Genomic DNA, 57,671 nt, shown 5'->3' with positions numbered 1-57,671 from the left:
CCCCATTTTAATTTGATGATTGCAGAACGTCCTCCAATTGGATTAGCAGAACCATGTAAAATTTGAATGGAAGTAACACCACCAGCTAAATTTCTATAGATATTAATATCATCAGGATCAACAACATCTTCAATGGTAACTTCTGCAGTAGAGTTATGTCCAGCTTCATTTACTGCAGATGTAGCAATATGCGAGTGCTCATCAATAATTCCAGCAGTTACAAACTTTCCAGTTCCATCGATAGTTTTTGCACCACGTGCAGATAAATTTTTACCAATTTGAGAAATTTTTCCTCCTTTAATTAATATATCAGTCTTATTTAAAACCTGATCGTTTTCACTAGTCCAAACTGTAGCATTTTTAATTAAAATAGTTTGTTGACTAGGTTTTACTGAGTTTCCTAAACCAACATTAGGATAACTAACCGCAACAACTTCTGGAGTTTTTTTATCAGATTTTTTTCCTTTTTTCTTTTTTTCTGATTTAGTCTCCTTCTTTGTAGCTATCCATGTTACAGCATTACCAGAGTTATCTTCTCCTGTTCCATTAAAAGAATCTTTATTAGGATCTATTTTACCTACTAAACGTAAAAATTTATTTTCGTCATTAATAGATAATTGAATCCAATTGTCTTTAAAAACAAAGTTTGATTTTAATTTCTTATTTCCTTTTTTAACTTCTTCTTTTTGCTTTTTTCCTTTTCCAGAAATCAATAACTCATAATTCTTTCCATTAGAAGTTAAAGAATAGTTTCCGGTAACATCTGTAATTCCCATATCGTTAATTACATTTTTATGACCTAAAGTCCAGTTTTCATAAACTGTTGTTTTTACATCAAAAATATCGCCTGAAGTGATTAAAAAATTAGCAAAACTACCAGTATTTAAGTTTCCTACTTTGGTTTCTTGTAAAATTTGAGCAGGAATTGTTGTTAAAGCTTCTAAAGCTTTAGTTTTATCAAAACCGTACTTTATGGCTTTCATTAAATTCGCTCTAAAGGCTTTAGGAGATTTTAATTTATGTGTTGTAAGTGCGAATGGAACTCCATTTTTGGCTAAAACAGCTAAATTGCTTGGTTCTTGATTCCATTTACGCATATCACGTAAAGAAATGACATCTGCTAAAAAGGTATTACTTACATCATAAGCTTTCCTGAAGTTAATAGGAATAATAAGTGTTGCATTGGTTTTTTTAATATCATTAATTCTTTCAAATTCATCACCACCACCTAAAATAGTATATTGAATTCCGAATTCATCACCAATTTTATCTGCTCGTAAAACATCTAAATAACTCCCTGCATTAAAAATTTGGGGTAAGTTTTTTTTCTGATTTAAAGCTTCTAATGATAAATCTTTATTTTTTGCATTTCCTTTAGCGTACCAATCTGCATCTAAATACGTTTGACGTAATAATGCCATAGCGCCCATCTTAGAAGTAGGATAGCTTTGAGCTGATTTTTTACTTTTTGAAAAAGATAAATGATGTGTTGTATTAGGATTTAAAACTCTATATGCTTCAGATGAGTTAGGGCTTAAAGAAACTAAAAGTCCATTTCCTTGCATAATTCCATCTTCAGAATGCGTATTTACAACACCAAAGCCTGCATTTATTAGAGCTTTAGCTTTTCCTAGATCAAATTTAAATTCTGAATGAGGGTTTGTTTCAGGACGAATATGATCGTTCCAGTAATATCCTTTTCTAGAAGCATCGTATTGTGGTGATCTACCAAAATTTCTATTTCTTTTTGGCTCAGCTATACCAAAACTAGAATAGATATCGATAAAAGAAGGATAAATAAATTTACCTTTCAAATCCACGATAGTTGCATCATTTGGTATATTTACTCGTTTTCCAACATTAACGACTTTTCCGTCTTTTACTACTAAAGTTCCTTTTTTAATAGTATTTATGGGTGTGACATAAATTGTAGCATTTGTAAATGCTGTTGTTGTGTTTTTGGAAGTTTTTACCCCTGTATTTATGGGGAAGTATTCTTGTGAATATCCGAAAATGACCCACAAGAATAGGAGTAGTGGTAATTTTTTCATTATGAATTGATTGATTTTTACGTTAAAAGTATTTAATTAATATTAAATCAAATTTTCCTTTAACATAAAATTAAGATTTAGTGAATCTTAAGCAAACCAATTTTTTTGTTTCCAGTTAACCAAGCAGTATCAGAATTTACAAATTGAATAGCGTAAAAATCTTTAGTAGGATTATGAACCCAACTTTTACCTCCATCTGAACTGTATGAAATTCCAGTTTTTCCAACAGCAAATATTTCTTTGGTTTTTCCATTTGGAACATATTGAATGCAACTTTTGTAGTTTGGATTAATATTATCGGCAATGATTTCCCAAGTTTTACCACCATCTTTTGTTATGGCTTTATTGTTACAGTTGTTGTTCGGTTTCGCGTAATTTCCACCAATAATAAAACCATTGTTTTTATCGTAAAAATCAACAGAATAAATTCCTTGAGGACCATCACCTTGTACGATTGGTGTATCGTAAGTTTTCCAAGTTTTACCTCTGTCTTCTGATTTTAAAACTCTAGCTTTTTTTCCACCGGATACGATCCAAACTGTATCATCAATAATTTTAATATTTGTATTGCTTGCAGCAAAAAAAGCTTCTTCCGATTCAAATTTTGGTAAATTTTCACATGATATTTTTTTCCAAGAATTACCACCATCTTTTGTTATAATTACTGACGGACATGTTTCTGTAGGATCACCAACTGCTATTCCATCTTTTCCATTCCCGAAGAATTTCATGCTATCGTAAAACACTTTTTCATGTGCTTCTTTATATACAATTTGATACTTATCATCCACAATTTTATATAACAATGCAGGATTTCCAATACTTAAAGCGAAATAAGCTTTTCCATTAGTAGCTAAACTTCTAAAATTAGGAATAATTGAATCGTTATATTTAATTTTTAGCTTAGATAAGCCACTTTTTAAGTTGTAATTTCCAATAATTCCATTCGAACCAGCAAAAATTAAATTTTGTTCATCTACAGCGATCAAAGATCGAATACTTGTACTATCTACAGTAAACTCTTGTATTTCAATACGACTTATTTTTCGAGAGGTGTTTTTTTCTTTACAACTAGTGAATAATACAGATATGAAAATTATAATAAGTTTACCTTTCATTTTTTTGATATTTTTATAAAATTAAAAATAGGTAAAATAGTTCATCTAATATGAATGAAGATCAACATAACAAAAAAGCTTTAGTAATTTCTGGAGGAGGAAGCAAAGGCGCCTTTGCTGGTGGAGTAGTTGAGTTTTTAATGAAAGAAAAACAAAAAGATTACGATTTATTCCTAGGAACATCTACTGGAAGTTTGATGGTTTCTCATTTGGCAGTTGGAATGATTGATGAACTTAAAATGTTGTATACTAATGTTAGTCAAAGAACTATTTTTAGTAACAATCCATTTAAGATTAAAAATGTACACGGTGTTAAAGTTATTTCTATTCGACACAGTAATACTTTTTGGAATTTATTAAACGGACGTAAAACTTTTGGTGAAAGTAAGAATCTAAGAAAATTGATTAGAGCTAATATTACTCCAAAAATGTATCAAATAATACGAGAACAAAGTAAAGAAGTTGTGGTTACTGTATCTAACTTAACAGCAAATGAAATAGAGTATAAGTCTATTTCAGATTGTACTTATGATGATTTTTGTGATTGGATTTGGGGTTCTTGTAATTATGTTCCTTTTATGAGTTTATTAGAAAAAAACTCATGTCAGTACGCAGATGGTGGATTTGGTTGTTTAGTTCCAATTAGAGAAGCTATATTAAGAGGAGCTAAAGAAGTCGATGCTATTATATTAGAGACCGAAGTAAATCAAATTAACAGAATGCCTTCTAAAAATCCTTTTTCACTTATGTTAGATGTTTTTGGTTTTATGTTAGAACATGTAGAAAAGCACAATGTAACCATAGGAAAACTATCTGCTAAGTATAAAGATGTAAAGTTGAATTTGTATTATACACCAACAGTTTTAACAACAAATTCTTTAATTTTTGATAAAAAACAAATGACTGGTTGGTGGAAACAAGGGTTTGAACATGCTAAAATGAAAGATTTAGCACTTATGAATGATTTTAGACCGGATTTAATTGATAAAAAAAATAATTCATGAAGTTTGGAAAGGTAGAACAGCCAGAACTTGTAGATTTTTCTTTTCCTGATACACATCAAGACACTATTCGGTTATTGTCTGGATTCGATAAAGAAAAAGATTTATCTGTGTATGTTGGATGTGCAAAATGGAATAGGGCAGACTTAAAAGGCTTTTATCCGAGAGGAACAAAAGATGAGTTGATATATTATTCTAGTCAGTTTAATTCTATAGAGTTAAATGCTACATTTTATAGACAATTTCCTCCAGAGCAATTTGAGAAATGGAAAAATAAAACTCCTAATAATTTTAAGTTTTTTCCAAAATTAACTAAAGATATCAGTCACTGGAAACGATTAGATGGAGTTACTGATTTGGTTAATTATTATTTAGATGCCGCAACTAAGTTGGAAGAAAAGTTAGGAACCATTTTTCTACAGTTACATAGTAATTTTGCACCTAAAGATTTTGTTAGAGTTGAAAACTTTGTGAAAAGTTGGCCTAAAGAAATACCATTAACTGTAGAGTGTAGGCATACCGATTGGTTCACTAATCCTGAAATTTCAAAAGAGTTCTATCATTTATTAGAAGAAAATGGTGTTTCAAATACTATTGTTGATACAGCTGGAAGAAGAGATATGATGCATATGCGATTGACCAATAATGAAGCTTTTATACGTTATGTTGGGGCTAATCATCCTTCAGATTACAAACGTTTAGATGATTGGGTAAATAGGTTAGAAGAATGGGTCAATTTAGGTTTGCGTAATATTCATTTTTTTGTGCATCAAAATTTAGAAGTTGAATCCCCTTTATTAGCAGCATATTTCATTAGAAATCTAAATAATAGGTTAGGAGTGAATTTAAAAATACCCAATCAAAAAGAAGAACAACAATCTTTATTCTAAATAAAAAAAATCCAGCCATTTGGCTGGATTTTTCTATGAATATTAATTTTATTTTAGTTCGATATACATATTGTTATAATCTAAATTTTTCATTTCAGAATTCCATATAGACTTTTGCAACATTGTGTTTCTTGAAAGAGTAGTACTTCCTCTAGATCCAGTTGTAATGTATTGAATAGTTCTAGCTAATAAAGGTTCTGTAGGATCTCCTAAGACACCTAAATTCGATAAGTCTTCTTCTATAATTACTTCAGGAACATATCCGTTTGGTTCGTTTTCACCTCTACTATTTTGAATTTCTAGTACAATCGGTTGCATTGCCCAAGTGTGATTGTTATTGAAATTAGGACCAGTTCTGGTATAGTCATCAGAATCATATAACGTAATTGATCCTACTTGTTTTCCTACAGTTTGAGTTCCTACAAGATTTACATCCATGTAAGGTAATAAACCATTAATAACTAATTCTGAAGCTGAAGCTGTTCTATCTGAAACAATGAAGTAAACAGAAGATAAATTAACCGTATTAATAGCTTCGTCTAAAATAACTTGTCCGTTACTATTGGTGTTTTCGATTCGATTAGTAAAGTTGTTAATGAATAAATTTGCATCTATTGAGTTCATTACTTTATCATTCCAGATTTGTTGAGAAAACACATTGGTAGTTGGTTGTCCACTAATCATACTAGCTAAATATGTTGCAGATCTAACAGACCCACCACCATTATATCTTAAATCTATGATTAAATCAGTAATTGCTTCATTTCTGAATGTTGCAAAAGCATTATTCAAATCGCCATCATGAGGTGTAGAAAATTGATTGTACATTAAATACCCAATTTTGTTAGAACCTTGTGTTATTACTTTAGCTATTTTAACAGCGTTTTCTTGTATTTGTCCTTTTACAATATCAACTGTAGTTCCATTTGCAACAGGATTTCCTCCATTAAAATCAGCTAAAGAAACTGTATAAGAATCTGGAGCTAATAAATCATTTATATTAGATGAAGTTAATTGAGTTCCATTTACTTCATTGATAATCATACCTCTTGTTATTCCTTTTGTATCAGCATCTGAACCAATAACTACATCTCTTACAACAACATAAACATCTCCAGATCCGTTACTATATTGAACACCAACTAATTTCATACCACTAGTAAGTCGTATACCTTGAAAAGAATTTTCTAAAGCTACATAGTCATCAACTATCCAAGAAAAACGATCAACATCACCAGGTCTGTATAATAAACTATTAAAAAGCTGATCTGGAGAACTAAATCCAGCTAAAAAACTATTTAATTGTTCACGAGTAGAAAACTTATTATCAGCTAAATCTGGAACCTCACCTTGCCACTTGTAAAACGCATTCATACCACCCCAAACAAAATCATTAATTTCTACATCTTGAGGGATATCTTCAGATTTACTACAACCAGTTAATGATGTAATTATCAGCAAGAATAAAATTTTTAGTTTAAAATATTTCTTCATTATAATGAGTTTAATCCTTAGTATTAACGCAAGTTAAATAAAACTTAGTATTAATTTTAACTTTTTCTGTAACAAAAAAAATACTGTGTCGTCGTAAAGGTGTAAAGTTGATAAATTTGTCGTATAAATTAGCAATGATTTACAACTTTAATAAAAATTTAAGTAACCAAACATGAACCAATCAGACTTTTTAAAAGTTGTATTACCATTTAAAGATAAAGTTTTTCGTTTAGCCAAACGTTTGCTTGTATCTACAGAAGAAGCTGAAGATGCTACACAAGAACTTTACTTTAAATTATGGAGAAATAAAGAAAAATTAGCTGATTACAGAAATGTTGAAGCTTTTGCTATGACTATGACAAAGAACTATTGTTTTGATCGATTAAAATCGAAACAAGCAAGTAATTTAACATTGGTTCATAGTAATTACAAAGAAAAAGATACAACGCTAGATAAGAAAATAGAATATAAAGACAGTGTAAACCAAGTACACAAGCTCATTGAAAATCTACCAGAACAACAAAAAATTATTATTCAATTAAGAGACATTGAACAATATGATTTTGACGAAATTTGCGAAATGGTAAATATGAAACCAACCGCAGTTAGGGTAGCATTATCAAGAGCTCGTAAAACCATAAGAGAAGCATTAATTAAAAAACATAACTATGGAGTTAGCTAACATAGAAAAGTTATTAGAAAAATACTTAAATGCAGAAACAACACTTCAAGAAGAAACTGCTTTAAGAGATTATTTTACTTCAACAGAAGTAATACCAGTACATCTTGAAGAGTATGCAATGTTGTTTGGGTATTTTAAACAAAGCCAGAACGAGACATTTACCAAGACCATTAAGTTAAAGCCTGAGAAACAGAAACGTAAGAACTTTAAATGGTTATCAGTAGCAGCATCATTCGCTTTGTTGATAAGTGTTTATATGGGGTATGATATTATTGAAAAACGTAAAACCGAAATGCAGATAGCCGAAGTAAAAAAGGCGTTAAAAATGGTTTCATACAACTTAAATAAAGGTAACGATGCGTTGTATTCTGTATCTAGTAATTATAAAAAAGGAACAGAAGCTATCGCAAAGTTAGACACTTATGATAAAGCTGTAAAGACAGCTATAAAAAAGTTAAATAATTAAAATTCGAAAGTAAACAAAGTAAAACCAAGTCAAAAAAGTAAATATCATGAAAAAATTAATCATATTATTAGCATTAGCTTTTGTATCTAACATAGGATTTAGCCAATCATCTATATTTGATAAGTTAGAAGATTTAGAAGATGTATCTGTAGTTGTTGTAACTAAAGATTTATTTGATCTTATTCGTAAATTTCCAGATGCTCAATCTGAAGAAATGGAATTTTTTAACACTGCAAAAGGACTTCAAGAGTTGAAAGTGTTTTCAACTGAGAATGCTTCAATCGCGGCTGATATGGAAAAAATGGTGAATAAAGCGATTAAGAATTCTAGCTTAACCCAATTAATGAGAGTCAAAGATAAAGGGTCTAGAGTAAAGATCTATATTAAGTCTACCAAAAACAAAGACATAGTTAGTGAAGTACTAATGTTTGTAAAAGATTTAAATAAAAACGAAAGAATCAAAGGTGATAAGATTAATTTACCGTCATCTACAATTATTTCTTTAACAGGGGAAATTAATATGAATGAGTTATCTAAGATTGCTAATGATTATCAAAAAAGATCTGAATAATTTTCTAGATTTTTTTAAAAAACAAAGCATAGCCTTTAATTAGGCTATGTTTTTTATCAATTTAAATGTAAAATAAAGTATACTATGAAAAAAATATTAACATTCACAATTTTATGTATTACAGTTATGCTTTCTTCCTGTAAACATGAAGAAAGTTTACAAACGTATCTAATAAAGTCAGAAGACAATGCGAACTACACACGATTAGATTTTTCTACAAGTATGCTTGGTTCTTTTTTTGAAACTACTTCAGAAGAAGATCAGAAAACTTTTGAAAGTATAAAAAAGCTAAATCTAGCTTTTTTACCTGTGAAAAAAGCTACAGAAGAAGAATTTAGCTCGGAAAGAAAAAGATTAAAAGAAATCATGAAAAATACTGATTATAAATCTTTATTTCGAGTAAATGACAAAAGAGGAAAAGCTACAGTTTATTATTCTGGAAATACAGATGCAATCGATGAAATTGTAGCAGTTGTTTATGCGAAGGAATTAGGTTTTGGAGTAGCTAGAATTATTGGAGATGAAATGAATCCTGCAAAAATTATGAATATGCTCAAAAACATGAAAAAGAATGGAGATGGAAATGAATTAGAAATGATAAAAGATATGTTTGGAGGAGAATTTCAAACCAAAAAACTTCAGGTAGATCCGATTGAATAAATTTACTTTATGTATTGATATATCATTTAAAAATCACAACTTTTTTAGAAAGCTTGTGATTTTTCTTTTTAACTACCCCTTAACAGCCATACAATATTTAATTATTACTTTTGATTAAATACATAAATGTAATGAGGAATATTTTTTGGGTTTTAGTAGTATTTAGTTCTTTTATTTTTCAAGGATTTTCACAAACTCTATCAGAATATAGAGGAGAAAGAGATAAAGTTTTCAATTTAGAACATACAAAATTAAAGGTAGATTTTAATTTTGAAAAACAAACAATGAATGGGGAAGCTTGGATAACTGCAACACCTCATTTTTATAGTTCTAATGAGCTAGAGTTAGATGCTAAAGCTATGTTGATTCATAAAATCACATTAAATAACGCCGATTTGAAGTATAAATACGATGGGTTTAAACTTAAAATTAGTTTGCCTAAATCATATGTTAGAGATGAAAAGTTAACTGTTTATATTAAATACACGGCACAACCTGAAAGAGTTAAGCAAAAGGGAAGTAAAGCAATAACATCAGCAAAAGGTTTATATTTTATAAATCCTAAAGGCGAAGATGAAGATAAACCAACTCAAATTTGGACTCAAGGTGAAACTGAAGCAAGTAGTTGTTGGTTTCCAACAATAGATACTCCAAATCAAAAAACATCACAAGAGATTTACATAACTGTTCCAAAAAAATATAAAACACTTTCTAATGGAAAATTAGAAAATCAGACAGAGAATTCTAATGGAACAAGAACAGATTATTGGAATTTTACTCAAAAGCATGCACCTTATTTATTTTTTATGGGAGTAGGAGAGTATGAAGTAATTGAAGACTCATATAAAAATATTCCTGTAAATTATTATGTAGAAAAAGAATATGCTCCTTATGCTGAAAAGATTTTTGGACATACTCCAGAGATGTTAGCTTTTTTCTCTAAGATTACAGGTATAGAGTATCCTTGGGATAAATATTCACAAATTGTAGGTAGAGATTATGTGAGTGGCGCAATGGAAAATACTACAGCAGTAATTCATGGTGAACAAGCATACCAAACACCAGGACAATTAATTGATCAAAATGTACAAGAAATTACTATTGCACATGAAGCTTTTCATCATTGGTTTGGTGATTTAGTAACTACAGAAAGTTGGAGTAACTTAACAGTGAATGAAAGTTTTGCGAATTACAGTGAGTACTTGTGGTTAGAGTATAAATATGGTAAAGATGAAGCAGAAGCTCATTTATTTGAAGATATTCAGGGATATAAGTCTGGAGATAATTTTGACAAGCATTTAGTTCGTTTTTATTATGAGGATAAGGAAGACATGTTTGATGCTGTGAGTTACAATAAAGGCGGAGCAATTTTACACATGCTAAGGAATTATGTTGGAGATAAAGCTTTTTTCGAAAGTTTAAATAAATACTTGGTAGACAATAAGTATGGAACTGGAGAAGCACATCAATTACGATTAGCTTTTGAAACAGTAACAGGTAAGGATTTAAACTGGTTTTTTAATCAATGGTATTTTGGAGAAGGTCATCCTAAACTAGATATTTCTTATGATTACAACGATTTAAGGAAAACAGTCACAGTTAACATATACCAAACACAGGATAAAGAATTTCAATTTCCATTAGCTATTGACATTTTTGAAAAAAATAAAGTAAAACGTCATACAGTTTTTGTTAAAGGTAAAGAGACTTCTTTCACTTTTCCCTACGCAAGTCAACCTAAATTAATTCAAATTAATGCAGATGGAGTTTTATTATGTGATGTAAATGAAAATAAAATATTAAGTGATTTCATCTATCAATTAAAGAATGTTAAAAATTACAGACACAAGAGAGAAGCATTATTAGAAGTAGCTAAATCTCAGCATGTAGATAACAAAGCTTTTAATGCTATGGCAGATGTTTTAAATGATCCTTTTTATAAATTGAGAATATTAGCACTTCAAAATATTAATTTAATAAACAAGTATAGTAAGCGTAAGGTTATTGAAAAGATAAAGCAAATAGCAGCAAATGATCCAAAAACGTTAGTACAAGCAACAGCAATAGAAACTTTAGGGAAATTAACAGAACCTGAATTAAAACCAATATTTGAAAAAGCTTTAAAAAGTCCTTCCTATTCAGTGGTGGGTAATGCCTTAGTTTCTTTATATTATATTGATAAAAAATTAGCCTACACGAAATCAAAAGAACTTTCAGAAGGAGTAAGAAAAGTAATTGCAACTCCACTTACACGTATTTATTTAGAAGAAAATGATGAAAGTGAATTAACTTTTATTGCAGGAAATGTAATCACAGGAATGTTCCTAAGTCAAGATAAATCTACAAAAAAGCTATATACTAAAGCTTACGAGAAAATTACAAAAAGTAACAATTCAAAAGCAATTCAGAATTTAGTTAATGATATAGTAGTGAAAGGTAAAAAGTTTGAACAATATGGGTTTAATAATGTTGGAATAGAATTAATGCGTAATATGGTTCAAACACAAAAGAGTGCTAATAAACCAAATGAGCAAAAAAATATAGCCATTATTAAAGAAGCATTAACTAGATTATTAAAATAAATTAGATTATAATTTAAGATGGATCTTTTTTCTCAGTCAGATACTAATGAGTTATTGAATTTACTTCCAGAAGATGGTACTGTTCATTATTACGGGCACGCATTCACTAAGCAAGAAGCAGATGCTCATTATGAATATTTGTTAAATGAAATTCCATGGAAGCAAGATCAAGCAATTATTTTTGGAAAGTTAATTACAACAAAAAGAAAAGTGGCTTGGTTTGGAGAAGAAGAATTTGAATATTCTTATTCAAAAATTACTAAAGTAGCATTACCATTTACTAATGAATTGCTTGAAATTAAAAAGATAATTGAATCTATTACAAAAGAAACGTATAACTCGTGTTTATTGAATTTATATCATGATGGTTCAGAAGGTATGGCATGGCATAGTGACGGAGAGAAAGATTTGAAAAAGAATGGAGCTATAGCTTCAGTAACATTTGGGGCAGAAAGAAAATTTGCATTTAAACATAAACGAACCAAGGAAGTAGTTTCTAAAGTACTTCAACATGGTTCGTTATTGGTAATGAAAGATGAAACACAAACACATTGGTTGCATCGTCTTCCACCAACCAAAAAAGTCCACCGTCCGAGAATTAACTTAACGTTTAGAACAATAATAACGTAGTTATCCTCTTTTTATAATATCTCCTGATCCCACAGAATTTGTATCAATATATTTTGGATTTCCTTTATAGTATACGCTTCCAGATCCTACAACAGATCCTTTAATTTTATCTTTAACTGTAGCTTCAATATCTCCTGAACCTGCAACACTAACTTTTAAAGTTTTAGTCGTTACATCGTAAGCTTTAATGTTACCAGACCCTGCTATAGAACATTTCATATGATCAGAAGAACCAGCTACCCTAATATTACCAGAACCACCAATTGATGTAGATAAAGTACTTGCTTTTACTTTAGTTTTTATATTACCCGAACCACCAATAGATAAACTTACATTTTCTCCACGAACAACTTTTTCTGAACGTACATTTCCAGATCCACCTAGAGCAATTCCGTTAATATCTTCAAAAGGTACAGTTACTGTTAACTTTCTGTTGAATCGTACATTTGTATTTTTTTGTACTTTAATTTTTAAGGTATTTCCTCGTACTTCAGTAATGATATAAGGTATAATGTTTTCTTCTCCTTCGATAGTAACTTTCCCTTCTCGACCATCTATAAGAATAACATCAAAAGAGCCACCTACACTAACTTCATCAAAGTCACCAACAGATCTCTCTTCAGTAATAACTTTTCCATTTCCTCTAACTTTTTTTGAACTCCACCAGCTTTGAGCTGTTAAGGTTATAGTGGTGGTTAAAATAAATAAGGTTAATAGTAATTTTTTCATTTTTTTTTTATTTTTAAACATTAATACTTCCAATTGAGAAAAAGACATGTAAATAAGAAAAATGTTACATTTTTCACAATACTATACACATTAGCCTCTCTTTTAGTTTTATATGTAGTAACTCTAGAAGATTTGAATTTTGAGTTTGCAGTAAAGCTTGTTGCTTTATTGTCGTTATCGTTTCTATATTTAGAAACTACTCCTAAAGTTAATTATTGGTATGTTGTGATTTTATTGTTTTCTATTGTATCAGACTCTTTGTTTGTGTTTGAAGAAAACTTCTATCATGAAGCTTTGTTCTTGCTAATTTTAAATAGATTTTTATATATAATTATTATTTATCATTCTATTTTAAAGTACCCGCTAAAAACACTTTTGTTTTATGCTGTGCCATTTACTTTTATCTTCTCAATGATTTATCTTATTCTTTATGAGTATGTCGAAGAAATACAGTTGTTAGTATTTGTAATGGGTTTAGCATCAATCTGTTTGGTTTTATTTGCTTTTTTAAATCTATTAAGTAAGAATAATAAAAAAGCGTTCTATTTTTTTTTAGCAGCATTAATTTTTCCTATAGCCGATGTACTCACAGCCATATCAAACTACATAAGTCCGAGTCCTTATTTTATAATTGTATATCATTTCATGTATTATTTTGCTAGGTATTTGATATACAAATCGATGATTTTAAAAAAATGATTAATCATTTAATTGTAAAGACACACCACCATAATCTGATTTGATATTAATTTTAGATCCAGAATTTGCTTTACCGAAAGATCCTTCGTAATATTTTTTAGTAGTTTTTCTTACTGCTTTATAAGTTTCTACATATTCTTTAGGATATTTGAAACCAGAGTAACTCAAGTTAACTGTAAAATCGAAATTGTTATCACGTGCCGTTCCAATTTTAATACCAGCATAACTTCCATCAATAGTTACATTTTCAAACCCTTTAGCTAAGTTTTTAACTTTTAGTCCTCCGTAATCTGTATTAACGCGTAAACTTTTTCTTAAAGTACCTATTCGCATTCCAGCATAATCTGAGTTTCCATCTACATATTCACCATCTTCAATAGTTATACTTCCATAATCACTATTGAAACTAATGTCATTTACTGTTCCAACTTTTACTCCAGAATAATCTGCATTAACCTTAATCTTTTCTACTTCATCTACAGTAATTTTAGAATAATCTACATTTAGAGTACCAGATTTCATATACTGAATATTAGAACTTCTACAATAGTCAAGCGAAATTGAATTAGAAGAATTTAATAACTTTTCAACTTGAATAGCACCATAATCACAATTAATATTCGCTTTCCCTTCTATAATATCTAGCTCAATATTTCCGTATTTATTATTTAAATCGGCATTATTTGTAATAGGCATTTTAACAAAGTAGTTTATTTTGTAGTTAATGTTATTACTCTTACCCCAAAAACTCCAACTAGATTTAGTTTTTTCAATTATGGTTCTTGCTTCTACAAGACCTTCTGAAGCTTCAAAGTCTATTCTTATATCTTCTAATTTATCCTGAACTTTGTCTAAGTCGTTTCCTTTAACAGTAATTCGAACATCGATCTCAACAGTATTTTTATTCCAAGTAGTAACATTTAAATTACCGTATTTGTTTTTTATAAATACTGAAGCATTGCTATTAACAGTAAACTTTTTCGAAATAGTTTTAGTTTTTTCATGCTTTTTAATACCATTACTTGATAGTGCTACAAAAGGTAAAAATAGCGCTGCGAAAAATATCTTTTTATATAAACTCATTGTTGTCGTTGTTTTGTTGTGTTGGATTTTTAATGTATTCTAATTGAAATAAAAGTTGTTCAAGAATTTGTAATCGTTGTTGGTAATTATCAATCATTCCCTTAATGATTTGTCTTTCATTCCCTATAACACTTAAATCTTTTTTAAAGTTTTTAAATTGGTCTTCTAATTCTTCAATTTGATCTAGAGCATCTTCAATAATAGATTCTGTTTCAATATTTCTGAATTTTTCTATTTCTTTTAATTCTTGTGCAATTGTATTCACAAAAAAAGTTTCAGTTTCAGCCATTTCCGGAAACATGGTTTGAATAGAGTTCTCTTCTAATGAATATTTTCCTAAAAAGAAACTCAGCACAATTAAGATAGAGGCTGCAGCACCCATCCAAGTCCATGATAATTTCTTTTTGTGTTCTTGTTGTCTATTTAATTTTCTTAAAAATCGATCTTCATGACCAGAGTGAGGCTCATTTATATCGAAGTCATTATTAATAAAAAAATCTTCAAATTGATCTTTCATACTACATCTATTTTATTAATATCCTTTTTTAATATATCTTTTAATTTCTTTTTTGCCCTCGATATTGTTGTTCTAACATTCTCATTGCTATAATTTAAAATTTGCATGATTTCTTCATTATCGTATCCTTCGATTAAATTTAATGTTAGAATTACTCTGTAATTATCTTTTAATTTTGCAATTGCTTTCAAAACATGCTTAACATTTAAATTATTACAATTAAGACTTTCTTCTTGTTTATCTTCTGTAGGAATAACTTCCAATTTAACTTCTTGGTATCTATTATTTTTTTTTAGTTGCGTTAAACTCTTATTAATAACTATCCTTTTCAACCAAGCACCAAAAGCAACCTCGCCTTTAAAACTATCTAATTTTGTAAAAGCTGTTAAAAAAGCTTCTTGCATTAAATCTTCAGCTTCAAATTCATCTTTTAATATTCTATATGATGAATTATACATTGCTTTATAATAGAGTTTATAGATCTCCATTTGAGCATTAGCATCATTTTTTTTACAACGATTAATTAGCTGATTGATATGTAAGTTTGGTGTTTTCAATATCTAATTTATACTTCAAAGACTAAGCATGATTTTTATTGTTACAGTTTTCTGTAAAATTTTTTAAATTTAATTATTTAATATTTTTGAGGCTTTTTAACAACAATCTTTAAAGAATTAATATTAAAATATATTTATATTTGGCATAATGATTGAAGAAGTTAAAATCATAGAGTGTCCTAGAGATGCAATGCAAGGAATAAAAAGTCATTTTATTCCAACAGAAAGTAAAGCAAGATATATAAACTCATTACTGAAAGTAGGTTTTGATACCATAGATTTTGGAAGTTTTGTATCTCCAAAAGCTATACCTCAAATGAGAGATACAGCTGAAGTTTTAAAATTGTTAGATTTATCGTCTACACAAAGTAAACTATTAGCAATTGTAGCTAATGTTAGGGGAGCAAACGATGCTTGTGTTTTCGAAGAGATAGATTATTTAGGTTATCCTTTTTCGATTTCAGAAAACTTTCAAATGCGAAATACGCATAAAACAGTGGCTCAATCGGTAGATATTTTGAAAGATATATTAAATATAGCACAGAAAAATAACAAAAAAGTAGTTGCTTACTTATCAATGGGGTTTGGAAATCCTTATGGTGATCCATGGAATGTAGAGATTGTTTCAAATTGGACAGAAAAACTTGCAAATATGGGCGTTAAAATTGTATCTTTGTCTGACACGATTGGTAGTTCAACCCCAAAAGTAATTGACTATCTATTTTCAAATTTGATTCCAAATTATCCAAAAATTGAGTTTGGAGCCCATTTACATACAACACCAACCACTTGGTTTGAAAAGATAGATAGCGCATTTAAATCTGGATGTAGAAGGTTCGATGGTGCTATAAAAGGTTATGGAGGATGCCCTATGGCAAAAGATGATTTGACAGGTAATATGCCCACCGAAAAAATGCTTTCTTATTTTACTACTAATAAGATCGAAACAAATATAAAACCAATGAGCTTTGAAAGCTCTTATAATAAAGTTTTAGACGTTTTTAATCATTTAAATTAATGAAGTTTAGTTTTTTAATAACATTCTTGATTGGTTTTGCAATGCCACATCCAACTGATCCTCATCCTCCGGGTAGAGACAGTCAAACTTTAGGCTCTTGGGAAATCAGAAACGGAATTTTTATTGAAAGCAATGATGAAGAAACAAGTATCGCTAGGTACAATTGGAGCGTTTTTTACAGTATTTTTCCTAAACGAATTACACAAAAGTATATTAAGAGGTTAGTTTTAATGACCGATGGCGAAGATGAAAAAACAGGTGCTTTAGGTGCTTTAAATGATAAAAACACAGAATGGCAATTGGTTATTGATCCTATCGACGTAGATTTCACAAGTAAAGATCAAACAAGAATTAATCAATCTATTTATACTTTAGTACATGAGTTTGGACATCTTTTAACTTTAAATCATACTCAGATTACTCCAGGTAAAAAAACAAACCAAAAACCCAACGAGCCATACGTAACTATTGAAGGTACAACAAATAAAAGAAGTTATCTTAATAAGTTTGTAGAAGAGTTTTGGGATGGGACTTTATTGAAAGAATGGGATTATATCCAAAGAAATTTCTGTTACACAGAACAAAAAAGTTGTTTAGAAAAATTATACGGGCTGTATAAAGATAATTATAATGATTTTATTACCGATTATGCTGCAGAAAGTCCTGAAGAAGATATAGCCGAAAGTTGGACAGCTTTTGTTTTAGGAAAAAAAATAGAAGATCCGCAGACTGTATCAGAATTAAAGATCAACTTTTTTTATCAGTTTGAAGAATTAGTGTACTACAGAAAAGTGATCAGAAAAAACATTAAAAAGTACGAATAATACTTAATTTATTACTTTGAAACTTTATCATACTTTAATCAAATACAATTTATTAATAATTGTATTTTTTATTTCGTGTAAATCTTCTTTTAATCCTTTAGCATCTTCAGAAGAGTTTAAATTTACAAATCAACCTAACCATATTTATTTTACGATCTTACAACTGAATGATGTGTATGAAATAGCGCCAATTCAAGGAAATAAATATGGAGGAATGGCAAGAGTTTCAGCATTATATAAAGAATTGCAAAGGGAGAATTCTAATTCAATGTTGGTATTGGCTGGAGATTTCTTAAATCCTTCTCTATTAGGAACAATGAAAATTGATGGAGAAAGAGTTCGAGGTAAACAAATGGTAGAAGTAATGAATGCTATGAATTTTGATTTAGTAGCATTTGGTAACCACGAGTTTGATTTAAGTTATAACGATTTACAAAACAGACTAAACGAAAGTCATTTTGAATGGTTAAGTGCTAATGTCTATCACAAAGAAAACGGTAAGAATCACTTCTTTCATAAAGTAATAGAAGGAAAAAAAGAAGCTGTAAACGAAACTTATATTCAAGAATATAGCGTAGGAGGGAAGACTGTAAAAATTGGATTTATTAGCGTTTGCATCCCATCAAACCCTAAAAGTTATGTGCATTATTCGGATATGTATGTTGAGGCAGAAAGGACTTACAACGAATTAAAAGATAAAGTTGACGTCGTTCTAGGTTTAACACACGTAAAAATTGAAGAGGATAAAGAAATTGCAAAATTATTGCCTGGTATTCCTTTGATAATGGGCGGGCATGAGCATAATAATATGTATGTGAAACAAGGAGATACATATATTGCTAAAGCAGATGCCAATGCTAAAACAGTGTATATCCATCGTTTCGAGTTTAATCCTGAAACAAAGGAATTAAAGTTTAAATCAGAACTAAAAACTATAAATGATAAATTTCCTGTAGATGAAGAAGTGAATACTGTAGTCAATAAATGGCAAAATCTATTGAAACTTAAGATTAGAGATATCATAGATAATCCTGATGAGATCATTTACAGAACTACGGAACCATTAGATGCTAGAGATACTCCAGTTAGATCAATACAAACAAATATGGGACAAATTATAGCTGAGTCTATGAGTAAATCTTATGGAGACGAAAATATTGACTGTGCTTTTGTAAATGGAGGTTCTATCCGTATAGATGATATTTTAGAAGGAGATTTAAATGCTGTTGATATTTTTAGAGTTTTACCTTACGGCGGCCCGGTATTTAGAGTGAAGTTGAAAGGTGAATTGTTAAATAAGGTATTAAACTACGGTGAAAATGCTTCAGGAACTGGTGCTTATTTACAACGTTTTAATGTAAAAAGGAATAAAGACGGGCAATGGTTAGTAAAAGACAAAAAGATAGACTTTAATAAAGAATATACAATAGCAACTTCAGATTATTTATTAAAAGGTTTTGATATTCCTTTTCTAAAGAATTCAAATCCTCAAGTACTTGATGTTTACGAACCTAATTCCAAAGAAATAGCAGTAGATGTTCGTAAAGGAGTCATAGAATTTTTAAAATCTAAATAATTTATTTTAAATAAATCTAAATAAAATTTGTTTAGATGAGAACGAGTAGTATATTTGCGCTAAATTATTTAAAATAAGTCTTAATAAAATGAAGAAAGGTTATTTATCAGTTTTAGCAATTGCTGGTTTATTTTTTGTGTCATGTTCAGATGATGATAATAATATTCCAGATAATCCTAATGTAGAAGTCGAAGCTCCAGATACTTATAAGTTTGAAAGAAATGGGAGTACTTCAGTAAGTTACTCAGGACAAACTACAAGAATAAAAATGGCTGAAGAACTTATCAGCTCATTAAAAGATGATCCTTCAAGTACAGCAATACCAACTACAACAGAAGCTCAACTAGATGGTATGTTCGCACATGTAGAGGGAAATGCAGACTTTTCTGATGCTGATTTAAATGCTTCTGATAAAAGTATAAGAAGTAAAACAGCAGCTTCTAGAGATTATTTCTTTTCAAATGTAGTTGAAGGCACAGTAATTAAAGAAAAATTTGATAATTGGATTGCAGAGCAAGTTGATGTTGTTTTTCCTAACTGGAACACAGATGCTGCGCCTGGTGTAGCAGGTCGAATCCAAGAAGCTGGTGGAGGATCTAATCGTTTAGTAAATGGTAAAGGTTTAGAATTAGATCAAGCTGTAAATAAAACTTTAATTGGAGCTTTAATGGTTGATCAAATGTTGAACAATTATTTAGGTGTACTTGTTTTAGATGAAGGTACTAACGTAGCGGATAATGACAACCAAGTCTTAGCTACTGACAAGAACTACACAAACATGGAGCATAAATGGGATGAGGCTTTCGGATACTTATACGGTACTGATGATGCAGAAAATCCACAATATAATGCTGATAGTTTTTTAAGTAAATATGTTTTTAGAGTAGAAGGTGATTCTGACTTTGTTGGGATTTCAAAGAAAATTTATGATGCTTTCAAAAAAGGAAGACAAGCAATTGTTGTTAAAAATTACGCAGAAAGAGAAGCTCAAGCAAAAATTATTAGAGATGAAGTTTCTAAAATTATAGCAATTAGAGCAGTTTATTATTTACAACAAGCTAAATTAACTTTAGCTACAGATAAAGGTGCTGCTTTTCACGATTTATCTGAAGGGTATGGTTTCATAGAATCTTTACGTTTTACTCGCAATACTGCTGATAATGCTCCTTATTTTACTGCGACTGAAATTAGTGGTTTTACAAATGATTTATTAGAAGGAAATGGATTTTGGGATGTTACACCTGCTACTTTAGATGAAATTTCTAAGGATATTGCTGATAAATTTGATTTCACTGTAGAAAAAGCAGGGAGTTAATTAAAATTATTCTAAATAAAAATAAATTTATAAAAAGTAGCTAGATTCGTAGCTACTTTTTATCTTTGCGGAAGTTTTATTTAGAATAAATAGAAATAAAAATTCATGATAAAAAAATATTCAATATTATTCATTTCTTTTCTGTTGATTCTGTCTTGTTCAGATGATACACAAGAGCCAGATAACGGAGGTAATACTACAGATAGCTTCGATAGAGGAGCTTTATTAACTTTTTTAGCAGACAATACAATTATTCCTGCTTTTAAAGATTTAGAAACTAAGTTAGCTCAATTAAAAACTGATGCTACTAGTTTTACAACTACTCCGAGTGTAACTACATTAAATACTGTAAGATCAAGTTGGGAGTCAACATATTTGGTATGGCAAAGTGTTTCAATGTTCGACATGGGTAAGGCTGAAGAATTACAATTTGTAAATCATTTTAACATTTTCCCTGTAACTGTTGCTGACATTGAAAGTAATGTTAGTAGTGGTACTTACGATTTTAATAGTCCGAATAATCATGATGCTCAAGGTTTACCAGCTTTAGATTATTTATTTAATGGTATAGGAGCAGATGATACTGCAATTCTTGAAAAGTTTACTACAGATGCGAATGCTGATGGATATAAAAAGTACGTAAATGATATTGTAGAAAAAATGAGTACTGTTGCTAGTGATATTGTTGCAGATTGGGAAGGAAGTTACAGAGCTCAGTTTATTTCTAGTACATCTAATACAGCTACTAGTGCGCTTAATAAATTAGTAAATGATTTTATTTTTTACTATGAAAAAAGATTAAGAGCAAATAAATTTGGAATACCAGGAGGTGTCTTTTCTAATACTGCTTTACCAGAAAAAGTTGAAGCTTTTTATAAAAAAGACCTTTCTAAAAAATTCGCTTTACAAGGACTAAAATCTGTACAAGATGTTTTTTCAGGGAATGGTTACATCGGTACAAGCGGAGCTAGTTTTAAATCTTATTTAGTTAGCTTAGATAAATCAACGTTAGCTACAGATATAGAAAATCAATTCAATTTAGCAAAAACACAAATTGAAACTTTAGATGATAATTTTTTCAATGTAGTAAGTTCAAATAATACAGAAATATTAAAAGCTTATGACGAATTGCAAAAAGCAGTTGTACTGTTAAAAGTGGATATGTTACAGGCATTTAATGTAAGTGTTGACTTTGTTGATGCCGATGGAGATTAAAAATATAACTTACTAAGTATAATATTAAAAGCTGTCTGTTAACTCAGGCAGTTTTTTGTGTATAAGAGATTGACTTTAAATAATTACATATTAAAAAAGACTAGTTCTGCTCCTTTGGCAACTTTCCGATTGTTTTTTGGGTTGTTAATGTGTGCTAGTATCATTAGGTTTTGGTATCATGGATGGATAGAGAAATTATACATACAACCTAAGTTTTTCTTTTCTTTTTATGGTTTTAGCTGGATTAAACCGTTAGGAAGTTATACTTATCTTCTTTTCATTATATGCGGAATTTCAGCATTATTAGTTGCTGTAGGTTATAAGTATAGATTATCAATCGTAACTTTCTTTCTAAGTTTTACTTATATCGAATTAATGGATAAGACAACTTATCTTAATCATTATTATTTTGTAAGTATTCTTAGTTTTTTACTTATTTTTTTACCCGCAAATGCAACTTTTTCATTAGATAATTATTTCAATAAAAAATTATACAAAACAATACCGAATTGGACCATCGATAGTATTAAACTTCTTTTAGGAATTGTATATTTTTATGCAGGTTTAGCTAAATTAAATTCTGATTGGTTGTTTAGGGCACAACCTTTAAAAATATGGTTACCTTCTAAATACGACTTGCCTTTAATTGGAAATAATCTAATGCAACAAGAATGGTTTCATTTCGCTATGAGTTGGAGCGGAGCTATTTATGATTTGGCTATCCCTTTTTTATTATTATTTAAAAGAACAAGAACTATTGGGTTTTTCTTAGTTGTTGTTTTTCATGTATTTACTAGGGTTTTATTTCCGATAGGAATGTTTCCTTATATCATGATTGTTGCTACATTAATATTTTTTAGTGCTTCTTTTCACGAAAAAATTATTGCTTTTATAAAAAGTAAGCTAAAATTAAAAACAGATAACATAGAAGTAATTGAAACTTTTCAATTTAGAAGAACATTTACATTAAAGATTGTTAGTGTATTTTTAGTTTTACAACTTTTATTGCCATGGAGATATTTATTGTATCCTGGGGAATTGTTTTGGACAGAACAAGGATATCGATTCTCTTGGCGTGTAATGTTGATGGAAAAAGCAGGATACACCACATTTAAAATTGTTGACAGAAAAACCAAACAATTCTTTTACGTTGACAATACAGATTTTTTAACCTCTTTTCAGGAAAAACAAATGAGTTTTCAACCTGATTTTATTATAGAATATGCTCACTTTTTAGGAGATCATTTTACGCAACAAGGGCACAAGAATGTTGAAGTATATGCAGACTCTTATGTGGCATTAAACGGACGTTCAAGCGAACGTTTTATAGATGCTAAAGTTGATTTATATAAAGAAAAAAACAGTTTCAAACATAAATATTGGATTTTACCTTTTACAAATGAGATTAAGATTAAAGGATTATAGTTGTTTTATTATAGTATTTCTAGTTTCAGTATGCGCATTTGGGCAACAGCGCTACAAAGGAACAGTTACAAATGAGAATAAAAAAGCTTTACAAAAAGTACAGATTTTAGACAGTTCAGGAAACGTACTAACAGAAACGAATAACAAAGGAGTGTTTGAGTTTACGTCGAATAAAACTCAAATTCAAGTTATTTTCTACTTAGATGAATATGAACTTTTAGAGAAAAAATTAATAGCTAACGAGAATGTAAATATCATTCTAGCTTCTTTTTCTGAAGAATTATCAGAAGTAGAAATAACAGCTAAAAAGAGAAAAGCTTTCGAACTAAAAAGACTTAAAGATGTTGAAGGGACTTCTATTTATGCAGGGAAAAAGACAGAGGTTATTTTAGTTACAGAATCAACAGCAAATTTGGCAACAAATAATGCCAGACAATTGTATAACCAAGTCGCAGGTTTAAATATTTTTGAAAATGATGATGCTGGTTTACAATTAAATGTTGGTGGTCGTGGTTTAGATCCAAATAGAACTTCAAACTTTAATACACGTCAGAATGGTTATGATATTAGTGCAGACGTTTTAGGATATCCAGAAAGTTATTATTCACCAGCAGCAGAAGGAGTTCAAGAAATACAAGTTATTCGTGGAGCCGCTTCTTTACAATATGGAACTCAATTCGGTGGATTAATCAACTTTGTAATGAAGAAACCAAATCCAAATAAACCTTTAGAAATTGTTTCAAGAAGCACACTAGGGAGTTTTAATTTATTTACAAATTTTACCAGTGTTGGTGGTACATCAGACAAATTGAGTTATTATGCTTTTTATAATTACAAACAAGGAGATGGATTTAGGCCAAATTCAGGGTTTAATTCAAAAAATATTTTCGCTCATTTAGGATATCAAATTTCTGATAAATCTAAGATAGAAGGTGAAGTAACCTATTTAACTTATTTATCACAACAAGCTGGTGGTTTAACAGACAGAATGTTTGCTGAAGATCCTTTTCAAAGTAATAGAGAAAGAAATTGGTTTAATGTAGATTGGTTTTTGTACAATCTAAAATATACTCATGATTTTTCTACAAACACAAAACTTACATTCAGTTTCTTTGGTTTAAATGCTTCGAGAAAAGCCATAGGTTTTAGAGATAGGAGAGTTGATTTACCTGACAATTTAGAAGCTAGAGAATTACTAAGTAGTGATTTTAATAATTTTGGTTTTGAAGCTCGTTTTTTAGATCGATATACTTTATTTGGAAAGAAAGCAACTTACTTATTGGGAGCTAAATATTATAAAGCAGATAATACATCTATTCAAGGTCCAGGAACAGATGGAAGTGATGCGAATTTTAGTTCAGCTTTAGATCAATTTCCGAATTTTACATTTCAATCAAACTTTGAGAATCCGAATGAAAACATAGCTGTTTTCGGAGAGAATATTTTTTATGTAAATGATCAATTTTCTATTACGCCAGGTTTTCGTTTTGAATACATTAATACAGGAAGTGATGGTTTTAGAAGACGTGTAAATACAGATGCTGCGGGAAATCCGATCGGAACAGTAGAAGAGTCAGATAATCTTACAAAAAGCCGCTCGTTTGTGTTATTAGGTTTAGGTTTAAGTTACAAACCAAATGATGCTCTAGAGGTTTACGGTAATGTTTCTCAAAATTATCGTTCTATTACTTTTTCTGATGTAAACATTGTAAATCCGTCTAATGCAGTAGATCCAAATTTAGAAGACGAAAAAGGTTTCACAATAGATTTAGGTGTTCGCGGAAACTTAAATCGATTCATTTCTTATGATTTAAGTGGTTTCGCTTTATTTTACAATAATAGAATAGGAGACTTTACAACAACGATTCCACCTTTAAATACTGTTGGTCAATTAAGAACAAATGTTGGGGAAGCAAGAATTATAGGTGTGGAATCTTTATTAGATGTTAATCTTAAAAAAATATTTAGTTTATCGAATGATTATAGTTTAAATACATTTGTAAATACTTCTTTTATTAATTCTGAATACACTTCTTCAAGAGAAAATAATATTGAAGGAAACAAAGTAGAGTTTGTGCCAGACGTAAACTTGAAAACAGGATTAAAATTCGGATATAAAGATTTTACAACAAGTGTTCAGTATTCATATTTGTCAGAACAATTTAACGATGCAAATAATTCTGCTACACCAGATAATTCTAATGCTGTTCGTGGACCAATTCCTGCATATAGCATTTTAGATCTTTCAGCTTCATACACATATAAATTCTTAAAATTAGAAGTAGGTGTAAATAACGCTTTAGATGAAGTATATTTTACAAGAAGAGCAACAGGATATCCAGGGCCAGGAATCATTCCTTCTGCACCAAGAAATTGGTACACGACATTACAATTTAAATTTTAAAACTTCTTTAGAATATTTCTAAATAAAACCGAAAAACCCAGTGTAATAGTACACTGGGTTTTTTGTTGTATTTTTATAGTAAATAGATAGTTATCATGTTACATCCGGTTAATTTACAAGAAAAATTACTTAAATTAAGAAATAAGCAACTTAAGAATTTTGATATAGATTTTTGGATAAAGGAAATCTTCTCAGATTTAGATGAAGCGAGATCAATAACAAAGTCGAAATTAAAAGAAGCTAATGATGCAGCAAACACAAATCAGTTTAATATTGATTTTGTCGATTCTAATGCTGTTTTCCATATTGACCAAATAAAGAAAATTTGTGTTGATTATAGACTTCGTTTTTTAGATACGAGTTTCTTTAAAGGGGATTATCCAGAAGAAGCTATTTCAAAAATTCACGAATTACAGAGAGTTCATCATACGAATTTAGAAGGTTTTAAAATTATAGCTCCATCTGTTCTATTTAGGTTGAAAAAAGCTGATGATCCAATGCTTTTTGCACCTATGGGAAATGACTATTACTATTTAATTCATAAATGGGGTGACGATTTACATCCTTTAAGAAAATTAAAATTCTGGTTTGTCAAAGATTTAGATAACTTCATTTTTACATTACTGGCGTTATGCTTTATTTTTTCACTAGCAACACACACATTCTTCTTTAGAGAACATTCTTCAATCAGTTATTTTATAGTTTTGTTTTTGTTTTATTTTAAAGGAGCAGTAGGATTAAGTCTGTTGTGGGGAGTTTCATTAGGTAAAAACTTTAATAAATACATTTGGAATAGTAAATACGATAAAATATCGTAAGCCAAATACATTTACATACTTAGTGTTCAAGTTAAATTAGAAATAAATACTTTCTGTAAAGCAAGCTTATTTATACAGAGGAAATATAGAAGCCGCATGAGTTTTTTCAAAACTTAAGCGGCTTTTATTTTTAATTAGTTTAGGAATTTAATTCAAACTAACCTTTGATTATTTAAACAAGTTGTGTTTCATTAAATACATTAAGAGTTGAAATAAATTATTGTAATTCTTTTAGTTATGGTGTTTTGTTATTTATTTTTAATTAGAGTAGGGAAAAAATTGCTTTTTCACTAAATTTTATTGTAGATTTAGTTCGTCTAACTAAACAATTTATAAAATATGTCAACAAAAATTACTATCAATGATGGTTATTCATTAACAAAATTAAACTCTCAGGTAAATTATAATCCGCAACAAAATTATCCAGCTGTCACAATATTCCCTAATGGCAATAATAATTACACTGTATTTGCTATATGTTATGTGCCAACAGGAGGTTTAATAACTAAGACAGTAGAGGAATTTAATAAAGGTCAGTATGAATATTCTAAGGTAAAGTATTCACCATCTGACAATGGAATTACTGTCCCTTTAGTAGGTGATGATAGCGCTGCTACAGTAGTTTTGTCTTATTTTGCTGATATTGAACATGCAGATTTAGATCAAGGTTCAGGAACTGAATTTACAGCGAGATCGTTTGCAGTGTGTTATGATTTTGATCCTTGTGGTGCACCTTATGAATGTGATGTATATACATTGGAATTTAACTATACAGTTATTGATGGAAGTAGTTATGAAGTTTTATTCTTAACACAAGGAGACTTAGATCCTAGGTTAAGTAGAGGAACAATTAGTGCACCAGCTACACCACCACCACCAACTCTTAAATAAAAGTGAATAAAGTTATTGTTTTTATATATCTATTGATTAGCTTAATTAGTTTTTCTCAAAAATCAAATTACTTACATGATAAAGGAAATTTAATTTGTAATGAATCAAAAGAGCTAGTTTATTGTAAAGCTATTGATTTTTATAGGAATCAGCAATATGATTCATGTTACACATATAGTAATAGGGCTTTAATAATGACCGAAGATGTAGATAAAAGAGATTTTTTTAATTGTATTTTAGGTTACAGTGCTTTTGCTAAAGGATTAAACAAAAAGTCTTTATCATGTATATCAAATATATCTGAAAGTGATCATTACAAGCAAATAAAGAAATACTTACTGGGAAATATATATCTTAGATTAGGAGAGTATCAAAAAGCAATAGAAAGTATAGAAAGCTGGATATCCAATGATTCAAATTCAAGTATTTCTATTAAAAAAGTTATGTATCATAATTTAGCACTATGTTATTTACACAAGAAAAAATTTAAAAAAGCTAATTTTTTCTTCGATAAAGAATTGAAGCTTTTAAGTATAAATGATACTGTATCTTTAATAAAGACTAAACTTGATTTAGCTAATGCCTATTACGAACAATATCTAGACAATGATGCGATTCCTTTATTTGAAGAAGCTTATAACTTAGCTAAAAACTATTCAGATGTTAAACTGAAACATTTTACATCTGAAAGCCTTGCTTATGTTTATAAGGATCAAAAGAAAAATGAAAGAAGTATAACATACTTTATTGAAGCAATAAAATGGAAAGATTCTATTTGGAATCGCGATCGAATTATTGAGTTAGCCGATCAGGATAAAAAACTAACTGTAGCACAAAAAGATAAAGAGATAGCGGTTCAAGATGAAAAATTAAAGCGAAAAGAAGTAGTCCAACGTGGACTACTTTTTGGAGCTTCTGGTTTATTGTTGTTTATAGGAGCATTAGGTTTCTTTTATTCTAAACTTAGAAAACAGAATACTTTAATTACTCAACAAAAAGAAGATCTAGCTATTGCCAACAAAACCAAAAATTATTTGTTTTCTGTTGTATCTCATGATTTACGTTCTCCAATGAACACGATTAAGTATCAGCATGAACAACTTAAAAAATATATTGAAACTAATAATTTAGAGGGAATTAAAGAAGCTAACAATACAGCCATAACAGTTACTGAAAGTACGAGTCATTTATTAAATAATGTATTACATTGGTCTTTAGAGCAAAGTAATCAAATGGTTTTTGCACAGAAGGCTTATCCTTTGAAACCTATAGTTGAACACGTTTTATATGATTATGAAAACTTAATTGAAGCAAATGCGATAGAAATTTCAACAAATTATATTCAAAATTCAATAGTAAATGCAGATAGAGAATCTATAAAGATCGTATTGCGAAATCTTTTAGATAATGCAGTTAAGTATATGAATGGTAAAGGTAAAATTTCTGTTGAAATTGGTGTTGATAGTGAAAATTATAGTTATGTAGCAATTCAAGATACTGGAATTGGTATTCCTAAAGATCGATTAGAAAAAATTAATGCTTTAAAAGGCGTAAGTATTGATAAAATTGATCGTTCAGAAGGAGTAGGGCTAGGGCTTATCTTATGCCAAACTTTAGTTAAGAAGAATAATGGAATATTATCTTTCGATAGTGAAGTAGGAAAAGGAACAAAAGTTACAATTCAGTTACCTATTGTGAACGAATAGTTTAAATTCATAACCTACGAATTTACGACTACAAGACTAAAGTTTAATAACTTTTTTTATACTTTTATAATATAAACCATTACTACATGAAAAACCTTCGGTTATTATTATTAGAAGATTTAGATAAAGAAGCGCAAGAATTAATCGATTTTTTACATCAACATGATTATGATATTATAAGGGTAAAAAATCTTGCTGAAGCAGAAAGTGAAGTTAAAAATCGTTTTTTTGATGTTATTATTTTAGACATCATGATAGATGGAAAACCTGAAGGAATAGAATTTGCTCAACGTTTGAATAAAGAAGGAATTGATGTGCCTTTTTTGTTCCTAACAAGCATGCAAAGTCGTGCTATTTTTGATGAAGCTAAACTAACAAATCCTTTGGTATATTTACTCAAACCTTACAATAAGTTAGAATTATTGTATTCATTAGAATTGGCCATTGAATCATGTTATCAACAAAATAACAGCATTAGTTTTGGTGACGATAATGGAGTTTTAAGTCCGAAATTTTTATTTATTAAACACAAAAGAAGTGTAGTAAAAGTCGATGTAGACTCTATTAATTATATTGATGTAAAAGAAAAATATTGTAATCTGCAATGTAGCGAAGGAAGATACCTTGTAAAGCTATCATTAGTCAAGTTAAAAGAAATGCTTAATAATGATGATTTCAGACAAGTACACAGAAATTATTTAGTCAATGTTAAGAGTATCAAGGAGATTTATTTAGAAGACAACTTAATAATTTTAAATAATTTAGAAAAAATTCCTTTTAGTGAACGCTATAAAAATGCTTTCATTAGAGACAATACAATCTTTAGATAAAATAAAATAAGGTAATACATGAAATATAGTTTCTTTCTTGTATTACCTTAAAATTTATAATCCCCTAATTATATTTTTATTCAGCAGACGTTACAGGAACGTTGTTTATTTTCTGAAAACCAAAAGAAAAACCACCAGTTCCATTCCAACTATTATCAACATCCAAGTAAGCTTCAAATTGTTCTAAATAACTTCCAATTGCTGGAGGTGGCATAGAAACTACATATTCGCCTTTTAAATCGACAATTTGTGTAACTTTTCCATATCCAGTGTGACGTAATCTACCAGCAACATTCACCTTTATAGTCGGACTGTCAATTGCTTGTGTAATTTCTACAATACCAGATACAATTCCTTGTTCAGTAGAAACAACTAATGAAAAATGAGTTATTGGAGCGCCAGGCATTCCAACATTTCCAATTGTCCCTTTAGCAAGATATGAAGTGTCTAATAATGATTTTGGTTCTTTTAAAGTTGCCATATTAAATTTTTTAGTTTCGGGTTAGTAAAATTAATAGTGATAATGAATACGATGATTCACTGTTTTACATTCACTAAATTATTTTATTAAGAGTGAAGAAATTTACTTTTTTCCATAAGTGTAAGAATATTGAGAATAAGCGTTTCATATTCAACTTCTAGGAATAAAGGGAAATGATTAACATTAAGATAAACTATAAGTTATAATAAAATTAGTATATTTGCATGCAATTAATTGACAAGATAAATATTGATTGCAATATGAATGCTCACCAAAATAAATTTGTAGGCGAAGGTTTAACATACGATGATGTTTTATTAGTTCCTGCATATTCAGAAGTACTTCCTAGAGAAGTAAATATCCAAACAAAATTTACTAAAAATATAACGATCAATGTACCAGTGGTTTCTGCAGCTATGGATACAGTTACAGAAAGTGCTATGGCAATTGCTATGGCCAGAGAAGGTGGTATTGGAGTATTGCATAAGAATATGACAATTGAGATGCAAGCTCAAGAAGTTAGAAAAGTAAAGAGAGCAGAAAGTGGAATGATTATAGATCCAATTACTTTAGCGCTAGATGCTATAGTTCTTGACGCAAAATCAGCAATGAAAGAACATAAAATTGGAGGAATTCCTGTTGTAGATGAAGATAAAAAATTAGTTGGTATTGTAACTAATAGAGATTTACGTTTTGAAAAGAATAACGACAGACCAATTACTGAAGTAATGACTTCTGAAAATTTAATTACTGTAGCTGAAGGAACTTCACTTCAAGAAGCAGAAATTATTTTACAAGAAAATAAAATTGAAAAATTACCAGTTGTAAACGACGATGATATTTTAGTTGGTTTAATTACTTTTAGAGATATTACAAAAACAACTCAAAAACCAATAGCCAACAAAGATAGTTTAGGAAGATTAAGAGTAGCAGCTGCTTTAGGAGTAACTGGAGATGCAGTTGAAAGAGCAGAGGCTTTAGTTAATGCTGGAGTAGATGCAGTAATTATCGATACCGCTCACGGTCATACAAAAGGTGTGGTTTCGGTATTAAAAGAAGTAAAAGCAAAGTTTCCTAATCTAGACGTTGTAGTTGGTAATATTGCTACTCCAGAAGCTGCTAAATATTTAGTTGAAGCTGGAGCAGACGCAGTTAAAGTTGGTATCGGACCAGGTTCTATTTGTACAACAAGAGTAGTAGCTGGTGTAGGTTTTCCACAATTTTCTGCAGTATTAGAAGTTGCCGCAGCAATAAAAGGTTCTGGTGTTCCAGTAATTGCTGATGGAGGAATTCGTTATACAGGTGATATTCCAAAAGCTATTGCAGCTGGAGCAGATTGTGTTATGTTAGGATCTTTATTAGCAGGAACTAAAGAAAGTCCGGGAGAAACTATAATTTTTGATGGAAGAAAGTTTAAAACATATAGAGGAATGGGATCGGTAGAAGCTATGAAAAAAGGTTCTAAAGATCGTTATTTCCAAGATGTAGAAGATGATATTAAAAAGTTAGTTCCAGAAGGAATTGTTGGTAGAGTGCCATACAAAGGAGAGTTGTATGAAAGTATTCACCAATTTGTTGGAGGTTTGCGTGCAGGAATGGGATATAGTGGAGCTAAAGATATTAATGCTTTAAAAGAAAATGGAAAGTTCGTAAGAATTACGTCAAGTGGTATCAATGAAAGTCATCCACATGATGTTACCATAACAAAGGAAGCACCAAATTATAGTAGAAGATAAGAAAACTACAATATACTTTGAAAACCGTTGAATTATTTCAGCGGTTTTTTTTGTTAAACAGGTTGATTTTTTGAGTTTTAACTTAGTTTTTTGTGTTTTATAAAAAGTAACATATCTTTAAAGTAAAAACTATCCAAATAATTCTAAAATGAAAAAAACAATATTATTCAATGCATTACTATTTTTAATTTTTATTAGCTGTAGCTCATCAGATGATACAGTAGAGCGTATAGATGATTCTTCTTTAAATAGTTTACAGTTTAAAATGGTAAGTTTTAATATTGATATTCCCGTTGATATTAATAATGATGGAACATTTTCTACCGATTTAATTGCAGAAGGTAATCCTTGTGGATTTTATCCATTTAAGGTTAATGATGAAGGAGTGGTAACTCATCCTTACACTAGTGGTATTTCACTTGAAATTGAAACCGACATTAATGGTGTAAAAAAACAAGTTTTTACTTGCGGTATAGCAGGAGCATTAGGTTTGTCTTATCAAATTGATGGTGACGATCTTGTGTTAATAAATCCGAATAATGATGAAATTTCTTTCATAGGTAAAATATCAGCTGACAAGAAATTAATTACTTTAACTTTTCCTAAGGCTGGAATATTTAAACAATATATTTTAAAACAAGACGGATCTTCTCAAGAATATTTAGGAGGCGCTGTTGCTGTTTATGAGTTAATAGAATAAAAAAATAGAATCAAATTCATCTACAACGCCTTATATCTTTTGAAAAATTTCATATTCTTGAAAAATTGATTTAACATAAATTTAAGATTTTTCAAAAAAAGCTTTTTTGTTAGCGAAAAAATCTTTTTTTTTGCGCGAAATTAGTTGTCTATTGAAATTTAAGAAAATTGTTTTTTTAAAAGTTGTTTTCTTTTCCCTTTTTTCGTCATCACAAAACCTAGAAAAAATAGGAAAGTCACCTCTTTTTAAGCTATCTGGGGGGGTAGCAGTAAATTCGGTTTATCATTCAGGGGACGCAAATAGAGAACCATTTACATATTTTTTATCAGGAAATGTAAACCTGAATATTAGTGATGTGTATAATGTTCCATTCTCTTTTTCGTACTCTAATAGTAAATTCCAAACGAATAACCCTTTCACATTTAATCGCTTAAGCTTGCATCCAAGTTATAAGTGGGTAACTGCTCATATTGGTGATGTAAGTATGACGTTTTCACCTTACACTTTAAACGGACATCAATTCACAGGCCTTGGATTTGATTTATCACCCAAGGATAAATTCAAAATAAGTGTTATGTACGGTCGCTTATTGAAAGAACGTGAATTTGACGAAGAAAATATCAATGGAGAAGCAAATTATAAGCGAATTGGTTATGGTTTTAATACTTCTTATACTTTTGATTTTGCGACATTAGGATTAATATTCTTCAAAGCAAGCGATGATGTAAATTCTTTACAAAATCCAATTCCTATTGAAACAGAAATACTTCCTAAAGATAATACTGTAATTAGTCTTAATGGAGATTTTAATATTAACAAACAGATTAGTTTCAGAGCAGAAGTTGCTTTATCTGCATTAACAGAAGACACTAGAGTAGCTGGTGAAAGTGATCATTTTGCTTCTTTTCTAGTTAATAGTAATCCAACAACACAATACTACAAAGCTTTTAATTTAAATTTTAATTATCAAGTAGGAAAAGGAGCTATCGGATTAGGATATGAGCGTATCGATCCGAATTATAAAACATTAGGAGGATATTTTTTCAATAACGATTTAGAAAATATAACTGTAAATGCTTCACAGACCATTTTTAATGACAAGTTAGCTCTGAGTATGAATGCTGGATTGCAAAAAGATGATTTAGATGATACTAAAGCAACTCAGTTAAATCGATTAGTAATGTCTTTCAATGCAGCATATAATGCAAGTGATAAATTAAATCTTACAGGAAGCTATTCAAACTTTCAATCGTTTACAAATATCAAAGATCAATTTGATTTTATTAACGGCGTTAACCAAATAGAAGAACAACTAGATCAAGATAATATTACTCAGATTTCACAAAATGCAAATTTAAATGTAAACTATACTTTAGAAGATACTCCAAGTGTCAAGCAAAATTTAAACTTCAATTTATCATATCAAGATGCAGTCAATAAAATTGCAGACGAAATTAGAGAAGAAGATAATTCTGCATTTTACAATGCGAATACAGCTTACACGCTAACATATCCAGAAACAGATTTATCAATTTCTGGTGCTATAAACACAAGTTTAAGTGAACTTTCAGATTCAAATACTTTAATCTTAGGTCCAACGGTTAGCGCTACAAAAGGATTTTTAGAAAAAACGCTAAAAGTAAATAGCGCAATAAGTTATAACGAAACATTAACGAATGGAGAGCGTCAAGGACAAGTAGCTAATTTGAGGTTAGGAGGACGATATGTATACAAAAAGCAACATAACTTTAGTTTAAATGGCTTATTTCAAATTAGAAACAGTATTTCAAGTGCTGCGACTCAAAATTTTACATTAACATTTGGGTATAATTACAGTTTTGGATTATTTAATTCAAAAGATATCAGATTCAGAAAAAGAAATAGAAAACCAAAACGTAAAAAAGAGCAATCTAAAAAAGAGAAAAAGACAAAAGAAAAAAGAATAAAAAAACCAATACGATTCAAGTATAGAGATTCATTGTATAATGGAACTATTCCAGAAGTTAATTACCAAATTACAAGATTAATAAATTCTCCTCTCTTCGAAGCTACTCCAGATAATGTTATGGAAGAACTGAAAAAAGAAAAGGCTGAGATAGCACAAGAAAAAAACAATAAGGCATATAAAATCAAAGCAATTCAACTGTTAAGTGATTTATACAACACAAAAGAAAATATGCATGAGTTTAATAAGCTTTTATTCTTAGCTATAGGAGATGTATACAGAAGTGCAGAACGAACAGATTATGCCATAGAGAAACAATTTGTTCAAAATAAAAAAGAAATAGTAAAGCATATGCTGTGGAATAAAGGTGAAAAAGATATAGCTTCTTATCCAGAGGAAGTTCAAAAAGAGTATAAACAAATGAATAAAGTTTTAAATAAATCTCATAAAAAACTCCTAGTACACCGATGGATTTTATCGGAATTAGGACAAATCGATTCATTTAAAACCTTAGAAGAAAATAAATCCTTCATCAAAAAATTTAGAAATAAACATGCATCCAAAGTTTTTAAAATGTTAAAAGCGAAAGAAAAAAAACAAAAAATAAAATTATATTTGGAAGCATTAATTGTCGATTTTTTTGCTAAGGAATCAGAAAATCATATTGATAAAGATCGATATGAGTTAAAGTATATGGACACAAATTAATAGTAATCCCTTAATTGTATGAAAAAAGAGCTACGCTTTGTATTTGTCTTATTTTTTCTGTTTAAACTAACTTTTGCACAACAATTTCCAGTAAGAATTGTACCAAGAGTAAGCGCGCCTGCACCAGTTAACTTTTTTAATTATGCAGATGAAACTAGTTTAAACAGCCCAGTTACAGTTCAAATATTTTTGAATGATTTAACTGTAACTAATCGTCAAATTCGTTTAAAAACATATTTTGAAGGTGGAAATTTTAACTTCACTAGTAAAGATTTTGTAGTAGGTGCAGAACCACTTTTTATTGAAGGTGGAATTCCACTTACACTAACTAATACGCAATTAGCACCTTATTATAAGCTAGAGAATATTCAAGGAATAAGTCCTGTAGTTTATGGAAGACCAATTCCAGAAGGAAGCTATAATTTTTGTTTTGAAGTTTTTGATTTTGCTTCAGGAGCAAAATTATCGGCCAAACAATGTGCTACGGTTTTCATTTTCAAAAATGAGCCTCCAATACTAAATTTTCCTCAGAATGGTTCTAATATAGAACCCACCGATTTTGAAAATATCGCTTTTCAATGGACACCACGTCACATAAATGTTAGCAATGTAGAGTATGAGTTTAGCTTAGTTGAAATTTGGGATAATAATGTAAATCCGCAAACTGCATTTTTATCACAGGCACCAATTTATGAAGAAACTACAAGGAGAACTACATTAATTTACGGTCCAGATAAACCACAATTATTACCAGGTAAAAAATATGCTTGGCGAGTAAAAGCAAAAGCTCTACAAGGATTAGAAGAAATAGGATTGTTTAAAAACCAGGGATTTAGTGAGATTTTTTGGTTTTCTAGAACTGCGCCTTGTATGGTTCCAGACAATGTCACTGCAGAAGCAAAGGGAACTTCTAAAATAAATGTATTATGGGATCAAGATCCAACAATACATTCAGAATATATTATTGCATATCGTGAAGCTAACAACCCAGATGCACATTGGTTTACCAAAAAAACAAATAGTAGTTGGGCAACAATTTGGAACTTAAAAGCTGGGGTAACTTACGAATATAAAGTCAAAGGAAAATGTACATATCAATATAGTAATTATTCTGAACCTCAGTTTATCACTACAGATATGGTGACTAATGAAGATGCAAACTATAATTGTGGTATTGTGCCAGATGCTATTGCAATTTCAAACAGAGAACCACATCCAGGTTTATATATTGGTGATCAAATTACAGCAGGAGATTTCAAAATTACTTTAACAAATATTACGAGTCAATCTAGTGGTATAATTTCAGGAAATGGTTTTGTAGCAATACCATATTTAAATTTTGCAAAGTTTGCTGTTACTTTCAATGGAATTTTAGTCAATTCCTCAAATCAACTAGCTGAAGGAGAAATCGTAACTATATACGATGATAAGTTTGGAGAAGATGCGTCTATGACGGTAGATGTAAATATAGATATAGCTGAAGCAATTAATGGTGATTCTGGTGATAAAGATCAAGTTACTGTTGATTTTGTAATAACTGGTATCACAATCAATGAAAACGGGGCATTAGTTGTTGTAGGAGTAGATAAAAATGGAGATCCTCAAGAAGCAATTATACCTGGAAATAATGATGTATCGATTACTGATGCTAATGGTGATGTTTGGACTTATGGTGAAGATGGGAAAATTTCAGAAGGTAAAGGAGCCGAAGGAGGAGCTGTAACTGATGCTTCTACCAATGGAGTAAATTCAGATGGAGAGTATAGTGAAATTACAGCCAAAGGAGTAGTTGTATATTTTGAAAGATCAGGGTATTACTCTTTTGATAAAAAAATAGAAGATTCATATAAAAAGCTAGATGAACACTATAAATCATTAGCACATGACGGTGGAGAATATCATGTAGGTTACAAAGCAATTTCTGATAATAAAGGAAAAGACATTATTAAAGCGAGAGTTGAAATTACAGATAGTACCATTAAACGTGATAGTATTATTTTCAAAACTAAAGAAGGAGCTAAGGTAAATATACTTCGTTGGGATGATGCTACTAACACTGCAGATTTAGAATTAGAACGTAAATACGATTATGCTGATGAAGAAATTTTAGCTGTTGTTAGATCTAAAGACAACCCTAAGAAATATGATATTGCAGGAAGTTTATTAGTAGCACATTTAGCTTCTGAGAAATTAGAGTCTATTAATATCACTTTAGTTCCTGTTTACAGGGATGTTGAAGAAACAGAAATAAAAGACAGACTAAATGATTTAAAAACTAAAGTAACTGAAATTTACAATAAGTCAGGAGTAAGATTAAATATTCAGTTTGCTGAAAATATATCATTAGATGAAATTTATGAATGGAATAGAAATGATCAAATAGAAGTAGGTGATAGTAACATTTTATCTCATTATACTGGTAGTGAAAAAATCTTTAATAGCTACATCAAGCGTCAATCATTCTACAATAAGAAATCATATTATGTATTTGTCACTGATATTCCAACAAGCAATAGTGATGTAAAAGGTTTTATGCCATTAAAGCGTCAATTTGGTTTTGTATTCGATGCAAATATAAAAAGCAATGAAGATCGTGCTAAAGTAATGGCGCATGAATTAGGTCATGGTATTTTTGGTTTAGAACATCCTTGGGATGAGTATGGAACACCACAAGGAGCTACAGACTTTTTAATGGATTATGGAAGTGGTACTGTGCTAAACCATATGGATTGGAAAAAAATGCATGCTCCAGGTATACAAATTTATTGGTTTCAAGGAGACGAAGAAGGACAGAGCACTATAGTTGAATCTATTCCCAAGAAATTCAGAAACAAGGATAGAACGTACACTTTCATGACTCTTAATGGAAGTTACATTACAATTTCACAAAACGCTAAAGATTTTAAATTTTCTACAGGTTTAGATAACTTTGATAAGTTCATAGATTATCCTGTAGGTGCTCTTATAGAATTTAAATTAAATGATGTTACTTTTAAAGCTAAAGTTGAAAGAACAGGTAAACATTCTAATGTTGCAAAAGAAGATTTGACCTTTGTTTATAAGGGGTTTATATCTTCTAAGGATAGTCATTTTTACGGTTCTAAAAAAGAAGAAAAACATTATGATAGTTTTGAAGATAGTAGAGTGATTGCTCTCATACCGCATTACACTACATCAACTAATGATACATATGGTTTATCGGGTACTATTAATTCTGGTTATATGTTAATAAAAGTACCTAGAGGAGATCTTACTTTTTCTCCTAAAATAGGAGAAGCGTCTTCTTTTAATATTATAGATGAATATGATAATATATCTAAATTTTTTAGTAACTACAGATCTACACCAGAACCATCACAAGCTTATTCTTATGATAGTGAGTTTTTTAATTCACAATATAAGCTTCAATCTACTAATGTAGAACCAATATTAAAAAAGTTTAGTTGGACAAGTAAGCATGCACTTTTAGCTAAATATGCCATTCTTAATAACGCTCAGCCCAATGTATTCAAGTCTTATTTTACAAAACACTATTCAAGTAGTGATTATGATGAGATTTTTGATGAGTTTACTTTAGATGATTTAAAATCAGAGTATATTGAATTAATTAATTTCTTTAGTAAAGAAAAAGAAGATTTAATCGAGGAATTACATAACTTATTAAGAGAAACAACAAAAAACACACCAACATTATTAGAGAAAGAATCAAAAAGAATAAATGAAATTTTAACTCTACTGACTACAGAGCAGCTAGAAAAGTATATTAATCCTTCTCAAAGAGAAAAAGCCATCAGCTTATTATTATTTTCGGATAATAATCCATACAAAGTTAAGAAAAAAGATGCCTTTAGTGACGAAGAAAAGGAGGTAACGAAAATAAATAATTTTGATGAACAGTTAACAAGGCTATTAAAATTTATAGCTGATGAAGAAAAAAATAAGATTTTTCAATTCTTATTGAAAGATGACTATAAATACTTTTGGAGCTTTACTAAAAAACTTGAAGATACTATACTACCAGAGTTTATAAATCTATATACATTATTAGTAAATGAATATGGATCTTTCGAAAATCGTAAAAATATTTTTAAAGAATTATATTCAAAAGATGAGGATGACCTGTTCAATTCTACAGAAATTATTCTTGCAGGATTAGTCTCTAATCTAGAAAATAGGTCAGAAGATCAAGCAAAATTGGTTAAATATTTTGAAGAAAATCCAGGTTTTTTAAAGTATGCTTTTATTACGTTAGACAATATATTTCAAACAGATCAGTTAGCAAATTTTATTTTATCCATTTGTAATTGGAAAGTTAAATTAGGATCTGATGCGGGAATTGATACAGAAGCATTTAAATTATATGAAAATGAAGATTACAATAGATCAGCATCTAATTATGATGAAGTAAAGGATTTAAAACCTGTAGCGCGTTATCATAATTATGTTCCCTATTACAGAGAATCTTGGATAAATAGTTTAACAAGCAACGGTAAATTTTATTTAGAAACAAGACTTAACAATGAAAATAAAATTTCAGCAGAATTATCTAGATATGGGCATAATATTATTAATGATGTATATTCTCCATTAGAATATGTTTATATAGATTTACGAGAGGATATTTACTTTGATAATCAAGAGTATAAATCAGGTCAAAAACTAAAAGTTCCAGCAATATTTTTACATTGGTTAGACGATACAGTCGACGATGAACAAAAGATTGTTGTAACGAGAATTGTAGGTAATTTATTAGCTTTATTTACTGCCCCTACAGCTATTGGAGCAAAACTTCTTCCAGTAATCATAAATATTGAACGAGCTGCTGCTATTATAGATATTTATGTAACGTTAGATAGACATAATTTAGAGAAAAAATTTGGACGAGATGAATTAGCGTATTGGGATGCTGCTTATGGTTTGTATAGCTTAAAAGAAATGGCACATCTACCAAAAATCTTATTAAGTGTAGGAAAAACAACTGTAGGATTTATAAATGTTGTAAAAAATGTAAAAGGAGCAAGTAAATTTAATAGGATAATTTTAAATGTTGAAAATTTAGAAAAAGCTGTTAAAGCGTATGAAACTCTTAGTGATGTAGATAAACTTAAGATTTTAAATGCAATAGATGAAATGCTTAGAATTTTAAAATCTAAAAAAGCTTTAGATTTAGATATAGTTTCTAGGACGATGTATTATCGATCTTTATTAAAATTCAAAAGTCGTTTGCCTAAAAACATTACTTTAGAGTATTCAGGAGTTGATTTTAAACCGTCTATTGTTTATGATAATGGAACTTCAAAATTAAATTTAGGAACATTAGGTATAGATTCTAATAAAAATATTGTTTTAACTACTCTAGAAAATCTAATAGGAACAGCAAATGTAAATGTTAAAGAATTAGCAAGGTTAGATGATGTTGTCGTGCAGACATCTAAAGGCGCTAAAGGAAAAAACGATGTTAAAGTTCTTCAAGATATTGACAATCCACCTTACATATTTTTATCATTGATAAATAAATTAGATGATTTCAATGGACCTGTTGATGTAAACAAACTTGTTGAATCAGGTCATTTTAGTCCTAAGGGTACTGTAATTAGAAAAGGAAAAGATGGTAAAATAATTTTTGAACAAAGTAATGATATTAGGCCAGCTATTTTACCTTATGGTAAAAAAGTTATTGCTAAAGTTAAGGATATTAAGTTTATGCAAGGGTCTATTAGTAATGAAACAGGAGACTTCTTCGTATTATTAAATGCTTATACACTAAAAACTGGAGGAAGTTTACCTGCTAGTGATATTAAAGTTTTTTATAATCTCGCAGATGATTCTAAAGGATGGTGGACAGTTGATCATAGAAGGTTAGCAGCATATAAATTAGCAGGTTTAGAAGATATAAAGATAGAGTATATACATGTAGATGAATTGATGTCAAAGAACACCTTTAAAATGACTACAGAAACTAAAGGTACCGATATTGATTTAATACTCTTTTTTGATAAAAATGGTAAATTTTCCAAAAGTCCTAGAAACTTACCGAAAGGTAGTCCAAGACCAAAACGTGAAGTTTGGAAATTACAAGAGCAGTCTGATGGATCATTAAAAATAACTAAGAAAAACACTGGTGAAGTCGTTAGTATTGATGATATTCCTAAATATCTGCCACCTGAATTTTCTACAGGACAAGTTCCTGACCTAATAAATAGATTAGAAAAGTTTCCAAAACTTTCAAAAAAGCTAGAAGATTTAGAAACACTTTCCAAAAATCTTAAAAGTAAATTTTTAGCTGATTATGCTAAAATAGATGATCAAACAATTCAGGAGTTTGAAAATACTTCGGATCTTTTATTAAGTTGGAAAATTTTATATGAAGCTGGAGAGACAAAGTTGAACACGAGATTAGATGATATTAAATTTATAACTAATTATATTGAGAATAATAAAATAGATTATGATCAGTTAGTAGCATCTAAAATTAAAAATGTTGGTGGTTTTAATAAATGGAAAGAACTGAAAGATAATAGTGAGTATCTTAAGGATGGTTACACTTGGGGTCAAATAAATAACTCAGGTCTTCCTAATTTACCAAGAGAAATAAAACTTAACTTAGGAGGAGAAGGAAGTCTACCAGATTACATAGATATCAATCCTATGATAGGTAATAGAAAAGAAATTTTCGAAATTATCGCAGATAATCCTAATGGAGGTTTTGTTAAGGAAGGAGCTGAGAATTTACCTTTTGCAGATAATAGTGTTACTAATATTGAGGCCTATAAATTTCTTGGCCCTCCTATAACAAGGCATGGAGAACAAATTGCGAATGAAATAAAAAGAGTGCTAAAACCAGGTTCAAAAGCTAGATTAAGATCAAATAGTACTATTTTTAAAAAACTTGAAGCATACGGTTTTACTTTATCACAACAAGGGTTAATGGCGACTTACGTGAAACCTATTAAAAATGGTTTTTTTGAAAAAATTCAAGAATCATTTCCGAAGTTAGCAATTAAATTAGACGAATTCCCTAGTTTAAAAAATAAATTTAGAGACCAATTTTCAGGTTCTCAGGAAAGTATAAAATCCTTTGGAGAAAACGAAAACTTAATTGATAGTTGGAAAATTCTCATTGATGCTGAATCGAATTTAAAAAAATCTGTTGAGGCTATTAAAAAAATAGATTTTTTAAAAAGTAAGGGTGTAAGTAGAGAGAAATTAATAAAAATTGGCAAGTTAGAAAACCTTAAATCTATTGAATTAGCCGAAAGTTTAGCTAATAGACCTACTCCTTTTCTTGATGATTTAGATTTGTTATTAGAATACTCTATAAGATTAAATAAATATAAAAATGATGCATTACAAACTTTAATTGATATGTCTAAACATCCTGGATTTAAAAATCCTGAAGTATTAAAGGAATATGCTAGAACCAATTCAGTGAAAATAGATCAAGGAATTAAAGGAGGCTGGAAATATGAATTGGATGTATTTAATGATATGCTTAAGAATAACGAAAAAATAGAATTTTATTTTTCAAAAATAGTTCCGGCTGTTTCTGGGAATCCGCCTATTAGAGAGGTCGATTTCGTCATAGGTGTTGAAACATTAGTTGAATTGAAAACTTGGAATAATTTATTATCAAGTGAAAATTTACTAGAAAAACTAATAAATAAGTTAGGTACACAAATAAAAAAGACTGATTTTAATGATCCTGTAAATTCCTCAATAACCAAAAGAATTGGTAGAGGTAAGATTGTAACCCGTCAACATCCGGCTTATTTAATGGGGAAAAATGATTTACAAAAACTTTTAAAAAGAACTTACCAATCCTTTGGCACTGATTTAGATGAGTTAACAGAACTTATTATAGAGAATAGTCGAGGTAAATTTACTTTTTATCCTAGTGATTGGCGTAACTAAAAATCAAAGAAAACATGATTTTAAATAATGTTTGGACAAATGATGAAGACGATTGGTTTTTCATGTTTAACAGCTATTTCCAATTATCAAAAGATAATGTTACAGACGAATTGTATAGATTAAATAAAGAATTACACGAGCTTACAAAAAAATATCAATTATTGATGACTCTTTCACCAGATTATTGTGAAAAAAAATCTATAGATTATAGTCAGCATTATTCCGAATTTTTGTTGGAAAATAAAACTTCTATTTTACCTCTTGATGGATATGAATTTTACACAAGAAATGTTGATGCATTGTCTAAAATCTATTATTTTGATGAAAATAAAAAAATTACAAGTGATTTTGTTCATTATATGCAAAATGGATTATATGGAAATCCAGTGATTATTTTGAATGAAGAGAATTCTATAAAAAATAATAAAGGATTAATATACGATTCTTCTCCCTTAAGAATATCTTACCCTACCGGATTTAAATATAATAATAGAAATGATTATCCTAACATTTTTGAATATTACAGAGTAAAAGATAAAGTTACTGTTAGTTTTACTATAGAATCTTACTGTTCTATTTGGTTAGATTATATTCCAATATATAAATATTTAGATTCTAAAGGTCGAATAGGAATTATTGAAAATGCAGATAACAGAGAGTTAGCTTATCAAAATACTCCTCGTTTAAATAGTTTTCTAAGAGATATTCAATATTTGTCTAGAAAATATGATGGATATAGTGAATTTTATGATCGTAGAAGATATAAAAAAGAGTTAAATTTAGACGTAATTAAAAGTAATAAAGGAATATTTTTAGAAAATAGAATTGTTTATCAAGAAGAAATAAATACTAACTAGGTTTAATAATTTTTTTTGGAATATAATAGAGTGTAAATATTTTAATTATACTTGTTTAGGTTAGGTGTGGGAATGTTATTTCATAAAAAAAATTATTAGTTAAATAATCATGAATAAAGTTGAATTAATTGAAGCAGGTTCTTTTCGTATGTAATAGTCTCGGTAAAAAATATATGAGTTTCAAACATAGTATTATTTATATTTTTAATTAATTATCATTTGTGATTGAATTTTTTATAAAAAATAAGATTAGTTCTATTTCTACAGTCAAATTTTACTGATTATCATTCGTAAAAAACTTTATATAAAATAGAATTTTGTTTATGTTATTAAATTATGAAAAAAATAGAACAGAAATTTCATAGAAAAACATGTTATTTATGTAATGCATATGTAACTACAAACGGAAAATGCACAAAATGTTCTGGTGAATATAGGAAATCAAAACCTAAGTGTATTATTGATGAAAAAAAGGTCAGTACTACAGATGACATAAATAATTTTATAAGAAAAAGTGTCAATATTTTCTTCGAACAGGATAATTATAAAACTGAAATTCTGGGAGCTAATATAGTCAAGGAATTATTACATATGTTAAAAGTTAGCGATGATACTATCGAATACAATATTCTTATTGCATTAAGATTATGTGGTGTGGAAATATGGGCTCGTAATAATCTCAATCATCGTTATGAATTTCGTCTACCGGGTGAAGATAATTTTCAAACTCTAATTGATCTAGACGCAAATAAAGTGGTTGAACTTGAAAGTTTTAAAGAGGGTGATAAATTAGATAGTTCTTATTTATCTTGTTTTCCTGAAATATTAAATTCATTATCAATAAGAGTTTTTCTAAACAAGGAAGATTTTGAATATAGATTTTATAATGTTGTTGATTATATACAGAAAAACACATCAGAATACAGAATAGGTTTTTATGAGAATGTGAATTCTAATATATTTAAAAAAGTTAATTATGATGATTGTAGATTTCTAACCAAAGAGGAAAAACAAAATCTTAAACATTATACTTTTAATATAGATAATGTTTCATTCAGTATTATCGCTGAAGGTTTTGTTAAAGAAAAAGGTTTTCATGAAATATATAGGGAAGATGATAAAAAATTAAATTTATTAAAATGATATTAGAACCAGTATTTAAATATTTATCCAACACTTTAATTTCTGATAATACAGGCTTAGAATATAACCCAAATTCAAAAAAAGCTCTGTGTATAGCGTGGCTAAAAGATCATAAAGTTAACGAAAATAAATCATTTGGCTTTTTATTTTCAGATGTTGAGATTATATCACAAAAAGTTAAAAATAAGATGAATGCTAATTTATTAGGTTGTACAGATATGGGAATGTTACATTTTTTATATTATTTGAATTTAGAGGATGAAAGAAAGAGATATGTATTTCATTCTGAAGAAAATTTTATTGTTATAAATGCTAAGTCTGTTGAACTTATAGAAGGTTTAGATTTTATGTAGAGTCAGTTGAATTTATTTTGAATTTAACATAAAATTATGATTTTCAGTTTTTTTTAACTTTATTTGCAAAGCGTTAAAATAGACTAAACAGCATAGTCATAATTTAGCTCAGTTTTAAATAAAAATATTTAAAACTTTATAGGAGAAATTTAATTCTCAAACAAACATTTAAATACCAAATCTAATTCAATACGGGGAATTCGATAAAGGCATTTTTAAAAGTATATGTTGCGAATAATTGTAAGATTATTAATTGATATAAAAAGAAAATTTTAAGTTTTTAAAAGTATATGAAAAAAAAATTACCCCTAATTTTTTTACTATTGCTATGTGTTAATGTGAACCTTTTCGCTAATACCAAGTATGGTAATATTGATAGTTTATTAGTTAGTACAAAGAAAGGTTTAAAATCTAAAATTAAGTCTACCAAATTAAATTCAGGTAAACAATTTAGGACGTTTAAGTCATTATCAAAATTTGATAAACTTGAAGATGATTTTGTACCAGTTAAAGAACATCGTTTTACAGAAGAAGGTTATCAATTCACAACCAAAGATTCCTTAGAGAATAAAAGAATGTTAGACTTAGGAGTGAATACCTTTCTAACTGTAGAAGAAACTGGGAATTATATTGATGTAATCACTAAAGATGGTCTAGCACAACTTCCTGTAGCTACCAAACCAATAAGCATTAGTAATGTAAAATATACAATGGGAATTGCTAAAGCAGTATTCAAGCCTGCTTTTACTGAACTTACAGTTTTTTTAAAAATAGAATTTCCAAATAAAAATGAAAAAAGAGGAAAACAAGAACTAATTCTTGGAGCTTCAAATGTAAAATTATCTCATGATGGAGGTATTATAGGAGATGCTAAACTTCATTTAATCTCTCAGTTTACGGTAAATTATAATAAAGGAGCCATACTACTTACACTAAAAGGAAGCTTTGAAAAGCCTGGAACTTACGCTATTGTAGATTGCTCTGGTTTTAAAGAATTGGGAATAGATGCTAATATAAAATTTGCAAACGGGTTATTACATCCTGTTGATAAAAAAGGAAAGAAAAAAGTAGGTTATGTAGAAGCAGATTTTAAAACTTCTATTGCAGACTGGAATGATTTAGTCGTAAATATTTCTTTACCAGAGTTTGGAGTAAAAGGATTAGAAGGAACGACTTTTCAATTAAATACTGCAGTATTTGATTTCAGTGATTTACGAAATGATGATGCTACACCAACATCTTATTTGAATAAATATTACAAAGAAGAACCAACTTTATGGAGAGGAGTTTATGTAAAATCTCTAAAAGTAATTCTTCCTCCGGAGTTTAAAATCATAGGTAAGGGGAAAGATAGGATGAGTTTTGGTGCAACAGACTTGATCATAGATAATCAAGGTATTACAGGTAAGTTTATTGGAGAAAATATAATAGGTTTAGATGAAGGAGATGCCTCTGGCTGGCCCATTTCTTTAGATTATTTCTTGTTAGATATTGAAACCAATAACCTGAAAGCTGGAAAATTTAACGGAAGGTTGAAACTACCTACTTCTCAGTTAGATAGTTTAAAGTATAGTGCGGTTTTTCAACCAGGAGAGTATAAATTAAGAGTAGAAACAGAAAAAAATATTAATTTTGATCTTTGGGATGCAGCCGAAGTAAATCTTAGAAAAGATTCATACATAGAAATGCTAGTAAAAAATGGTGCTTTTAGACCTAAAGCATCTTTAAGTGGTGATGTAACCATTAAGGCGGCTATGAAACCAAGAGATCCAAATGAGACAAACAAAAAAGAAAATGATAGCCCTATAAGTTTCGAAGGTATTGAATTTGAAAAAATGGTCATACAAACAGAATCCCCCATTTTTTCCGTCAAATATTTTGGAACAAAAGGAAGACTCGGATTATCAGGTTTCCCAGTCTCCATAGACAAAATAGGTTTAGAAACTCCAACAGACAAAAGAGCAAATTTAATTATCGGTTTATCTGTGAATCTTACTTCAGAATCAGATGGTGGTAATGGAGGATCAAGTACGTTAGTAATAAAAGCTAAACATGAAGATCGAAAGTGGAAGTTCGATGGAGTTACACTCGAAAAATTATTTGTAGAAATGGATGTTGCTGGAACGCAACTGAAAGGAGCAATTTTTATTTTTGATGATAATCCAACCTACGGAACTGGTTTTGCAGGTGCTTTGGGCGCCAAATTTGAGAAAGGTTTAGGAGGTTTTGAAGTACAAGTTAAAGCGTTATTTGGACGGACAAAAAAGTTCCGTTATTGGTTTGCTGACGGTCAAGTATCTTTAACAAATGGATTTCCTGTTTTTACCGGTTTTTCATTAAATACTTTTGGAGGCGGTTTGTATAATCGCATGAAAATGGTTAATCGGAAAAAGAAAGGTGACAAAAACAAACCTAATAGTAGTGATGCATTTAACAATATTGGTGCATCCTCTTCAGGGATTGTTTATGAACCATACGAAGATAATGCATTTGGATTCAAAGCTGCCGTTGGTATAGTTGCTGAAGGTTCAGAAGATTTATTTAATGCTTCAGTTGAGTTTGGTATGGCTTTTAATCGTCGAGGCGGATTACAAGAAATTTATCTTAAAGGTACAGCAAAGTTACTTTCTAGTTTACCAAATGATTTTTCAGATCAAGTATTAAATGATTTAGATAGTATAGCCGAAGGTGACGAAAACCCATATTTACCTGCTAAGGAAGTAGACGCGGCAATGGCTGCTAGTTTATATATTGGTTTCGATTTTGTAAATGACATTTTTCAAACAACAGCTGAAGTTTACATAAATTTTGGAATTATAAGAGGAATAGGAAATTATGGTAGAGCTGGTTGGTTAGATTTTTATGTAGCTCCAGATGAATGGCATTTATTAGTTGGTACGCCACAAGATAGAATAGGAGTCACGATAGATCTTGTACTTTTAGAAATGGAAATGGGTGCATATTTCATGACAGGTGATAATTTACCTGGTAGTCCACCTCCGCCACCTCAAGTAGCAGATATTTTAGGCTTAGATATAGCAGATTTAGATTACATGAGAGATCTTAATAATCTTGAATCTGGTAAAGGTTTAGCCTTTGGTGCAAGTTTAAAAGTATCTACTGGAGACTTAACATTCTTAATCTTCTACGCAAGATTCGAAGCTGGTGTTGGTTTTGATATCATGGTAAAAGATTATGGAGATGCACATTGTAAAGGATCTTCAGAACCTATAGGAATGAATGGTTGGTACGCAAATGGACAAGCTTATGCATTCTTACAAGGAGAATTAGGACTAACATTTAGATTATTCGGTTTCAAAACAAAAATTCCAATAATAAGTGGAGGAGGAGCTGTTTTATTACAGGCAAAATTACCTAATCCATCGTGGTTTAGAGGATATCTAGGAGGTAAGTTTAATTTATTGGGAGGATTAATTAAAGGAAGTTTCCGATTTAAAGTTGAACTTGGTGAAAAGTGTGAAATAGTTGGAGGTAGCCCTATAGATGATATTGTTGTTATTAGTGACCTAAAACCTAAAGATGGTAGTGCAGATGTGGACGTATTTGCAGCACCACAAGCTGTTTTTAATTTACAGGTTAATAAAGTTTTTGAACTACCCGATGAAACAGGTGATCGTAAATATAAAATCTTGTTAGATGAATTTTCGGTGAGTAAAGATGGACAAAAATTAGAAGGAGAAGTAAAATGGAGTAATAATAATGATGCAGCTGCATTTTATTCACACGAGATTTTACCACCAAATTCAAATTTGAAAGCTTACATACAATTACATTTTGAAGAGTTTAAAAACGGTCGTTGGGAAGTAATGCAAGTAGATGGAAAGAGAGCCTTAGAAACTAAAGAGGTTACTTTTACCACAGGAGAAGCTCCAAAAACAATTCCGTTAAATAATATCGAATACATGTACCCTGTTTTGGGACAAAAGAACTTCTTTATTGAAGAATATGGCAAAGCATATATAAATTTAAAAAGAGGTCAAAATTATTTATTTGAACAATCACCAGGTTGGGATAAAACTATGGTGATGAACTCTAAATCGGGAACAGTATTCAAGAAATCATATACTTACAATGCTGCTAAAAAGCAATTGGTATATACACTTCCAGAAAAAATGACTTATCAAACTGAATATGATGTAAGTATAATATTGAGTTCAGGAGGTGGTGATGTAAATGATAATATTTCGACGAAAACAACAAAGAGTGATTTAGGAAATGAAGGAGAAGCAAGTTCGTTTGATGGTAAAAATAAAGAAGATTCTTATAGTAATTCAGTAGAGAAAAGTACAAGAGTAGCTACAGGAGAAATAACAAAAGACGGTAAGCGAGAACTATTATTTTATGATTTTAGAACAAGTAAGTATGCAACATTTAATAAGAAAATGAATTCAATAAATGTTAAAAATGACTTATATCAGCATATTATTTATCCTTACGGAGTTAGCTTACTTAAGAGTATAGACAGAAATGAAGCATTTGATTTAGTAGAGCTTGAAGGAAATGAATTTAGTGGTAATAAACCTATAATTCAAGCTAGGGCTGTACTCGATAATTCTTATTACAAAAGATATATTTTCCCTTTACTTTATGAAAATTATCCATTAGAAGGTGAAATTACAGTATCTAGAAAAACTGATGAAGTTGGAGTACCTCCTGTAGAAGCAATTCAACCATTATCATGGTATGTTACATATTTAGAAAGTGGAGAAGAAGCAGAGACAACTTCATATTATCCTTACAGCTATAATGTTACGAATTATTTTTGGTACGATTATGAAGATTTGGCTTATCAAGTATTAGACTCTGATTTTAATTGGAGAAATAATCCTAGGTATGTAAAATTAATATCAGAGGTTTTCCCGTATATGAGAGAAGGGAAATATAAAACAACTTTCAAATATATTTTACCGGGAAGCGTACAAAAAGGAAAAGAAAGAGTAATTAAATATGTAAATCCTATCAATGATTAGAATGATGTTGAAGAGTAAGAAGTTACTAGTATTGTTTGTTTTTTGTGTAATAAATACTGCTTTATCACAAAAAGAGATTGGAATCGAAGAACCTGGAGTGAAAGCAATCGCGACAGTTAATAAGAAAACCATTATGTTACGTTGGGGAGTTAACACTCCTTCAGCATGGAAAAAAGCTAATAAATATGGTTTTCTTATAGAAAGAAAAACAATAGTATCTAATAATGAAATACTAAATGAACCTATTGTTAAAAAACTAAATACTATTCCATTAAAACCTAAACCAATGATGGAATGGAAAGAATTTACTCAGAAAAACACAAATGCAGCCATAGCAGCTCAAGCTTTATATGGTGATAATTTTGATGTTGAAATGAATAATTCTGGAAATGGAATATTAAGTATTTTAAATCAAGCTCAAGTATTAGAACAACGCTTCATTTTTGCAATGTACGCAGCCGATCAAGATTTTGAAGTAGCTAAATTTTCTGGTTTAGCTTTTGTTGATACCACTGTAAAAGAAGGAGAACGCTATTTGTATACTATTAAAGTTGCTGAAGCAAAAGAAAAATCAACTATTAAACATGGTGGAGTTTACCTAGGATTATCAGATCAGAAGCAGTTACCTAAACCGAAGGAATTTGTAGGTGTTTTTAAAGATAAAACTGTACTATTAAGCTGGAACTATGCTATTGTAAAGAGATTTTATACCAATTATATTCTTGAAAAGTCCGAAGATTTAGGAAAAACATATACTCCTCTAACAAGCACTCCAATTGCTAATTTAGGAGAGAGAGATGTAAATCCTTCAAATAGAATGATGTATGTTGATAGTCTTTTTCAAAATAATAAAACATATCAATATCGAATCAAAGGGATTTCTCCTTTTGGAATAGAAGGACCATATTCAAAAATAGTTTCTGGAAAAGGAATAACACCTTTGATTCATAATCCATTTATCACAGAAAATAAATATTTAGATGATGGAACTGTAATGCTACAATGGGAATTTCCAAATGAAGGTTTAAATACTTTAAAAGGTTTTGAAATTGTTAGAGCCGATGAACCTAAAGGAAGATATTTATCTATAAATGCTGAAGTAAATAAGTCAACTAGAAGTATAAAGCTAGATAATTTACAAGCAATTAATTATTACAAAGTAATCGCCATTGGTACAGATGGTACAAAAAGAGAATCTTTTCCTAAAATGATTCAGCCAGACGATAGCACACCTCCAGCAATACCAACAGAAATAACGGGTAAAGTTGATACTTTAGGTGTAGTACGATTAAATTGGAAATTAAATACTGAAGTTGATTTTTTAGGGTATCGAGTTTTTAGAGCTAATTTAAAAGAAGACGAATTTACTCAAATTACATTCAAACCAATTCCTATTAATACAATAGTAGATACTATAAATATCAAAACACTTAACAAGAAAATTTATTACAAGATACAAGCGGTTGACAAAAGATATAATCCATCAAAATTTTCTAACATTTTAGAGTTAAAAAGACCAGATATCGTTCCACCTACTCAACCAGTTTTTTCATCCTTTAATGTAAATAAGAATAAAGTAGAACTGACTTGGATAAATAGTTCAAGTAAAGACGCCAAAAATACACTATTGTACAGAAAAGAAAGAGGTTCGGAGTTGCCATGGGAACTTTTAGCTACAATTACAATACCCAACGATAAGTATACAGATAGTAAAACAGAAGTAGGAAAACAGTATTTGTATACAATTTTAACAGTAGATGATTCAGGTTTAGAGTCTGAACCAGTAACACCTTTAAAAGTGAAAATTTCAGATAATTTACCTAAACCCGAAATAAATAAGTTTGAAGCTTTCGCCAATAGGGAAGAAAAGTTTGTCAATTTAAATTGGAAATATACTGCTAAAAATGTCGATGAATTCATTTTATATAGGGGTCAGGAAGGAGTACAACCTACTATGTATAAAATATTCGATAAAAGTACAACAAAATTTAAAGATAAAGATTTGCTAATCAATACTAACTATGAATACTTGCTTCAAGCAGTTTTTGCATCTGGAGCTAAATCACCCATTAAAAAAATTGAAATAAATTATTGATTATGAAAAAGATAATATTGCTTTTAAGTGTTTTCTTATTTACATTTCACTCCTATGGACAAGATGATTACCAAATGGATATAGTTCTAACTCTAGATGATGGAGGAAGTGACTGTGGTACTATTAATGGTTTGACAAAAATTGTGTTATTAACAAATAATGATAGAGAGGTAAAAACTTTATTTACAGCAAGAATATTTAGGTACGCAATAAATAAACGTGTTTCTGGTACATTTTCAATGTCACAGAATGTTAAAAAAGTTAGATTTTATTATTCTAGAAGGATAGGAGGTTTTTGTGGTAGTAGAGATACTTTTAAAGATATTAATTTAACTTTACCATGTTTTAACCGAGGTTTTAGTAAAGGACAGGTTTTTGACGGTGCTGTTAGTAGAGGGTCTGCGACAATTAAAATTTATCCAAAGATAAAAATACGTTATCCGGACGGCTCTAGAGTAGATAGGGAAAAGCAGGTTTGTGAGTCAGGAAGCGTGAACATAGCGGCAACCAATAGTAGATTTGATGATTCTGTTTATTTATGGGAGTTTGAAGATCATGTAAATAAAACTACTGTAACCAGACAAGAGTATATTAATTTATTAAGAGCCAGAGATGATGCTTTAAATAATTATGAAAGCTGTGAAAGAAATAGAGGAGGAGGAAATGTACTTTTAAGATCAAAAGCGCCTAATCCATCCAATATTTCACCCTTAATTAGTAATACAGCACAAAGAAGTAATCCACCTATTCCAATAATTGGGAATCCTAGCTTGGCTTGTAGACCACTTTTTGACAGGTATGTCAGAGCACAGCAAAAAGTAGATAATTTTGCAGGACCTATAAATGAAGAGTTGCCTGTTTGGAGAAGAATAAACAGGGTAAATAGACAAAGCAACGTTTCTTTAAAGTTAAGTGATTTATATCCTGATGTAGAAGATCAACTTGAAGTAGTTAATAAAAAGACAATTAGTGTCAGGATTAATCCGTCATGTCATGAAAAGGATTATTCTAATACTGTTCAATTACAATTTATGGCAGATCCTCCACCAATTGTAAGAACAGATTTTAAGTCTCCTGTTTGTGCCTATGACCCAATAGATAATTTTGAAATTTTCTTTAGTAGACAATTATATGCTTCAGAAAAATTAAACATTAATCTTTTAAAAAGGTCAATAGGTTCTACTGCTGCCTATATACCCGAAGCCAAAAATATTAATATAAGTAGGCTTACGGAAGTAGTTAAGGGAAGTTTATATAAGTATACTTGGAATCCTAGCGGAGGTAATGAAATAACTTCTGGTGGCGATTTTGAAATTTTTATTTCTGGATCAAGTTCCAATCCTTATTGTAATAATGGTACTTTAAAATATAACTTTACTATAGATATACCAGATGAAGTTTCGTTTTCAGACCTAGAAGTACAGAACCCTATAAAGTGTTTTGGTGTTAATGATGGAGTAATTAAGATAACTGCAAGTGGAGGGTCAGGAGATCTTCAATACAGTATAGATAATAAAAGAACTTGGAGCTCTTATTTTAGAGGAACTACTACCATTAGTAATCGTGCACCTGGTACTTACAAAGTTTGGATTAGAGATAGTAATGGATGTATAGATCAAAATTTTCCAAGTAGAGAAATTGTTTTGAGTCCTAAAACTAAAATAACCCATATTGTATCTACCAACCCTAATGATATAGTGAATCCCGGAAAACCATTAGCTACAGATGGTTCAATCAAAATAAACAGTGTTCGTGGAGGAACATTAACTAATAATCATTATAGATACACTATTTTATTAAATGGAAGTTCAACAAATGTATTAAGTGGTACTGGGCATAAAGACGGTTTTATAATAGAAGATTTACCTAAAGGAAATCATAAAATCAGATATATAGATGCAAATAAATGTACATCAGATATTTACGATTTACCACCATTAAGAGATCCCGTAAGAGTTGATTTTAACTTAACAAAAACTGATGCTTATTGTTTTGAAGGTTTTGGAAAATTGAATGTTTCTAATATATCAGGAGGGTATGAAAAATACACAGTACTTATAAAGAAAGGAAGTACTACTTTAAAAACCATAAGAAATATTAGTAGATCTTCAACCATTAGTGAGAACTTAAAGCAAGGTACTTATGTAGTTACAGTAAAAGATGCTAGGAGTGGAGAACTAACAAAGAGTATTACGATTAATCAAGAAGATGAAATAGTTATTAATAACATAAATGTGTCTCCTGTAAAATGTAATGGAGGTAAAGCAACTATTACAGTTTCTGCTACAGGTGGTCAAGATAAAATTGTATATGAATATGGAATTTATGAAGGAGGAACTATAAAATGGCAATCGAATAATACTTTCGATAGAGTGGCTTCTACTATTGGGTACCGATTTAAAGTTAGAAATAAAAATATTCCTAGTTGTGAGTCTGATATTGTTGAGTCAGGAAAAATAGAAGATGCAACAGAAATTTTTATCAATTCTATAGATATAAACAACAATAATATTTTCCGAGAAAATGAAGGAAGTATTAGATTAAATATTTTAGGTGGGAAACCAGCCAAATCAGGTTACGTAGTTTCATGGAAAAAAATAGGAGATAATAGGTTTTCTGGTGCTGGTAGCTTTATTGATGAATTGACAGCAGGTAAATACATTGCTACTATTAAAGATAGTAATATGTGTACTATAACCAGTAATGAAATAGAAATCACAGAACCTAAAGCATTAAGTGTTAATGTTCAAGTACAAAAGGCCATAACTTGTAATGGTGATACTGGTATTTTAAAAGTTAACGCATCTGGAGGAAAATTAAAAGATTTACCTTCCGGTAGAACAGAATCCTATAAGTATCAATGGTATAAAAACGGAAGTCTAATTTCTGGTGCAACAAATGCTACTTATGAAGGAACTTCTGGTAATTATTATGTTACAGTTTTTGATTCATTTACTTCAAAACAGAGTACTGTCTTAAATCTAGTACAGCCTAAAGCTATAACCTTTAATTTAAATGAAACTGATATTACATGTAATGATGTTGATAACGGTAAAATTAAGTTAACAATTTCAGGAGGGAATGGAACTTATGAATATGCAATAGGAAATACAACTAGTTTTAATCCAATTACTACATTAAATAACAACACAATTGAAAAGTTAAGTGATGGAACTTTTCAAGTTTATGTTAAAGATGCTTCAGGTTGTATTGTTGGACCAAAATCAGTACAAATTAATAGACCTTCAAAACTTACTTTTGTTTCAGAAAGCATAGTAAACAATCAAGTAGTTAATGAAAGTAAAGGATCTGTAACAGTAAATGTTACTGGTGGTAGCGGTAATTATAACTATGAATGGACTAGTGATAAAGATCCTACTTTTACTGGAACTAATTCACCAACTATATCAAGTTTGCCAGCTGCTAAATATACTGTTAAAGTAACAGATAAAATTAATAGTGAATGTTCTATTACTGCAGAATATGAAGTAAAAGAACCTAAACGACTTAGTGTAGTTATTCGTCAAACCAAATTTATAGAATGTTTCGATAATGCTGAAGCAGAACTATTAGCTGTAGTATCTGGAGGATTTCCAATTAATTCAACACCTTCAAGTTTTGAATATAAATGGTATAAGCTTGATGGAGGAACATCTACATTCTTAAATTCAGGAAATTTAAAATTAGATCGTATTTCAGGATTAAAGCATGGTACATATAAGGTTGATATCAAGGATAGTAAAAATGTAACCACTTCTAAAACAATTAGTATTAGTCAACCATCTCAAATCAAAATTTCTTTAATGGATAAAACTGATGTTTTTTGTTTTGAAGGAAGTAATGGAGAGATTAAAATTGATGTTCAAGATGGAACTCCTTTTGATACTTCAGGAGGTGCAGCTGCATATTCATATAAATGGATTAAAAAAGGAGATGCTAGTTTTTCTAGTACCAATAAAAATATTCAAAATTTAAAAGCAGGGGAGTATTATGTAGAAGTTACAGATAAAAATCTATGTACCCAAATATCTCCAACTTTTATGATTAATCAACCAGCCAAAGAATTGAAAGTCATTTCAGCTAAAGTAAATGATCTATCAGGATTTGAAAAAGGTGATGGTAGTATCTTAATTGAAGTTGATGGAGGTACAACTACTGATTATAAATACGAATGGAGACTTAAAGATAAAACGGATATTGTTAGTACTGAAAAGAATCTTGAAAATGCCAAAGCAGGAACTTATCAATTAACTTTAACAAATGAAAACTGTACAGTACTTTCTGATTTATACACAGTAAATCAACCTGATAAGTTAATTATTGATGAGATATTACAAATTGGAGATATAAAATGTAATGGAGATGAATCTATAAGTTTAACTTCAAAAGTATCTGGAGGAGTAAAACCTTATACATATAAATGGGTACGAGAAGGTAAAACGGATATTTTAGGAACTACCTTCGAATTGAAAGATAAGGGAGCAGATACTTATGTACTTACAGTTTTAGATGATAAAGGAAATTCAACTACTAAAAAAATAGTTGTAAACCAGCCTCCTTTGTTAGAAATTCTAAATACAGATATAATAGTAACCGATGTTTCTTGTCACGGAGGAGATAATGGTACAATAAAAGTAACAGCAACTGGTGGTGTAGGAGATTACTCTTACAGTTGGAATAATGGAACCTCTGGAGATCAAATTAATAATTTAAAAGCCGGAGAATACACAGTTACTGTTAGAGATAAAAACTTAGAATGTAAATTTGAAAAGAAAATAGTCGTAAATGAACCTAAAAATCCGCTGGGTATAAAAGATAAATTAGTAACTGATACTAAACAATTTGGTTCAATTGATGGAGCAATTTCTATTGAAGTTGAAGGAGGAACACCTCCATACACATACAAATGGTTCGACGCTACAAATAATATTTTAAGTAGTACAACTAAAATTATTAATAACCTCGCTGCAGGAGATTATACTGTAATTGTAACAGATGC

Annotated in this window: 38 protein-coding genes (2 of these 38 cut by a window edge); 30 read left to right on the top strand and 8 right to left on the bottom strand. The window is 29.6% G+C overall.

Annotated elements, in window-relative coordinates; translation table 11 throughout:
* Together AQ1685_RS11465 and AQ1685_RS11460 are read right to left on the bottom strand one after the other, a co-directional pair.
* On the bottom strand, positions 1–2,051 hold the 5' portion of the coding sequence (locus tag AQ1685_RS11465) for an amidohydrolase family protein (protein WP_095072273.1). The gene continues 898 nt to the left of window position 1, outside the view; only the first 2,051 of its 2,949 coding nucleotides appear in the window; its start codon is at positions 2,049–2,051; its stop codon lies off the left edge, out of view.
* A 77-nt stretch (positions 2,052–2,128) separates the two neighbouring features.
* On the bottom strand, positions 2,129–3,169 hold the full coding sequence (locus AQ1685_RS11460) for a WD40/YVTN/BNR-like repeat-containing protein (protein ID WP_095072271.1): 1,041 nt from the start codon (positions 3,167–3,169) through the stop codon (positions 2,129–2,131).
* Positions 3,170–3,219: 50 nt separating this feature from the next.
* Here AQ1685_RS11460 and AQ1685_RS11455 point away from each other — a divergent pair, with 50 nt between their 5' ends.
* Together AQ1685_RS11455 and AQ1685_RS11450 are read left to right on the top strand one after the other, a co-directional pair.
* Complete coding sequence (locus tag AQ1685_RS11455) at positions 3,220–4,173, top strand: patatin-like phospholipase family protein (protein ID WP_095072269.1); 954 nt, start codon at positions 3,220–3,222, stop codon at positions 4,171–4,173.
* The gene (locus AQ1685_RS11450; protein ID WP_095072267.1) at positions 4,170–5,060 is read left to right on the top strand and encodes a DUF72 domain-containing protein; all 891 of its coding nucleotides are present in this window, start codon (positions 4,170–4,172) and stop codon (positions 5,058–5,060) included. The genes AQ1685_RS11455 and AQ1685_RS11450 overlap by 4 nt, the downstream gene beginning before the upstream one ends.
* A gap of 48 nt (positions 5,061–5,108) precedes the next feature.
* Here AQ1685_RS11450 and AQ1685_RS11445 read toward each other — a convergent pair whose 3' ends face one another.
* The gene (locus AQ1685_RS11445; protein ID WP_095072265.1) at positions 5,109–6,554 is read right to left on the bottom strand and encodes a S41 family peptidase; all 1,446 of its coding nucleotides are present in this window, start codon (positions 6,552–6,554) and stop codon (positions 5,109–5,111) included.
* Positions 6,555–6,726: 172 nt separating this feature from the next.
* Here AQ1685_RS11445 and AQ1685_RS11440 point away from each other — a divergent pair, with 172 nt between their 5' ends.
* The 6 genes from AQ1685_RS11440 (at position 6,727) to AQ1685_RS11415 (ending at position 12,145) form a co-directional block, all read left to right on the top strand.
* Entirely contained in the window at positions 6,727–7,236 is a 510-nt protein-coding gene (locus AQ1685_RS11440) for an RNA polymerase sigma factor (protein ID WP_095072263.1), read from the top strand.
* On the top strand, positions 7,223–7,702 hold the full coding sequence (locus tag AQ1685_RS11435) for a hypothetical protein (protein ID WP_095072261.1): 480 nt from the start codon (positions 7,223–7,225) through the stop codon (positions 7,700–7,702). Before AQ1685_RS11440 ends, AQ1685_RS11435 begins: the two co-directional genes overlap by 14 nt.
* Positions 7,703–7,748: 46 nt before the next feature.
* Positions 7,749–8,273 (top strand): DUF4252 domain-containing protein, encoded by a 525-nt coding sequence (locus AQ1685_RS11430; protein ID WP_095072259.1) that lies wholly within the window; start codon positions 7,749–7,751, stop codon positions 8,271–8,273.
* Between the two features lie 84 nt (positions 8,274–8,357).
* The gene (locus AQ1685_RS11425) at positions 8,358–8,933 is read left to right on the top strand and encodes a DUF4252 domain-containing protein (RefSeq protein ID WP_095072257.1); all 576 of its coding nucleotides are present in this window, start codon (positions 8,358–8,360) and stop codon (positions 8,931–8,933) included.
* 131 nt (positions 8,934–9,064) lie between these two features.
* Positions 9,065–11,515: a M1 family metallopeptidase gene (locus AQ1685_RS11420; RefSeq protein WP_095072255.1), complete on the top strand. Its 2,451-nt coding sequence runs from the start codon at positions 9,065–9,067 to the stop codon at positions 11,513–11,515.
* Positions 11,516–11,533: 18 nt separating this feature from the next.
* Positions 11,534–12,145: an alpha-ketoglutarate-dependent dioxygenase AlkB family protein gene (locus tag AQ1685_RS11415; RefSeq protein ID WP_095072253.1), complete on the top strand. Its 612-nt coding sequence runs from the start codon at positions 11,534–11,536 to the stop codon at positions 12,143–12,145.
* On the opposite strand, the gene AQ1685_RS11410 is transcribed toward AQ1685_RS11415, so the two are convergent.
* A complete protein-coding gene (locus AQ1685_RS11410; protein WP_157730192.1) occupies positions 12,146–12,874 on the bottom strand; it encodes a head GIN domain-containing protein in 729 nt (242 codons plus the stop codon). It abuts the gene before it with no gap.
* A 33-nt stretch (positions 12,875–12,907) separates the two neighbouring features.
* Here AQ1685_RS11410 and AQ1685_RS11405 point away from each other — a divergent pair, with 33 nt between their 5' ends.
* A complete protein-coding gene (locus AQ1685_RS11405) occupies positions 12,908–13,573 on the top strand; it encodes a lysoplasmalogenase family protein (RefSeq protein WP_095072249.1) in 666 nt (221 codons plus the stop codon).
* On the opposite strand, the gene AQ1685_RS11400 is transcribed toward AQ1685_RS11405, so the two are convergent.
* Genes AQ1685_RS11400 through AQ1685_RS11390 form a run of 3 tightly spaced genes read right to left on the bottom strand, consistent with a single transcriptional unit; the run spans position 13,574 to position 15,730 of the window.
* On the bottom strand, positions 13,574–14,656 hold the full coding sequence (locus tag AQ1685_RS11400) for a hypothetical protein (protein ID WP_095072247.1): 1,083 nt from the start codon (positions 14,654–14,656) through the stop codon (positions 13,574–13,576).
* Positions 14,643–15,173, bottom strand: a complete 531-nt coding sequence (locus AQ1685_RS11395; protein ID WP_095072245.1) for a hypothetical protein — start codon at positions 15,171–15,173, stop codon at positions 14,643–14,645. The genes AQ1685_RS11400 and AQ1685_RS11395 overlap by 14 nt, the downstream gene beginning before the upstream one ends.
* Positions 15,170–15,730, bottom strand: coding sequence for an RNA polymerase sigma factor (locus AQ1685_RS11390; RefSeq protein WP_095072243.1), 561 nt, complete (start codon positions 15,728–15,730; stop codon positions 15,170–15,172). Before AQ1685_RS11390 ends, AQ1685_RS11395 begins: the two co-directional genes overlap by 4 nt.
* A gap of 148 nt (positions 15,731–15,878) precedes the next feature.
* Here AQ1685_RS11390 and AQ1685_RS11385 point away from each other — a divergent pair, with 148 nt between their 5' ends.
* From AQ1685_RS11385 to AQ1685_RS11335, 11 genes are all read left to right on the top strand, one after another.
* Positions 15,879–16,748 carry a hydroxymethylglutaryl-CoA lyase gene (locus tag AQ1685_RS11385; RefSeq protein WP_095072241.1) on the top strand — a complete coding sequence of 290 codons (870 nt, stop codon included), beginning with the start codon at positions 15,879–15,881 and terminating at the stop codon, positions 16,746–16,748.
* The gene (locus tag AQ1685_RS11380) at positions 16,748–17,572 is read left to right on the top strand and encodes a hypothetical protein (RefSeq protein WP_095072239.1); all 825 of its coding nucleotides are present in this window, start codon (positions 16,748–16,750) and stop codon (positions 17,570–17,572) included. The genes AQ1685_RS11385 and AQ1685_RS11380 overlap by 1 nt, the downstream gene beginning before the upstream one ends.
* 16 nt (positions 17,573–17,588) lie before the next feature.
* Positions 17,589–19,148, top strand: coding sequence for a bifunctional metallophosphatase/5'-nucleotidase (locus AQ1685_RS11375; protein WP_231970183.1), 1,560 nt, complete (start codon positions 17,589–17,591; stop codon positions 19,146–19,148).
* 88 nt (positions 19,149–19,236) lie between these two features.
* On the top strand, positions 19,237–20,463 hold the full coding sequence (locus tag AQ1685_RS11370) for a DUF4856 domain-containing protein (protein ID WP_095072237.1): 1,227 nt from the start codon (positions 19,237–19,239) through the stop codon (positions 20,461–20,463).
* Positions 20,464–20,568: 105 nt separating this feature from the next.
* Positions 20,569–21,678 (top strand): imelysin family protein, encoded by a 1,110-nt coding sequence (locus tag AQ1685_RS11365; protein WP_095072235.1) that lies wholly within the window; start codon positions 20,569–20,571, stop codon positions 21,676–21,678.
* A gap of 57 nt (positions 21,679–21,735) precedes the next feature.
* The gene (locus AQ1685_RS11360) at positions 21,736–23,103 is read left to right on the top strand and encodes an HTTM domain-containing protein (protein ID WP_231970182.1); all 1,368 of its coding nucleotides are present in this window, start codon (positions 21,736–21,738) and stop codon (positions 23,101–23,103) included.
* The gene (locus AQ1685_RS11355; RefSeq protein ID WP_095075060.1) at positions 23,078–25,507 is read left to right on the top strand and encodes a TonB-dependent receptor family protein; all 2,430 of its coding nucleotides are present in this window, start codon (positions 23,078–23,080) and stop codon (positions 25,505–25,507) included. Before AQ1685_RS11360 ends, AQ1685_RS11355 begins: the two co-directional genes overlap by 26 nt.
* A gap of 95 nt (positions 25,508–25,602) precedes the next feature.
* Complete coding sequence (locus AQ1685_RS11350; RefSeq protein WP_095072231.1) at positions 25,603–26,325, top strand: hypothetical protein; 723 nt, start codon at positions 25,603–25,605, stop codon at positions 26,323–26,325.
* A gap of 339 nt (positions 26,326–26,664) precedes the next feature.
* The gene (locus AQ1685_RS11345) at positions 26,665–27,216 is read left to right on the top strand and encodes a hypothetical protein (RefSeq protein WP_095072229.1); all 552 of its coding nucleotides are present in this window, start codon (positions 26,665–26,667) and stop codon (positions 27,214–27,216) included.
* 2 nt (positions 27,217–27,218) lie between these two features.
* The gene (locus tag AQ1685_RS11340; protein WP_157730191.1) at positions 27,219–28,922 is read left to right on the top strand and encodes a tetratricopeptide repeat-containing sensor histidine kinase; all 1,704 of its coding nucleotides are present in this window, start codon (positions 27,219–27,221) and stop codon (positions 28,920–28,922) included.
* An 86-nt stretch (positions 28,923–29,008) separates the two neighbouring features.
* Positions 29,009–29,752: a LytR/AlgR family response regulator transcription factor gene (locus AQ1685_RS11335; RefSeq protein ID WP_095072224.1), complete on the top strand. Its 744-nt coding sequence runs from the start codon at positions 29,009–29,011 to the stop codon at positions 29,750–29,752.
* Between the two features lie 76 nt (positions 29,753–29,828).
* Here the strand turns inward: AQ1685_RS11335 and AQ1685_RS11330 are convergent, their stop codons facing one another.
* Positions 29,829–30,233: a DUF1842 domain-containing protein gene (locus AQ1685_RS11330; RefSeq protein ID WP_095072223.1), complete on the bottom strand. Its 405-nt coding sequence runs from the start codon at positions 30,231–30,233 to the stop codon at positions 29,829–29,831.
* Positions 30,234–30,493: 260 nt separating this feature from the next.
* Between AQ1685_RS11330 and guaB the strand changes: the two genes are divergently transcribed.
* From guaB to AQ1685_RS11280, 10 genes are all read left to right on the top strand, one after another.
* The gene (gene guaB / locus AQ1685_RS11325) at positions 30,494–31,969 is read left to right on the top strand and encodes an IMP dehydrogenase (RefSeq protein ID WP_095075059.1); all 1,476 of its coding nucleotides are present in this window, start codon (positions 30,494–30,496) and stop codon (positions 31,967–31,969) included.
* A gap of 148 nt (positions 31,970–32,117) precedes the next feature.
* A complete protein-coding gene (locus tag AQ1685_RS11320; protein ID WP_095072221.1) occupies positions 32,118–32,669 on the top strand; it encodes a hypothetical protein in 552 nt (183 codons plus the stop codon).
* 151 nt (positions 32,670–32,820) lie between these two features.
* Positions 32,821–35,322: a TonB-dependent receptor gene (locus tag AQ1685_RS11315; protein ID WP_095072220.1), complete on the top strand. Its 2,502-nt coding sequence runs from the start codon at positions 32,821–32,823 to the stop codon at positions 35,320–35,322.
* 18 nt (positions 35,323–35,340) lie between these two features.
* Positions 35,341–43,233: a fibronectin type III domain-containing protein gene (locus AQ1685_RS11310; RefSeq protein ID WP_095072218.1), complete on the top strand. Its 7,893-nt coding sequence runs from the start codon at positions 35,341–35,343 to the stop codon at positions 43,231–43,233.
* Between the two features lie 14 nt (positions 43,234–43,247).
* Complete coding sequence (locus tag AQ1685_RS11305; protein ID WP_095072216.1) at positions 43,248–44,090, top strand: hypothetical protein; 843 nt, start codon at positions 43,248–43,250, stop codon at positions 44,088–44,090.
* 336 nt (positions 44,091–44,426) lie between these two features.
* Positions 44,427–45,233, top strand: a complete 807-nt coding sequence (locus AQ1685_RS11300) for a hypothetical protein (RefSeq protein WP_095072214.1) — start codon at positions 44,427–44,429, stop codon at positions 45,231–45,233.
* Positions 45,230–45,586, top strand: a complete 357-nt coding sequence (locus AQ1685_RS11295; RefSeq protein WP_095072212.1) for a hypothetical protein — start codon at positions 45,230–45,232, stop codon at positions 45,584–45,586. The genes AQ1685_RS11300 and AQ1685_RS11295 overlap by 4 nt, the downstream gene beginning before the upstream one ends.
* A 338-nt stretch (positions 45,587–45,924) precedes the next feature.
* Positions 45,925–50,577, top strand: coding sequence for a hypothetical protein (locus tag AQ1685_RS11290; RefSeq protein ID WP_095072210.1), 4,653 nt, complete (start codon positions 45,925–45,927; stop codon positions 50,575–50,577).
* A gap of 1 nt (position 50,578) precedes the next feature.
* Positions 50,579–52,672: a fibronectin type III domain-containing protein gene (locus AQ1685_RS11285; RefSeq protein WP_231970181.1), complete on the top strand. Its 2,094-nt coding sequence runs from the start codon at positions 50,579–50,581 to the stop codon at positions 52,670–52,672.
* A gap of 2 nt (positions 52,673–52,674) precedes the next feature.
* A protein-coding gene (locus AQ1685_RS11280) for a T9SS type A sorting domain-containing protein (protein WP_095072206.1) crosses the window boundary here: on the top strand, positions 52,675–57,671 show its 5' portion. Its footprint extends 4,474 nt past the window's final position; 4,997 of the gene's 9,471 nt are visible here — the first part of the coding sequence; its start codon is at positions 52,675–52,677; its stop codon lies beyond the right edge, outside the window.

It is taken from the genome of Tenacibaculum jejuense, from assembly GCF_900198195.1.
Classification (GTDB): domain Bacteria; phylum Bacteroidota; class Bacteroidia; order Flavobacteriales; family Flavobacteriaceae; genus Polaribacter; species Polaribacter jejuensis.
Note: the sequence above shows the minus strand (reverse complement) of the source record. Positions and strands in the feature narration are given on the sequence as shown.

Coding starts and splice junctions, on each gene's coding strand:
- AQ1685_RS11420 (WP_095072255.1), top strand. CDS start 9,065: ATGAGGAATATTTTTTGGGTTTTAGTAGTATTTAGTTCTTTTATTTTT.
- AQ1685_RS11285 (WP_231970181.1), top strand. CDS start 50,579: ATGATGTTGAAGAGTAAGAAGTTACTAGTATTGTTTGTTTTTTGTGTA.
- AQ1685_RS11435 (WP_095072261.1), top strand. CDS start 7,223: ATGGAGTTAGCTAACATAGAAAAGTTATTAGAAAAATACTTAAATGCA.
- AQ1685_RS11400 (WP_095072247.1), bottom strand. CDS start 14,656: ATGAGTTTATATAAAAAGATATTTTTCGCAGCGCTATTTTTACCTTTT.
- AQ1685_RS11445 (WP_095072265.1), bottom strand. CDS start 6,554: ATGAAGAAATATTTTAAACTAAAAATTTTATTCTTGCTGATAATTACA.
- AQ1685_RS11440 (WP_095072263.1), top strand. CDS start 6,727: ATGAACCAATCAGACTTTTTAAAAGTTGTATTACCATTTAAAGATAAA.
- guaB (WP_095075059.1), top strand. CDS start 30,494: ATGAATGCTCACCAAAATAAATTTGTAGGCGAAGGTTTAACATACGAT.
- AQ1685_RS11410 (WP_157730192.1), bottom strand. CDS start 12,874: ATGAAAAAATTACTATTAACCTTATTTATTTTAACCACCACTATAACC.
- AQ1685_RS11295 (WP_095072212.1), top strand. CDS start 45,230: ATGATATTAGAACCAGTATTTAAATATTTATCCAACACTTTAATTTCT.
- AQ1685_RS11460 (WP_095072271.1), bottom strand. CDS start 3,169: ATGAAAGGTAAACTTATTATAATTTTCATATCTGTATTATTCACTAGT.
- AQ1685_RS11365 (WP_095072235.1), top strand. CDS start 20,569: ATGATAAAAAAATATTCAATATTATTCATTTCTTTTCTGTTGATTCTG.
- AQ1685_RS11380 (WP_095072239.1), top strand. CDS start 16,748: ATGAAGTTTAGTTTTTTAATAACATTCTTGATTGGTTTTGCAATGCCA.
- AQ1685_RS11350 (WP_095072231.1), top strand. CDS start 25,603: ATGTTACATCCGGTTAATTTACAAGAAAAATTACTTAAATTAAGAAAT.
- AQ1685_RS11335 (WP_095072224.1), top strand. CDS start 29,009: ATGAAAAACCTTCGGTTATTATTATTAGAAGATTTAGATAAAGAAGCG.
- AQ1685_RS11330 (WP_095072223.1), bottom strand. CDS start 30,233: ATGGCAACTTTAAAAGAACCAAAATCATTATTAGACACTTCATATCTT.
- AQ1685_RS11385 (WP_095072241.1), top strand. CDS start 15,879: ATGATTGAAGAAGTTAAAATCATAGAGTGTCCTAGAGATGCAATGCAA.
- AQ1685_RS11345 (WP_095072229.1), top strand. CDS start 26,665: ATGTCAACAAAAATTACTATCAATGATGGTTATTCATTAACAAAATTA.
- AQ1685_RS11450 (WP_095072267.1), top strand. CDS start 4,170: ATGAAGTTTGGAAAGGTAGAACAGCCAGAACTTGTAGATTTTTCTTTT.
- AQ1685_RS11300 (WP_095072214.1), top strand. CDS start 44,427: ATGAAAAAAATAGAACAGAAATTTCATAGAAAAACATGTTATTTATGT.
- AQ1685_RS11455 (WP_095072269.1), top strand. CDS start 3,220: ATGAATGAAGATCAACATAACAAAAAAGCTTTAGTAATTTCTGGAGGA.
- AQ1685_RS11395 (WP_095072245.1), bottom strand. CDS start 15,173: ATGAAAGATCAATTTGAAGATTTTTTTATTAATAATGACTTCGATATA.
- AQ1685_RS11305 (WP_095072216.1), top strand. CDS start 43,248: ATGATTTTAAATAATGTTTGGACAAATGATGAAGACGATTGGTTTTTC.
- AQ1685_RS11355 (WP_095075060.1), top strand. CDS start 23,078: ATGAGATTAAGATTAAAGGATTATAGTTGTTTTATTATAGTATTTCTA.
- AQ1685_RS11425 (WP_095072257.1), top strand. CDS start 8,358: ATGAAAAAAATATTAACATTCACAATTTTATGTATTACAGTTATGCTT.
- AQ1685_RS11320 (WP_095072221.1), top strand. CDS start 32,118: ATGAAAAAAACAATATTATTCAATGCATTACTATTTTTAATTTTTATT.
- AQ1685_RS11415 (WP_095072253.1), top strand. CDS start 11,534: ATGGATCTTTTTTCTCAGTCAGATACTAATGAGTTATTGAATTTACTT.
- AQ1685_RS11310 (WP_095072218.1), top strand. CDS start 35,341: ATGAAAAAAGAGCTACGCTTTGTATTTGTCTTATTTTTTCTGTTTAAA.
- AQ1685_RS11370 (WP_095072237.1), top strand. CDS start 19,237: ATGAAGAAAGGTTATTTATCAGTTTTAGCAATTGCTGGTTTATTTTTT.
- AQ1685_RS11430 (WP_095072259.1), top strand. CDS start 7,749: ATGAAAAAATTAATCATATTATTAGCATTAGCTTTTGTATCTAACATA.